This is a genomic window from Hydrogenophaga flava NBRC 102514 (assembly GCF_001571145.1).
GTDB classification, from domain to species: domain Bacteria; phylum Pseudomonadota; class Gammaproteobacteria; order Burkholderiales; family Burkholderiaceae_C; genus Hydrogenophaga; species Hydrogenophaga flava.
The window spans coordinates 1-54,598 of record NZ_BCTF01000010.1 but is presented as its reverse complement, the minus strand read 5'-3'; the positions used below and the strand labels follow the sequence as shown (position 1 = coordinate 54,598).

General features: G+C 69.9%; 56 protein-coding genes and 1 pseudogene (1 of these 57 cut by a window edge). 34 read left to right on the top strand and 23 right to left on the bottom strand.

What is annotated here, in order from left to right; genetic code table 11:
* Positions 1–784 carry the 3' portion of a chorismate transformation FkbO/Hyg5 family protein gene (locus HFL01S_RS10465; RefSeq protein WP_066258109.1) on the top strand. The gene continues 209 nt to the left of window position 1, outside the view, so 784 of the gene's 993 nt are visible here — the last part of the coding sequence; its start codon lies beyond the left edge, outside the window; it ends in the stop codon at positions 782–784.
* Here the strand turns inward: HFL01S_RS10465 and ybeY are convergent, their stop codons facing one another.
* Both ybeY and HFL01S_RS10455 read right to left on the bottom strand, forming a co-directional pair.
* Positions 785–1,237 carry an rRNA maturation RNase YbeY gene (ybeY, locus tag HFL01S_RS10460; protein ID WP_066258107.1) on the bottom strand — a complete coding sequence of 151 codons (453 nt, stop codon included), beginning with the start codon at positions 1,235–1,237 and terminating at the stop codon, positions 785–787.
* 23 nt (positions 1,238–1,260) lie between these two features.
* Positions 1,261–2,235, bottom strand: coding sequence for a PhoH family protein (locus HFL01S_RS10455; protein ID WP_066258105.1), 975 nt, complete (start codon positions 2,233–2,235; stop codon positions 1,261–1,263).
* Between the two features lie 37 nt (positions 2,236–2,272).
* Between HFL01S_RS10455 and ruvA the strand changes: the two genes are divergently transcribed.
* On the top strand, positions 2,273–2,851 hold the full coding sequence (gene ruvA, locus HFL01S_RS10450; protein WP_066258103.1) for a Holliday junction branch migration protein RuvA: 579 nt from the start codon (positions 2,273–2,275) through the stop codon (positions 2,849–2,851).
* Between the two features lie 34 nt (positions 2,852–2,885).
* The gene (locus HFL01S_RS10445) at positions 2,886–3,854 is read left to right on the top strand and encodes a hypothetical protein (RefSeq protein WP_157538836.1); all 969 of its coding nucleotides are present in this window, start codon (positions 2,886–2,888) and stop codon (positions 3,852–3,854) included.
* Here the strand turns inward: HFL01S_RS10445 and HFL01S_RS10440 are convergent.
* Positions 3,823–4,920: a carbonic anhydrase gene (locus HFL01S_RS10440; RefSeq protein WP_066258098.1), complete on the bottom strand. Its 1,098-nt coding sequence runs from the start codon at positions 4,918–4,920 to the stop codon at positions 3,823–3,825. The two genes, HFL01S_RS10445 and HFL01S_RS10440, sit on opposite strands and share 32 nt — an antisense overlap.
* A gap of 98 nt (positions 4,921–5,018) precedes the next feature.
* Between HFL01S_RS10440 and ruvB the strand changes: the two genes are divergently transcribed.
* Both ruvB and HFL01S_RS10430 read left to right on the top strand, forming a co-directional pair.
* The gene (gene ruvB / locus HFL01S_RS10435) at positions 5,019–6,077 is read left to right on the top strand and encodes a Holliday junction branch migration DNA helicase RuvB (protein ID WP_066258096.1); all 1,059 of its coding nucleotides are present in this window, start codon (positions 5,019–5,021) and stop codon (positions 6,075–6,077) included.
* A 1-nt stretch (position 6,078) separates the two neighbouring features.
* Entirely contained in the window at positions 6,079–7,065 is a 987-nt protein-coding gene (locus HFL01S_RS10430) for an SPOR domain-containing protein (protein ID WP_066258094.1), read from the top strand.
* On the opposite strand, the gene HFL01S_RS10425 is transcribed toward HFL01S_RS10430, so the two are convergent.
* Positions 7,053–8,780 (bottom strand): lysoplasmalogenase family protein, encoded by a 1,728-nt coding sequence (locus HFL01S_RS10425; RefSeq protein ID WP_066258092.1) that lies wholly within the window; start codon positions 8,778–8,780, stop codon positions 7,053–7,055. The genes HFL01S_RS10430 and HFL01S_RS10425 overlap by 13 nt on opposite strands.
* Before the next feature lie 16 nt (positions 8,781–8,796).
* A complete protein-coding gene (locus HFL01S_RS10420) occupies positions 8,797–9,435 on the bottom strand; it encodes a histidine phosphatase family protein (protein WP_066258091.1) in 639 nt (212 codons plus the stop codon).
* 107 nt (positions 9,436–9,542) lie between these two features.
* On the opposite strand from HFL01S_RS10420, the gene HFL01S_RS10415 reads away from it, so the two are divergent.
* Positions 9,543–11,510, top strand: a complete 1,968-nt coding sequence (locus HFL01S_RS10415; protein WP_066258090.1) for a hybrid sensor histidine kinase/response regulator — start codon at positions 9,543–9,545, stop codon at positions 11,508–11,510.
* Between the two features lie 15 nt (positions 11,511–11,525).
* Here the strand turns inward: HFL01S_RS10415 and HFL01S_RS10410 are convergent, their stop codons facing one another.
* On the bottom strand, positions 11,526–12,158 hold the full coding sequence (locus tag HFL01S_RS10410) for a DUF4136 domain-containing protein (RefSeq protein ID WP_066258089.1): 633 nt from the start codon (positions 12,156–12,158) through the stop codon (positions 11,526–11,528).
* A 40-nt stretch (positions 12,159–12,198) separates the two neighbouring features.
* The gene (ttcA, locus tag HFL01S_RS10405) at positions 12,199–13,125 is read right to left on the bottom strand and encodes a tRNA 2-thiocytidine(32) synthetase TtcA (RefSeq protein ID WP_066258087.1); all 927 of its coding nucleotides are present in this window, start codon (positions 13,123–13,125) and stop codon (positions 12,199–12,201) included.
* Between the two features lie 253 nt (positions 13,126–13,378).
* Between ttcA and HFL01S_RS10400 the strand changes: the two genes are divergently transcribed.
* A complete protein-coding gene (locus tag HFL01S_RS10400) occupies positions 13,379–14,428 on the top strand; it encodes an outer membrane protein (protein ID WP_084383206.1) in 1,050 nt (349 codons plus the stop codon).
* Between the two features lie 96 nt (positions 14,429–14,524).
* On the opposite strand, the gene HFL01S_RS10395 is transcribed toward HFL01S_RS10400, so the two are convergent.
* The gene (locus tag HFL01S_RS10395; protein ID WP_066258084.1) at positions 14,525–16,336 is read right to left on the bottom strand and encodes a sigma-54-dependent Fis family transcriptional regulator; all 1,812 of its coding nucleotides are present in this window, start codon (positions 16,334–16,336) and stop codon (positions 14,525–14,527) included.
* 259 nt (positions 16,337–16,595) lie between these two features.
* On the opposite strand from HFL01S_RS10395, the gene HFL01S_RS10390 reads away from it, so the two are divergent.
* The 10 genes from HFL01S_RS10390 to HFL01S_RS10345 all read left to right on the top strand — a co-directional run bounded on the left by HFL01S_RS10390 (position 16,596) and on the right by HFL01S_RS10345 (position 26,616).
* Positions 16,596–18,071: a benzaldehyde dehydrogenase gene (locus HFL01S_RS10390; protein ID WP_066258083.1), complete on the top strand. Its 1,476-nt coding sequence runs from the start codon at positions 16,596–16,598 to the stop codon at positions 18,069–18,071.
* Positions 18,072–18,162: 91 nt separating this feature from the next.
* Entirely contained in the window at positions 18,163–19,470 is a 1,308-nt protein-coding gene (locus tag HFL01S_RS10385; protein ID WP_066258081.1) for an ABC transporter substrate-binding protein, read from the top strand.
* Positions 19,471–19,472: 2 nt separating this feature from the next.
* The gene (locus HFL01S_RS10380) at positions 19,473–20,204 is read left to right on the top strand and encodes an ABC transporter ATP-binding protein (protein WP_157538834.1); all 732 of its coding nucleotides are present in this window, start codon (positions 19,473–19,475) and stop codon (positions 20,202–20,204) included.
* Positions 20,201–20,950, top strand: coding sequence for an ABC transporter ATP-binding protein (locus HFL01S_RS10375; RefSeq protein ID WP_066258079.1), 750 nt, complete (start codon positions 20,201–20,203; stop codon positions 20,948–20,950). Before HFL01S_RS10380 ends, HFL01S_RS10375 begins: the two co-directional genes overlap by 4 nt.
* A complete protein-coding gene (locus HFL01S_RS10370; protein ID WP_066258077.1) occupies positions 20,947–21,885 on the top strand; it encodes a branched-chain amino acid ABC transporter permease in 939 nt (312 codons plus the stop codon). The genes HFL01S_RS10375 and HFL01S_RS10370 overlap by 4 nt, the downstream gene beginning before the upstream one ends.
* Positions 21,882–22,862 (top strand): branched-chain amino acid ABC transporter permease, encoded by a 981-nt coding sequence (locus HFL01S_RS10365; protein ID WP_084383205.1) that lies wholly within the window; start codon positions 21,882–21,884, stop codon positions 22,860–22,862. The genes HFL01S_RS10370 and HFL01S_RS10365 overlap by 4 nt, the downstream gene beginning before the upstream one ends.
* A complete protein-coding gene (locus HFL01S_RS10360; RefSeq protein ID WP_066258075.1) occupies positions 22,859–23,623 on the top strand; it encodes a coniferyl-alcohol dehydrogenase in 765 nt (254 codons plus the stop codon). The genes HFL01S_RS10365 and HFL01S_RS10360 overlap by 4 nt, the downstream gene beginning before the upstream one ends.
* A gap of 12 nt (positions 23,624–23,635) precedes the next feature.
* Positions 23,636–24,823, top strand: coding sequence for an ABC transporter substrate-binding protein (locus HFL01S_RS10355; RefSeq protein ID WP_157538833.1), 1,188 nt, complete (start codon positions 23,636–23,638; stop codon positions 24,821–24,823).
* 49 nt (positions 24,824–24,872) lie between these two features.
* Positions 24,873–25,763, top strand: coding sequence for a SphA family protein (locus HFL01S_RS10350; protein ID WP_066258071.1), 891 nt, complete (start codon positions 24,873–24,875; stop codon positions 25,761–25,763).
* A 10-nt stretch (positions 25,764–25,773) separates the two neighbouring features.
* Positions 25,774–26,616 carry an alpha/beta fold hydrolase gene (locus HFL01S_RS10345; protein ID WP_066258069.1) on the top strand — a complete coding sequence of 281 codons (843 nt, stop codon included), beginning with the start codon at positions 25,774–25,776 and terminating at the stop codon, positions 26,614–26,616.
* Here HFL01S_RS10345 and HFL01S_RS10340 read toward each other — a convergent pair.
* Entirely contained in the window at positions 26,583–27,245 is a 663-nt protein-coding gene (locus HFL01S_RS10340; RefSeq protein WP_084383204.1) for a Crp/Fnr family transcriptional regulator, read from the bottom strand. The two genes, HFL01S_RS10345 and HFL01S_RS10340, sit on opposite strands and share 34 nt — an antisense overlap.
* 251 nt (positions 27,246–27,496) lie before the next feature.
* Between HFL01S_RS10340 and HFL01S_RS10335 the strand changes: the two genes are divergently transcribed.
* Positions 27,497–28,381 carry a hypothetical protein gene (locus tag HFL01S_RS10335; RefSeq protein WP_157538832.1) on the top strand — a complete coding sequence of 295 codons (885 nt, stop codon included), beginning with the start codon at positions 27,497–27,499 and terminating at the stop codon, positions 28,379–28,381.
* An 8-nt stretch (positions 28,382–28,389) separates the two neighbouring features.
* Positions 28,390–28,815: a hypothetical protein gene (locus HFL01S_RS10330; protein WP_157538831.1), complete on the top strand. Its 426-nt coding sequence runs from the start codon at positions 28,390–28,392 to the stop codon at positions 28,813–28,815.
* A 65-nt stretch (positions 28,816–28,880) separates the two neighbouring features.
* Here HFL01S_RS10330 and HFL01S_RS10325 read toward each other — a convergent pair whose 3' ends face one another.
* Positions 28,881–29,258 carry a dihydroneopterin aldolase gene (locus tag HFL01S_RS10325; protein WP_066258064.1) on the bottom strand — a complete coding sequence of 126 codons (378 nt, stop codon included), beginning with the start codon at positions 29,256–29,258 and terminating at the stop codon, positions 28,881–28,883.
* A gap of 11 nt (positions 29,259–29,269) precedes the next feature.
* Entirely contained in the window at positions 29,270–30,061 is a 792-nt protein-coding gene (locus HFL01S_RS10320) for an SDR family oxidoreductase (protein ID WP_066258062.1), read from the bottom strand.
* Between the two features lie 36 nt (positions 30,062–30,097).
* On the opposite strand from HFL01S_RS10320, the gene HFL01S_RS10315 reads away from it, so the two are divergent.
* The 9 genes from HFL01S_RS10315 to HFL01S_RS10275 all read left to right on the top strand — a co-directional run bounded on the left by HFL01S_RS10315 (position 30,098) and on the right by HFL01S_RS10275 (position 38,670).
* Positions 30,098–31,243: a class I SAM-dependent methyltransferase gene (locus tag HFL01S_RS10315; protein WP_066258277.1), complete on the top strand. Its 1,146-nt coding sequence runs from the start codon at positions 30,098–30,100 to the stop codon at positions 31,241–31,243.
* Positions 31,244–31,251: 8 nt separating this feature from the next.
* A complete protein-coding gene (locus tag HFL01S_RS10310) occupies positions 31,252–31,446 on the top strand; it encodes a DUF2905 domain-containing protein (protein WP_066258060.1) in 195 nt (64 codons plus the stop codon).
* 82 nt (positions 31,447–31,528) lie between these two features.
* A complete protein-coding gene (trxC, locus tag HFL01S_RS10305; protein ID WP_066258059.1) occupies positions 31,529–31,975 on the top strand; it encodes a thioredoxin TrxC in 447 nt (148 codons plus the stop codon).
* A gap of 79 nt (positions 31,976–32,054) precedes the next feature.
* Positions 32,055–33,035: a glucokinase gene (gene glk / locus HFL01S_RS10300; protein ID WP_066258058.1), complete on the top strand. Its 981-nt coding sequence runs from the start codon at positions 32,055–32,057 to the stop codon at positions 33,033–33,035.
* Between the two features lie 166 nt (positions 33,036–33,201).
* The gene (locus HFL01S_RS10295; protein ID WP_066258056.1) at positions 33,202–34,452 is read left to right on the top strand and encodes an ABC transporter substrate-binding protein; all 1,251 of its coding nucleotides are present in this window, start codon (positions 33,202–33,204) and stop codon (positions 34,450–34,452) included.
* A 103-nt stretch (positions 34,453–34,555) separates the two neighbouring features.
* The gene (locus tag HFL01S_RS10290; protein WP_066258054.1) at positions 34,556–35,839 is read left to right on the top strand and encodes an ABC transporter substrate-binding protein; all 1,284 of its coding nucleotides are present in this window, start codon (positions 34,556–34,558) and stop codon (positions 35,837–35,839) included.
* Entirely contained in the window at positions 35,836–36,714 is an 879-nt protein-coding gene (locus HFL01S_RS10285) for a carbohydrate ABC transporter permease (RefSeq protein ID WP_066258052.1), read from the top strand. The genes HFL01S_RS10290 and HFL01S_RS10285 overlap by 4 nt, the downstream gene beginning before the upstream one ends.
* The gene (locus HFL01S_RS10280; RefSeq protein ID WP_066258051.1) at positions 36,704–37,564 is read left to right on the top strand and encodes a carbohydrate ABC transporter permease; all 861 of its coding nucleotides are present in this window, start codon (positions 36,704–36,706) and stop codon (positions 37,562–37,564) included. The genes HFL01S_RS10285 and HFL01S_RS10280 overlap by 11 nt, the downstream gene beginning before the upstream one ends.
* Positions 37,565–37,569: 5 nt before the next feature.
* Positions 37,570–38,670, top strand: coding sequence for an ABC transporter ATP-binding protein (locus HFL01S_RS10275; RefSeq protein ID WP_066258049.1), 1,101 nt, complete (start codon positions 37,570–37,572; stop codon positions 38,668–38,670).
* Positions 38,671–38,674: 4 nt separating this feature from the next.
* Here the strand turns inward: HFL01S_RS10275 and HFL01S_RS10270 are convergent, their stop codons facing one another.
* The 9 genes from HFL01S_RS10270 to HFL01S_RS10230 form a co-directional block, all read right to left on the bottom strand.
* Entirely contained in the window at positions 38,675–40,045 is a 1,371-nt protein-coding gene (locus HFL01S_RS10270) for a sensor histidine kinase (RefSeq protein ID WP_066258047.1), read from the bottom strand.
* On the bottom strand, positions 40,042–40,746 hold the full coding sequence (locus tag HFL01S_RS10265; protein WP_066258045.1) for a response regulator transcription factor: 705 nt from the start codon (positions 40,744–40,746) through the stop codon (positions 40,042–40,044). Before HFL01S_RS10265 ends, HFL01S_RS10270 begins: the two co-directional genes overlap by 4 nt.
* A gap of 24 nt (positions 40,747–40,770) precedes the next feature.
* Complete coding sequence (locus HFL01S_RS10260) at positions 40,771–41,181, bottom strand: hypothetical protein (RefSeq protein WP_066258043.1); 411 nt, start codon at positions 41,179–41,181, stop codon at positions 40,771–40,773.
* Positions 41,182–41,190: 9 nt separating this feature from the next.
* The gene (locus HFL01S_RS10255; RefSeq protein WP_066258039.1) at positions 41,191–42,504 is read right to left on the bottom strand and encodes a multifunctional CCA addition/repair protein; all 1,314 of its coding nucleotides are present in this window, start codon (positions 42,502–42,504) and stop codon (positions 41,191–41,193) included.
* Positions 42,505–42,548: 44 nt separating this feature from the next.
* The gene (locus tag HFL01S_RS10250) at positions 42,549–43,427 is read right to left on the bottom strand and encodes a PhzF family phenazine biosynthesis protein (RefSeq protein WP_066258037.1); all 879 of its coding nucleotides are present in this window, start codon (positions 43,425–43,427) and stop codon (positions 42,549–42,551) included.
* Between the two features lie 31 nt (positions 43,428–43,458).
* On the bottom strand, positions 43,459–44,145 hold the full coding sequence (locus HFL01S_RS10245; RefSeq protein ID WP_066258036.1) for a glutathione S-transferase family protein: 687 nt from the start codon (positions 44,143–44,145) through the stop codon (positions 43,459–43,461).
* 98 nt (positions 44,146–44,243) lie between these two features.
* A complete protein-coding gene (locus HFL01S_RS10240; protein ID WP_066258034.1) occupies positions 44,244–44,567 on the bottom strand; it encodes a metal-sensitive transcriptional regulator in 324 nt (107 codons plus the stop codon).
* A gap of 64 nt (positions 44,568–44,631) precedes the next feature.
* A complete protein-coding gene (locus HFL01S_RS10235; RefSeq protein WP_066258032.1) occupies positions 44,632–45,582 on the bottom strand; it encodes a complex I NDUFA9 subunit family protein in 951 nt (316 codons plus the stop codon).
* Complete coding sequence (locus HFL01S_RS10230; protein ID WP_066258031.1) at positions 45,579–47,567, bottom strand: lytic transglycosylase domain-containing protein; 1,989 nt, start codon at positions 47,565–47,567, stop codon at positions 45,579–45,581. The genes HFL01S_RS10235 and HFL01S_RS10230 overlap by 4 nt, the downstream gene beginning before the upstream one ends.
* A gap of 9 nt (positions 47,568–47,576) precedes the next feature.
* On the opposite strand from HFL01S_RS10230, the gene HFL01S_RS10225 reads away from it, so the two are divergent.
* Both HFL01S_RS10225 and HFL01S_RS10220 read left to right on the top strand, forming a co-directional pair.
* Positions 47,577–48,209 carry a 5-formyltetrahydrofolate cyclo-ligase gene (locus HFL01S_RS10225; protein WP_066258030.1) on the top strand — a complete coding sequence of 211 codons (633 nt, stop codon included), beginning with the start codon at positions 47,577–47,579 and terminating at the stop codon, positions 48,207–48,209.
* A gap of 4 nt (positions 48,210–48,213) precedes the next feature.
* On the top strand, positions 48,214–49,374 hold the full coding sequence (locus tag HFL01S_RS10220; RefSeq protein WP_066258027.1) for an alpha/beta hydrolase family protein: 1,161 nt from the start codon (positions 48,214–48,216) through the stop codon (positions 49,372–49,374).
* A 21-nt stretch (positions 49,375–49,395) separates the two neighbouring features.
* On the opposite strand, the gene HFL01S_RS10215 is transcribed toward HFL01S_RS10220, so the two are convergent.
* Both HFL01S_RS10215 and HFL01S_RS10210 read right to left on the bottom strand, forming a co-directional pair.
* On the bottom strand, positions 49,396–50,313 hold the full coding sequence (locus HFL01S_RS10215; RefSeq protein ID WP_066258025.1) for a DMT family transporter: 918 nt from the start codon (positions 50,311–50,313) through the stop codon (positions 49,396–49,398).
* Positions 50,314–50,376: 63 nt separating this feature from the next.
* Complete coding sequence (locus HFL01S_RS10210) at positions 50,377–51,399, bottom strand: LysR substrate-binding domain-containing protein (RefSeq protein ID WP_066258024.1); 1,023 nt, start codon at positions 51,397–51,399, stop codon at positions 50,377–50,379.
* 120 nt (positions 51,400–51,519) lie between these two features.
* Here HFL01S_RS10210 and HFL01S_RS25060 point away from each other — a divergent pair, with 120 nt between their 5' ends.
* On the top strand, positions 51,520–51,990 hold the full coding sequence (locus tag HFL01S_RS25060) for a DUF2917 domain-containing protein (RefSeq protein WP_245644778.1): 471 nt from the start codon (positions 51,520–51,522) through the stop codon (positions 51,988–51,990).
* 21 nt (positions 51,991–52,011) lie between these two features.
* Here the strand turns inward: HFL01S_RS25060 and HFL01S_RS10200 are convergent, their stop codons facing one another.
* Positions 52,012–52,380 carry a TfoX/Sxy family protein gene (locus HFL01S_RS10200; RefSeq protein ID WP_066258276.1) on the bottom strand — a complete coding sequence of 123 codons (369 nt, stop codon included), beginning with the start codon at positions 52,378–52,380 and terminating at the stop codon, positions 52,012–52,014.
* 42 nt (positions 52,381–52,422) lie between these two features.
* On the opposite strand from HFL01S_RS10200, the gene HFL01S_RS10195 reads away from it, so the two are divergent.
* From HFL01S_RS10195 to HFL01S_RS25570, 3 genes and pseudogenes are all read left to right on the top strand, one after another.
* Positions 52,423–53,022 carry a TetR/AcrR family transcriptional regulator gene (locus HFL01S_RS10195; RefSeq protein ID WP_066258020.1) on the top strand — a complete coding sequence of 200 codons (600 nt, stop codon included), beginning with the start codon at positions 52,423–52,425 and terminating at the stop codon, positions 53,020–53,022.
* A 116-nt stretch (positions 53,023–53,138) separates the two neighbouring features.
* Positions 53,139–54,128 carry an MBL fold metallo-hydrolase gene (locus tag HFL01S_RS10190; RefSeq protein WP_066258018.1) on the top strand — a complete coding sequence of 330 codons (990 nt, stop codon included), beginning with the start codon at positions 53,139–53,141 and terminating at the stop codon, positions 54,126–54,128.
* Between the two features lie 117 nt (positions 54,129–54,245).
* Positions 54,246–54,598: pseudogene (locus tag HFL01S_RS25570) on the top strand (hypothetical protein); the annotation flags it as partial.

Genomic DNA, 54,598 nt, shown 5'->3' with positions numbered 1-54,598 from the left:
GGGTGTGGCCTGGCGCCGCAGCGGCGACCTGCTGTTCGGGGTGGTGGATGTGCAGGAGGCTGGTGTGACCCCCGAACCGGGCCGAAGCGCCCTGCAGCAGGCGGCCTTCGAGGTCTACGCGCGCATCTTCCGCCTGCTTGATGCCCAGGGCCTGCCGCACCTGTGGCGGCTGTGGAACTACATGGCCGACATCAACGGCGAGGCCGACGGGCTGGAGCGCTACCGCCAGTTCAACATGGGCCGCGGCGACGCTTTCGAGGCCGGGGCGCGCAGCGTGGTGGGGCGGGTGCCGGCGGCCTGCGCGCTGGGGGTGGCGTCCGGTCCGCTGACGGTTGCCTTCCTCGCCGGGCCGACGCCCATCGTGCCGGTCGAGAACCCGCGCCAGGTGAGCGCCTTTCTCTACCCCGACCGCTACGGACCGCGCAGCCCCACCTTCTCGCGCGCCGCGCTGGTGCACCCGCCGGGTCAGGAGATCCTGTTCGTCTCGGGCACCGCGAGCATCGTCGGTCACCAGACCGTGCACGCGGGCGACGTGCGGGCGCAGACAGCCGAGAGCCTGGACAACATCGCGGCGGTGCTGGACGAGGCTTCGGCGAAATCCCGCAGCGGCCCGTTCGCACTGGGCGATCTGGGCTACCGGGCCTATGTGCGCCACGCAGCCGACCTGGCCACGGTGCGCGAGGTGGTCGCGCAGCGCCTGGGCGACGCGCCGGTCACGTATCTGCTGGCCGACGTGTGCCGCAGCGATCTGCTGGTCGAGATCGAAGGGCAGTGTGTCCGCTGATCAGTACGGGTTCTTGATGCCCAGGCCGGCGAGGATCTGAATCTCGCGCGCTTCCATCGCCTCGGCGTCGGCTTCGCCGGTCTCGTGGTCCCAGCCCTGGGCGTGCAGGGTGCCATGCACCAGCAGGTGCGCGTAGTGCGCAGCCAGGGTCTTCTTCTGTTCCTTCGCTTCGCGGGCCACCACCGGCGCGCACAGCACCAGGTCGGCCATCACCACCGGTTCGGTGGCGTAGTCGAAGGTCAGCACGTTGGTGGCGTAGTCCTTGCCGCGGTAGCCGCGGTTGAGCGACTGGCCCTCGTCGGCGTCGACGATGCGCACGGTGATCTCGGCGTCGGCCTCCAGTGCGTGGCGGATGCAGCGGATCACGGTGTGGCGCGGCAGCGCGGCGCGGTGGCGGGCGGCGTCTTTCAGGTCACCGAACTGCAGGGAAAGCGAAAGCGAAGGCAGGGCCATGGTCGGATCGTCGGGCGGGTGGGTCAGGCGGATTTGCGGCGGCTGCCGCGCGGGGCCTCGGCCAGGCCTGGGCTGCGCGCCTCGTAGGCGTCGACGATGCGGGCGACCAGCGGGTGCCGCACCACGTCGGCGCTGGTCAGGCGGTTGAAGGCGATGCCGGTCACGCGCTTGAGCACGCGCTCGGCGTCGATCAGGCCCGAGAGCTGGGTCACCGGCAGGTCGATCTGGCTCACGTCGCCCGTGACCACGGCCTTGCTGCCGAAACCGATGCGGGTGAGGAACATCTTCATCTGTTCCACGGTCGTGTTCTGTGCCTCGTCGAGGATGACGAAGGCGTGGTTGAGCGTGCGCCCGCGCATGAAGGCCAGCGGTGCGATCTCGATCTGCTGGCGCTCGAAGGCCTTCATCACCTTGTCGTAACCCATCAGGTCGTACAGCGCGTCGTACAGCGGGCGCAGGTAGGGGTCCACCTTCTGGCCCAGGTCGCCGGGCAGGAAGCCCAGCTTCTCTCCAGCCTCCACCGCCGGGCGGGTCAGCACGATCTTCTGCACCGCACTGCGCTCCAGCGCATCGACCGCACAGGCGACGGCCAGGTAGGTCTTGCCGGTGCCGGCCGGGCCGATGCCGAAGGTGATGTCGTGCGTGGCCATGTTGTCCAGGTAGCGCGCCTGGTTGGGCGTGCGCCCGCGCACCTCGCCGCGGCGCGTCTGCATCGCGGTGGCCTCGTCGCCGCCGGGCGGCAGCGCGGTGTCGCCGGCCAGCATGAGTTGCACCTTCTCGTCGGGGATGGGCTTTTTCGCCATCTCGTACAGGGCCTGCAGCACTTCCAGCGCCTGGTTGGCCTTGGCCTTGGGGCCTTCGATGCGGAACTGCTCGAAGCGGTGCGCAACCTTGACCTGCAGCGCCGCTTCGATGCTGCGGATGTGGCTGTCCATCGGGCCGCACAGGTGGGCCATGCGGTGGTTGTCGGGCGGCGAGAAGGTGTGGCGGAGGAGCAAAACGGATAATCCCGGGCAGTCCAAAGAAAGGTCTTGAATGATAGGCAAGTTGACCGGCACGTTGCTGGAAAAGAACCCGCCCCAGATCCTGATCGACTGCCACGGCGTCGGTTACGAGGTCGACGTGCCCATGAGCACCTTCTACAACCTGCCGGCGGCGGGCGAGAAGGTGTCGCTGCTGACGCACTTCGTGGTGCGCGAGGACGCGCAGATCCTCTACGGCTTCGGGAGCGCGGCCGAGCGCGAGGCCTTCCGCCAGCTCGTCAAGATCAGCGGCATCGGCCCGCGCACCGCGCTCTCCGTGCTCTCGGGCCTGTCCGTGGCCGAGCTGGCGCAGGCGGTGACGGCGCAGGAGGCCGGCCGCATCGTCAAGGTGCCCGGTATCGGCAAGAAAACCGCCGAGCGTCTGTTGCTCGAACTCAAGGGCAAGCTGGGCGCCGACCTGCCGCTGCCTGGCGTGGCCGCCGCCGTGGGCGACGCGGCCAGCGACATCCAGCAGGCGCTGATGGCCCTGGGCTACAACGAGAAGGACGCTGCGGCGGCCCTGAAGGCGCTGCCGGCGGGCGTGGGGGTGAGCGAGGGCATCAAGCTGGCGCTGAAGTCGCTGGCGAAGTAGGCGGGCACAGGCCGATACGGCCAGGGGAGGGGAAATGAAAAAAGGCATGTGGTGGCTGCACCTGTGGGGGCTGGCGCTCTCGGGCTGCGCGTTCACGCCCAGCGGCAAGATGGAAAAGGCGCTGGAATCCGGCCAGGCGGTGGTCATCAGCCCCGGATTCACCGAAGGCGGGGCGCTGTGGGTGCGGCAGGGAAACCCGGACCAGAGCTTCACGCTGTCGGTCATGGCGGAGGCCAAGACCCGCATCGGAGGCGCCTACCAGATGGTGGTGGTCGAGCCGGGCACCTACCACCTGGTCGCCGCGTCTGGCTATGCGGGGCCCGGGCGGGCGGTCCCCGGGGCCCTGGCGGCGCCGGGCGCGATCGGTTCGGTGGGGCAGCTCTTCATGCTCAACCGGATGTACAGCGAGCCCTACATCGAGCGGGTCTGGAAGGACCGGGTGGTCGAGCGGGGGATGATTCCCGGGGCCACCTACTGCGCGTCTGCCGGGCGCTATGGCGACTGCCTGGTGTGGGGCCAGAACCCGCCCACCTACTACGAACGCATCGCCCAGGAGGCGGGCTGGTACGAGGAGAAGCGCTACCGCCCGGCCGTCAACGTGGTCGACCGTGTGCTGGCCTTCGGCCGGCGGGGCCCGCTGGCCACGCTGGAGGTCCGGGCCGGGGATGCCTTGCTGATCAACACGGTCCGTGTGCCGGTGCTCGATATCGGTTACGACGCGCAGCGCTGCGCCCCAGGGGAAGAAAAGGCGGAAGTCGCGTGTCCGCTGGACCGGGTGATGGTCGAGTCGGGACAGATCAACATGGATTTTTTCCGTGAGCAGGCGAGCACCGGTCGCGCGCCCCTGGACCCGGCGCTGCTGGCGCGCGTGAAGGCCCAGCCGGTCGAGCCGGTGGGGCGGCGCGCCGGCCGCAACGCCGACGGACTGGCCCTCTACGAGTTCAGCGGCGCCCCGGCCGTGGCACCGCGGCTCACATCCCCTCCCGCACGACGCGCCCGTTGAGCGCCTGCACCGGGCGGGCGTTGTTCGGGAAGATCTGCGAGAACAGCTTGAGCTGCTCCCGGCTCACCGTCACCGGGCTCTTGAGCACGTTCCACAGCACGCCTTCGGTGCAGGGCGGCGTGGTGAGTGAGCCCATGAACTGGTAGTAGCGCTGGTCGGCGGGCAGCAGCTCGCGCAGGTCGATCAGACCCGCGGGCAGGCGCACCCGGTCGCCGCTGTCCAGAGGCAGGTGGGTCCATACCTTGTTGATCAGCCCGTTGGCGGCGCCCGGGTCGATCAGCACCGCCACCACCGCCAGCTGCCCTTCGTGGTTCTTGTGCACCAGGTGCGCGACCATGGCAAAGCTGCGGTGGTTGACCCGCTCTTCCGACGGGTGGTGGAAGTGGAACTGCAGCAGCTCGTAGGTGGAGCCGCGCACGCTCAGGGTGTTGCCCGGCTCCAGGTCGACCTGGATGGTGTGGCCGTTGTTCACCACGCTGCCGCCGCTGGGGCGGTAGTCGAACTGCAGCGGCTCGGCCGGACCCTGCAGCGTGACGGACTCCTGGATGTGCACCGGCGACTGGCGCTTGCCGATGGCACAGGTGTTGAACTCGGGCTTGACGCGGGCCCAGTGCTCGGGACCGTAGCTGCCCTCGTAGGACCAGTGCGGGTCGTGTCCCTTGGCCGTAGGGCCGCCATGGGCCTCGGGCGCGGCGTGGCCGTTGCGGATGGCCTTGGCCACCCGCTCGGCGCTCGGTTGAGCGGGCGGCGCCACCTCGGCGCCGCGGTGCTTGTCCAGCACCGCCTTGATTTTGGCGGCGACCGCTTGTGGGTCGGAGCGGGCGTCGGAGGCCGTTGCGTCGGCCGTGGCGGCCGCGGCGTTCCGGGGCTGGGCGCCGGGTTTGGCCGTGCCCACCGGCAGGGTGATGGCGGCCGGTGGTGGCGGGGCATGGCTGGGGGCGTCGGAGGCCCGTGCCGTGCCCGGCGCCATCAGGAACCAGGCCGCCGCCATGAGCAGCGCCGAAGCGAGGGCGGTCCGGATCAGCGTCGAGGTCGCTGGACGGTGGGCGGTGGCGGTGCGGTGCATGGTGGGCGTGGTCGGACAACAGGGGGTGTTTCGGGTATCGGCAACCTGCGTCTTCGACTTGAGCCACGCCCCGGAAACGGGCCTGTATAGTCGGCTCCGTGAGCATCCAGACCGACGATTTCGCCCCCGCACCGCGGGTCGTTTCCGCCACCACTTTTTCGCCCAAGGAAGAAGCGATCGAGCGCGCCCTGCGCCCCAAGCTGCTGGACGAGTACGTGGGCCAGCAGAAGGTGCGCGAGCAGCTGGAGATCTTCATCGGTGCCGCGAAAAAGCGCGCCGAGGCGCTGGACCACGTGCTGCTGTTCGGCCCGCCCGGCCTGGGCAAGACCACGCTGAGCCACATCATTGCGCAGGAGCTCGGCGTGAACCTGCGCCAGACCAGCGGACCGGTGCTGGAAAAGCCCAAGGACCTGGCGGCGCTGCTGACCAACCTTGAACCGAACGACGTGCTGTTCATCGACGAGATCCACCGGCTCAGCCCGGTCGTCGAAGAAATCCTCTACCCCGCGCTGGAGGACTACCAGATCGACATCATGATCGGCGAGGGACCGGCGGCGCGCAGCATCAAGCTGGACCTGCAGCCCTTCACGCTGGTGGGCGCCACCACCCGCGCCGGCATGCTGACCAACCCGCTGCGCGACCGTTTCGGCATCGTGGCGCGGCTGGAGTTCTACACCGCCGAGGAGCTCTCGCGCATCGTCACGCGCAGCGCCGGCCTGCTGAACGCGCCCATCGACGCGGCCGGCTCGTTTGAAATTGCGCGCCGCTCGCGCGGCACGCCCCGCATCGCCAACCGCCTGTTGCGCCGCGTGCGCGACTATGCCGACGTGAAGGGCGACGGCCGCATCACGGCCGACATCGCCGGCCGCGCGCTGACCATGCTCGACGTCGACCCGCAGGGCTTCGACCTGATGGACCGCAAGCTGCTCGAAGCTGTGATCCACCGCTTCGACGGCGGGCCGGTGGGGCTGGACAACATCGCCGCCAGTATTGGCGAAGAGCGCGACACCATCGAGGACGTGATCGAGCCCTACCTGATCCAGCAGGGTTACCTGCAGCGCACGCCGCGCGGGCGCACCGCCACGCTGGCCGCCTACCGCCACCTGGGCGTGGCGCCGCCGGCCTCGGGTGATCAGCTGTTCCAGGACGCCGGCTGACGTGGACACCGGGCAGCACGACCCCTCCGGACTGCCCGCCAGCGCGGCGTCGCTGTACCGCGCGGCGCTGGGCCCGGCCGGTGCCCATGCCTACCTGCCCGTCATCGCGCGCTTCGAGGAACGCGGGCACTCGGCCCTGGTCTGGAACACGCGTGCGGCCCTGGGCCAGCTGGCCTGGCTGGCCTATTGGCGGCTGTGGGGCGCCGCATTCGCGCAGGCCGGTTTGGCGCTTGCCGTCGCCGCGGCGCTGGGCTGGCTGTGGATGCGCGCCGAGGGCGTGCCCACGGGCATCCGGATCGGGCTGACGGCCACGGCCCTGGTGCTGTGGTGCGCGCTGCCCGGGCTCTGGGGCATGGCCTGGCTGCACCGGGGCTTGCGCGAGCGCGTGGCCGCCGCCGTCGAGCAGGCCGACAGTTTCCAGGAGGCGGTGGAGCGGCTGGAGCGGTCCGAGTACGGCTGGCGCGTGGCGGGTCTGGTGGCCGCGGCAGCCGCCCTGGTGGTGGTGGCCTTGCTGGCCGGGGTGGTCGGGCAGCAGTGGCGTCCGGCGGTGGCGCAAGCAGCGCAGGTCCAAGCGCCTGCGCCGCCGCAGCAAGCGCCGCAGGTCGTGTCACCGCCCGTGGCGTCGCCCACCGAGGCGCCGCCGGCTCCGCCCGACGTGCCGCCGGTTCAGGCCCCTGTCGAATCCGTGGCGGCCGTGCCCGCATCGGCTGCGGCCGAACCCGCCCCGGCGGCGCCCGAGCCGGTGCTCAGGCCCCGGCCGCGCGGCTTCGGCGTCAACGTGGGCATGTTCGCCCGGGAGGCCAATGCCCAGCGGGCCAGGACCCTGCTGGTCGAAGCCGGTCTGCCCGTGCTGGAAGACCCGATCGAGTCGGCGCGGGGGCCGCTCACCCGCGTGCGGGTGGGGCCCTTTGAGCGGCGTGAAGAGGCCGAGCGGGCGGCGGCGAAGGTGCGGGCCCTGGGGCTGGAAGCCCGCGTCTACGCCCCCTGACGCGGCGCCGCAGACAACAGCCCAGCCACCATCAGGCCCTGCGCCGCGTAGTAGGTGGCGAGCACCAACAGGTCGCGCGCCGGCAGCGGCACAAGAAAACGGTCGGTTGCCAGCAGGGTGTCGCTGAGCATGAAGCACAGGGCGCCCGCGGCCACGCGCCAGGCCGCCGGATCGGCGTGCACGCGGGCCCGCCCCAGCGCCTGCGACACCATCAGCGCGATGGCCAGCACATAGGCCGCCACCGGCGCTCGCAGGCCCGGCGGCAGACCGCCGCTCCATGGCCCTCCGTTCCAGAGCAGGGCGTACATCCCCAGGCCCACGGCGCCGACCGCCGCCAGCGCCCGCCGGTCGGCGAACCAGGGCGCGTCGGACCGCAGGCGGATGATGTAGGCCAGGTTCGCCAGCAGGAACGACGCCAGGCCGGCAATGAAGAAACCCTCGAACATCAGGAAGGCGTCGCCCGCCAGGGAGCCGGCCAGCGCCGCCAGCAGCCAGCCCTTGCCCCGCCCGTCCGCGCGCAGCGCCAGGCCGATGGCGATCAGCATGGTCAGCGGCTTGAACACCCGGTGCAGCATGGTCCAGCCCTCGGCGGCGGTGAGCGTGGCCACCGCCGCGCTGAGCAGCATCAGCGCCAGACCCGGGCCGATGCGACCCTGCAACAGTGCGCCCTGGGTCCAGAGACCGGCCAGCAGGGCGGCGGCCCAGACCAGGTTGCCGGGCAGGGCGCGCGCGTCGGCGGTCCAGAGGAAGAAGGCCACGCCACCGAGCAGCAGCACGAACACCAGCGCCGCCAGCACCTGCGCGCCACGGCTGGCCGGTGGGGCGAAGCGCTGCACGGCGCCGAGGTCGAAGGCCGGGGCTGGCCAGCGGGCCGCCACATCGGGCGCGCGCCAACCCGGGGGCCTGAGCCAGGTGCGCAGCCGGTCGCCCCAGCGGCCGGCGCGCGCGCTGTCGCGGGCCAGCCCCGCATAGACCTCGGCGTTGGCCCAGACCGGGTCCCAGCTCTGCAGCGGCTTGCGTGTGCCGTAGACGCAGGGCTCCTGCGGGTCCTCGGGTTCGAAGCTGCCGAACAGGTGGTCCCAGAGCATCAGGATGCCGCCGTAGTTCTTGTCCACATAGCGGTCGTTCACCGCGTGGTGCACGCGGTGGTTCGAGGGCGAGGCGAACCAGCGGTCGAAGCGGCCGAGCGAGCCGACCTGCTCGGTGTGGATCCAGAACTGGTAGAGCAGGTCCACCAGACCGACCACGGCGAACACCAGCGGCGGCACGCCGGCCAGAGCCATCGGCAGGTAGAACACCCAGCCCAGCAGCGCGTAGCTGGCAGGCTGGCGCAGCGCGGTCGAGAGGTTGTAGTGCTGGCTCTGGTGGTGCACCACGTGCGCGGCCCACAGCACACCCACCTCGTGGCCGAGGCGGTGGTTCCAGTAGTAGAGGAAGTCGTAGAACACCAGGGCCAGCAGCCAGCCCGCGGGCGAGGTCCAGAAGGTGTCGCCCTGCCACAGCGCGGCGTGGTCCTGCACCCAGACGTAGATGCCCAGGCGCAGCGCGAGCGTGAACACGTCGGCGATGCGGCTGAGCATGCCCAGGCCGATGCTGCCCAGCGTGTCGGCCAGCGCGTAGGTGTTGCGCCCGCGCCGCCGGCCGACCCAGAACTCGATGGCGATGAGCACCAGGAACACCGGCGTGGCGAGCACGATGACCTGGTTCGGGCTCATGGCGGGCGTCGGCGGCTCAGGTGGTGCTCTCGTCCAGCGCCCCGTCCTGCAGGTGGCCGGTGTCGGCCCAGCCCACCAGGCCCAGGCCCTCGGGCGTCCAGAGCAGGCGGTTGACGGCGGTGTTGCTCAGGTCCCAGGTGCGCGGCGCCTGCAGCTCCAGCCGCGTGGCCGCGCGGTAGAGCACGTCCAGCACGCCACCGTGCGCTACCAGCATCAGCTGCTCGCCGGGGTGGCGCGCCGCGATCTCGTCGACGGCGGCGACCACCCGCTCGCGCAGCTGCAGCAGCGACTCGCCGCCCGGTGGCGCGAAGTCGGGCACGCGCTTGCGCCAGGCCTGCGAATCTTCCGGGTGGTGGGCCTCGATCTCGGCCCAGGTCAGTCCCTCGAAGCGGCCGAAGGCGCGTTCGCGCAGGCCCTTGTGGGTCTGCACCGGCTTGCCGTGGGCGCGGGCTGTGGTGCTGGCGGTGTCGAAGGCGCGCGAGAGGTCGCTGGCGTAGAACGCGGCGATGGGTTCGTCGCGCAGGGCCTGGGCCAGGCGCTCGGCCTGCCAGCGGCCCTTGTCGGACAGGGCGATGTCGGTGTGGCCCTGGATGCGGGTGTCGCGGTTCCAGGCGGTTTCGCCATGGCGCACGGCGATGATGCGGGTGACGTGCAAGGAGATGTCCTCGGGGAGAAAACGGCCACTGTAGCGCCGGACGCACGGTCTGGCCACCAGATGGCCGGCGGGTGCCGGAGGTTCGGGTTGCAAGACACAATGTGGCGATGCCGGATCACCACGACGCCCGCGTGGCGGACTTCTCGTCGCTGTTCCAGTTCCTGCCGATCGGTGCCTACCGCAGTTCCAGGGACGGCGTGATGCTGCGTGCCAACCCGGCGCTGGTGCAGATCAACGGCTACAGCGACGAGCAGGTCATGCTGGCCGACGTGAACCGGTCGGCCAGCGACTGGTACGTGCAACCCGGCCGCCGGGCCGAGTTCCAGGCGCAGCTGGTGCGCGACGGCTTCGTGCGCGGCTTCGTGTCCGAGGTGATTCGCCACTGCGACCGAGAGCACCGCTGGGTGAACGAAAACGCCCACGGGGTGTACGACCCGCAGGGGCGGCTGCTCTATTACGAAGGCACCGTCGAGGACATCAGCGAGCGCATGCAGTCCGAGCTGGCGCTCAGGGAAAGCGAGGCGCTCTGGAAGCTGGCGCTGGACAGCGCCGGGGATGGTGTGTGGGACTGGAACCTGGTGACCGGCGAAGAATACGTGTCGCCGCGCATCAAGGCCATGTACGGCTACACCGACGACGAGCTGGCGCCGCGCGCACAGGAGCTGGACGAGCGCACCCACCCGGACGACGTGGCCCAGATGCAGGCCGACCGGCAGGCGCACTTCGAGGGCCGCGCCGCGCTGTACCGCAACGAACACCGCATCCGCTGCAAGGACGGGTCGTGGAAATGGGTGCTCTCGCGCGGCATGGTGATCGCGCGCGACGCCGACGGCCGGCCCCTGCGCATGGTGGGCACGCACACCGACATCACCGAACTCAAGCAGGCCGAGGCGCAGCAGCGGGCGCTGGAGACGCAGCTGCGCGAGTCGCAGAAGATGGAGGCCATCGGCACCCTGGCCGGCGGCGTGGCGCACGACTTCAACAACCTGCTGGCGGCCATCCTCGGCAACCTGGCCCTGGCGCGCGAGGACGCGGGGCCGGACCACGCCGCCCAGGAGAGCCTGGCCGAGATCCACCGCGCGGCCATCCGCGCGCGCCAGCTGGTGCAGCAGATCCTGGCCTTCAGCCGGCGCCAGACGCAGGAGCTGCAGCGCCAGCCGCTCAAGCCGCTGGTGAACGAGGCGCTGCGGCTGATGCGCTCGCTGCTGCCCGCGGGCGTGCGCTTGAACGCCCGCCTGGCCGCAACGCCGCTGCCGGTGCTGGCCGATGCCACCCAGGTGCAGCAGGTGCTGATGAACCTCTGCACCAACGCCTGGCAGGCGCTGGACCAGCGGCCGGGCGACATCACCGTGGGGCTGGACGAGGTGGCGCTGGACGCGGCAGAGGCCCTGCGGCTGGGCCATCTGCCGCCCGGTGCCTATGCCTTGCTGAGCGTGGCCGACAACGGCCCGGGCATGGACGAGGCGACGCAGCAGCGCGTGTTCGAACCCTTCTTCACCACCAAGGCGCCGGGCAGCGGCACCGGGCTGGGGCTGTCGGTGGTGCACGGCATCGTCAAGGCGCACCAGGGTGCGATCACGCTGCACAGCACGCCGGGCGAAGGCACCCGGTTCGACGTCTTCCTGCCGCTGGCCTCGGGCGCCACAGACGCCGAGGCGCCTGCGCCGGCTGCGCCAACTCCGCCCGTTCCCGCGCCCCCGGGGCGGCACATCGTCTATGTGGACGACTACGAGGCGCTGGTGTTCCTGGCCGGCCGGCTGTTGCGCAAGCACGGTTACCGGGTCAGCACCTTCCTGTCGGGCGAGGAGGCCCTGGCCTGGTTCCGCAGCAGCCGCGAGCCGGTGGACCTGTGCGTGACCGACCACAACATGCCAGGCATGAGCGGCGTGGAGCTGGCGCAGGCGGCGCGTGCGCTGCGGCCCGGCTTGCGCATCGCCATCGTCTCGGGGCATGTGAACGAGGCGCTGCTCGGAGCCGCGGCTGCGGCGGGCGTGGCCGACGTGTTGGGCAAGCAGGACAGCATGGACGCGCTGGCCGATGCGGTGCGCGCGCTGATGGAGGCTCCGCCGCGCTGACGGTGCCGGCCGGGCTCAGCGCGGCAGGTCGACGTCGACCTGCCGGGGGCCGGACGGCGGCACCGGGAACCCGTTCAGCGCCGCTTGCAGCATGGCCTGCCAGAGCGCGGGCGTGCTGTTCCAGCGGCCTTCGTGGCTGGCCTGGGTTTCGTAGACCACACGGCCCGACGCCGCATCCCGGATCACCACGGCCACCTTTCGCTCGTACCAGGGCATGTCCATCGGCACGACGAACATCGGAGACCAGTAGAAATAGCCATTGCCAGCCACGACCTGTCCCCGGAAGCGCCAGCCGGCCCACGGGTCGTCCCAGGGGCTGCGGGCGTTGCGAAGGGTGGTGGCCGTGACCTGCACCCGCCAGGGGGCCGCGGCGGGTGCCTCGGCGACGGTCCAGCCGTGCGTTTCCAGCACGGTCCGGGTCCAGGCTTCCAGCCGGTTCTGGTCCTCGGCGGACCCACCCTCTTTCTGCGAGGGCAGGCGCTCGAAGCGGTAGGTTTGCGGCGCCTGGGGCACGGCCGCCGTGGCCTGCCCGGTGGGGATGTCGGCCGACCAGTGCGCGTAGCTCTGCACGGCGTTGTCCACGCGGTAGGTGCCGGCGCAGCCGGCCAGGGCGAGGGTGGTCAGCAGGACAAGGGCGAGGCGGGTCATGGTTCCTCCGGCGGGTTGGGCGCCTGGCTCGGCACCCAGGTCAGGTGGTGGCGGCAATCGGTATGACCGTCGCACGGGGCCGGACGTTCACTTCCTCGGCGTCCGCTTCGGCGGCGGCCGCGGGCGCCACCAGCGGCTCCTCGTCGAACGCCAGGTCGCCGTCTGCCACCGGCGCGCCGGTGGTCTTCAGGGTCTGGAAGGGGTAGAGCGAGCGGTCCATCAGGTGGCTGGGCACCACGTTCTGCAGGGCGTGCAGCATGTTCTCCAGCCGGCCGGGGAACTGCTTGTCCCAGTCGCGCAGCAGGTTGCCCACCTGCTTGCGCTGCAGGTTCTCCTGGCTGCCGCAGAGCGTGCAGGGAATGATGGGGAATTGCCGGTGTTCGGCCCAGCGGATCATGTCCTTCTCGGGCACGTAGGCCAGCGGGCGGATCACCATGAACTCGCCGTTGTCGCTGACCAGCTTGGCCGGCATGCCCTTGAGCTTGCCGCCGAAGAACATGTTCAGGAACAGGGTCTGCAGCATGTCGTCGCGGTGGTGGCCCAGCGCGATCTTGGTCGCGCCCAGCTCCTTCGCCACGCGGTAGAGGATGCCTCGGCGCAGCCGGCTGCACAGGCTGCACATGGTTTTGCCTGGTTCGATCTTTTCCTTGACGATCGAATAGGTATCTTGTGTCTCGATGTGAAACTTGATACCGAGTTTGGACAGGTATTCGGGCAGGATGTGGGCCGGAAAGCCCGGTTGCTTCTGGTCGAGGTTGACCGCGATCAGCTCGAAGTTCACCGGCGCGCGCTTCTGCAGCTTCATGAGGATGTCGAGCAGGCCGTAGCTGTCCTTGCCGCCCGAGAGGCAGACCATCACGCGGTCGCCTTCCCCGATCATGTTGTAGTCCACGATGGCGCGGCCGACTTCGCGGCACAGGCGCTTTTCGAGTTTCTGGTTTTCGAAGGCGAGTTTTTCTGGGGTCATGGGTCGGGCCTCGGTTCGGAGGGGGGACGTTGCGCCAGACGCGACGGGAAAACGCCGCGGCGAGCGGAAGTGCACAGGTCGGGCGTCGGCTGTGGCAGAACGGCGACGCCCTCGTGGCCGGCACGGGTCAATAGGTAGAATCCCGGCCGATGTCGGTGGCTCGCAGGCCACCGCATGTTTTTCCCTCTTCATCTGTTGCGGCCCGCGATTCGGTCGTTGCGGGCGATCCACGATTTTATTTGGAGTCTTCTTGATGTCTTTCGCTCTTCATCGGGTGGCCCTGGCCGCCGCTCTGTTCACCGTCTCTTCCGTCGCCGCCGCCCAGACCGCCGGCATGACCACCGACCGCGACGGCAACACGGGCTACGCCACGCCCGAGGCCTGCGACGCCGCCATCCAGAGCGGCGCGGCCAAGTTCTACAAGCCCCAGACCAAGCAGAAGCCCAAGCTGCGCGCCGGTGAAGCCTCGGTGTCGCCGATGCTGCTCAAGGACCTGAGCCCCACCTACGCCAAGGGCGCCTGCGACAAGGGCGTGGCCACGGCCCGCGGCCGCGGCGGCGTGAGCAAGGCCCTGCAGGGCAAGTGGATCCCGTTCAGCCCGAACATGGAAGTCAACGCCTACAAGGACGCCAGCGGCAAGATCGTGCGCGTGACCATGCGCCAGTGCGACAACCACTTCTCCGACCTGCTGCCGCGCCCGACCCCGGTGGCCGCTCCGGCCCCGGTGCCCGCCGTGGTTCCCGCGCCCGCCCCAGTGGCGGCCGCGCCTGCGCCCGCTCCGGTCGCCCCGGCGCCGGTGCCCAAGGCCGCTGAAGTCGTGGCCTTCCCGTACGTGTTCGGCACCGTCGGCGCCCAGCGCGACCTGATCGGCAACGGCCCGATCGACGGCATCGCCCAGCACAACGACCACGACACCAAGCCCGCCCTGCAACTGGGCGCCGGCTACCAGTTCAACAAGCTCTGGGGTGCGGAAGCCTTTGCCCAGTTCGGCAGCGGCCACAACTTCGAGAACGGCCTGGAGTCCAAGGTCAGCGCCCTGGGCCTGCGCGGCACCGCCGGCACCGACCTGGGTGAAGCCACCCGCCTGTTCGGCAAGGCCGGCGTCGCCCGCGTGAAGCACAGCGACGCCGTCGAAGGCACGCAGACCCGCCCGACCCTGGGCCTGGGTCTGACCCACGCGTTCACCAAGAACCTGTCGCTGCGCAGCGACTTCGACGTCTTCCTGAAGAAGAGCTCGGACGAAGCCCGTTCGTGGAAAGAGCTGATGTACCTGGGCGTTGGCGTCCAGTACAACTTCAAGTGATGCCGGCGCTGGTGGCCTGAAGCCTCCGCCCGCACAGCAGAAAGGGCCCCGCGAGGGGCCCTTTTTCATTCTGGCAGCGGGTGGTGATCGCCACATTCAGGGCCGGGCGTCCCGGCCGACCGCCAGGCCGTGGCGGCGGGCGCGGTAGAGCAGGGTGGCGCGGGTGATGCCCAGCTGCCGGGCCGCAGCCGCCACGTTGCCGCCGGTGCGCTTGAGGGCGGCGGCGATCCACTGCTGTTCGGCGCCTTCCAGGGTCTGGCCGGGCACCTGCGCGGCCCCCACGGCGGTGCCTTCGGGGGTGCCCACCAGGCGCCCGCCCGCGACGCCTTCGGCGGGCAGCGAGAGCACGCCGTCACCCAGCTCTTCGCCACCCCGGAACAGCTGGTGCACGTCGATCAGCTCGCCGTCGTTGACCATGATCACCGCGCGCTCGATCAGGTTCTGCAGCTCGCGGATGTTGCCGGGGAACCCGTAGTTGAACAGGGCCTTGACGGCGCGCTGGCTGAAGCCGGGTACGTCGCGCTGGTAGCGCTCGCGGTAGTGGTGCAGGAAGTGCTGCATCAGCAGCGGGATGTCGTCGCGCCGCTCGCGCAGCGGCGGCAGGTGGATGGGGAAGACGTTGAGCCGGTAGAACAGGTCCTCCCGGAAGCGCCCCTGGCGCACCGCCTCGCGCAGGTTCTCGTTGGTGGCCGCCACCAGCCGCACGTCCACCCGCAGCGTCTTGGTGCCGCCCACCCGCTCGATCTCGCCTTCCTGCAGGGCACGCAGCAACTTGCCCTGCGCCACGAGGCTGAGGGTGCCGATCTCGTCCAGGAACAGCGTGCCGCCGTCGGCGCGTTCGAAGCGGCCCGGGCGCGAGGTGCCGGCCCCGGTGAAGGCGCCGCGCTCGACGCCGAACAGCTCGGACTCGATCAGGGTCTCGGGAATGGCGGCGCAGTTGATGGCGATGAAGGGCCGGCCGGCGCGGTCGCTGCTGCGGTGCAGGCTGCGCGCGAACATCTCCTTGCCGACGCCGGACTCGCCGGTGAACAGCACGGTGGCGGGGGTGGGGGCGACGCGGCGCACCATGTGGAAGGCGGCGTTGAAGGCGGACGAGGCGCCGACCAGGGTCGGGTCCTGCCCGCCCGTGGCCCCTTGCGTGGCCCACGGCCCCAGCGGCGCCGCCGCCGGCTCGGCGTCCGGCCCGTCCTCGCCCAGCTGCAGGTGGCGCAGGTCTTCCTCCGGGTCGTCCCAGAGCTCCACCGACTTGCCGATCACCCGGCATTGCGCGTCGCCGGCGGAGCGGCAGGCCACCTCGCGGAACAGGATCAGCCGGCCGAACAGCGTGCTCACATAGCCCGTGGCGTAGCCGGTCTGCATCCAGCAGGCGGGCGAGCCGCCGACGCCGTAGACCGCGATGTGCTCGTCGTCCTCGCTGGAGTTGTGCCAGAGGAATTCGCCCTGGTAGTCGCCGGTGGCGGCGTCGTAGCTCACGCGCACCACCTCCACCTTCACCACGCCCTCCAGCGCGTGCAGCCGGGTGCCGGCCACGGCCGCCACGGGCGGTTCGGCGTCGGGCCACTGGCGGCGCACCAGCTCGGCATCGCGCGCGCCGCTGAGATAACCCATGCGGGTCAGCAGGCCGCGCGCCTTGTCCAGGCCCATGGTCTCGATCAGCTCGCGGCGCAGCCCGCCCAGGGCCTCGGCGTGCATCAGCACCATGCGCTGGTCCTGCAGCCAGATGCGGCCGTCGCCGGGCGAGAAGAACAGGCATTCGCTCAGGTCGGCCACGGTCGGGTGGCTGCTGCCGTCGACCTGCTGCAGGTCGAAGCGCCACTGGCCGGAGAACGGCGCCTGGGCGGGCGGCACCGGCCGGGCGGCGCCGGTGGCGCGGTGAAGCTGGGCCAGGGAGATGCGGGGAGCGGGCATGGGACAACCAAAAATGAATGCAGACATTCAATGTTCGCATTCATGAATGTTTCTTTGCAGTGACGTTTTCCCGCAGTCACGCGGTCCGCAGGGCACTTTCCAGCGATCAGGGTTTGTCCGGAGCGCTCCCTCTGGTGCAGGGGCCCGGCGGACGTTCGCGACCGGTGCGGCGGCCGGCGACTGGTACGCCCGTTGCAAAGCACGGTGGGCACAGCCGGGGCGCACCCGGCACACAACCCTCAACCAAAGGAGACATCACATGGGTGTTGCGGAACACATCAACTGGGCCGACGCGGCCTGCTGGAACGGCACCGCCTTCGACGGCGGCTGGAGCACGCGCCTGGCCGTCAGCCAGGACGTGGTGGAGCCGGCGACCGGTCAGCCGCTGTGGCGCACCGGCGTGGCCAGTGGCGCCGACATGAGCGCCGCCATCGGCCGTGCCCACGCCGCACAGGCCGCCTGGGCCGCCACGCCGCCGCGCGACCGTGCGGCCATCCTGCTCAAGGCCGCCGCGCTGTTCGAGCAGCACTTCGACGAGCTGGCGCTGATGATTGCCCGCGAAACCGGCGGCATCATCCCCAAGGGCCAGCACGAGGTGCGCGAGGCCGTGGTGCTGTGCCGCCTGGCCGCCGCCCTGCCGATGCAGGCGCAGGGCCAGGTGCTGCCCAGCACACCGGGCCGCCTGTCGATCGCGCGCCGGGTGCCGCACGGCGTGGTGGGTGTGATCTCGCCCTTCAACTTCCCGCTGATCCTGAGCCTGCGCTCGGTGGCGCCCGCCCTGGCGCTGGGCAACGCGGTGGTGCTCAAGCCCGATGTGCGCACGCCCGCCAGCGGCGGTTTCATCATCGCGCGGGTGTTCCAGGAGGCGGGTCTGCCGGCCGGCGTGCTGCAGGTGCTGCCGGGCCACGCCGAGGCGGGCGAGGCCCTGGTGATCGATCCGAAGGTGCCCATGATCGCCTTCACCGGTTCGCCCGGCGTGGGGCGGCGCATCGGCGAGCTGGCCGGCAAACACCTCAAGAAGGTGTCGCTGGAGCTCGGCGGCGCCAACAACCTGATCGTTCTGGAAGACGCCGATCTGGACGCCGCCGCCAGCGCCGCCGCCTTCGGCGCCTGGTTCCACCAGGGCCAGATCTGCATGGCCAGCAACCGCGTGCTGGTGCATGCGTCCATCGCCGACAGTCTGAAGGCCCGCCTGGTCGGCAAGGCCACGCACCTGCCGGTGGGCGACGGCGCCAGCGGCCAGGTCGCCCTGGGCCCGCTGATCGACCAGAAGCAGCTGTCGCACTTCGACGCCGTCGTGCAGGACACCGTCAAGCAGGGCGCCACGCTGGAAGCCGGCGGCACGCACGAGGGCCTTTGCTACAAGCCCACGGTGCTCTCGGGTGTGAAGCCCGGCATGCGCAGCTTCGACGAGGAGCCCTTCGGCCCGGTGGTGAACCTGGTGACCTTCGGCTCGGACGACGAGGCGGTGGCCCTGGCCAACACCAGCCAGGGCGGGCTGGCCGCCGCGGTGATCAGCCGCGACGTGGGCCGCGCCATGGCCATCGGCGAGCGGCTGAACGCCGGCATGGTCCACATCAACGACCAGACCGTCAACGACGACTGCACCAACCCCTTCGGCGGCCCCGGCCTGGGTGGCAACGGCAGCGCGGTCGGTGGCCCGGCCGACATCGACGAGTACACGCGCTGGCAGTGGTGGACGGTCAAGGCCGCCCTGCCGCAGTACCCGTTCTGACCCCCACCACCACCCGGCGGGCGCCGGGTGGTGACCCCCCGGTTTTTCAACAGCACGGACCGGCGCCGCGATGCGCCGGCAGGAGACAAACATGACTGTTCAGACACCCCGTTCCGAGGGTGGCGCATCGCGCCGCCATGTTCTTTCCGCCGGCCTGGCCGCTGCAGGCCTTGGTGCCTTCCCTCTGCTCGCCCGCGCCCAGGGCCACACCCTGCGCATCGGCGTGGTCAGCCCGCGCTCGGGCCCGCTGGCCCTGTTCGGCGAGGGCGACGGCTTCGTGCTCGAGCAGGTGCGCAAGCAGCTGGCCGGTGGCATCGAGGCCGGCGGCAAGCGCTACGCCGTCGAGTTCATCGCCAAGGACACGCAGAGCAACCCGGTGCGCGCCGCCGCCATGGCCAAGGAGCTGATCAACAGCGACAAGGTGGACTTCGTGCTGTCCACCTCCACGCCCGAGACGGTGAACCCGGTGGCCGACGCCTGCGAGGCGGCTGGCGTGCCCGCGCTCTCGACCACCAGCCCCTGGGAGGCCTTCTATTTCGGCCGCGGCGCCAAGCCCGGCGAGCCCTCGCCTTTCAAGTGGACCTACCACTTCTGCTTCGGCGTGGGCAACTTCGCCAAGCTCTACACCGACCAGTGGAGCAAGGTGGAGACGAACAAGAAGGTGGGCATGCTGCTGCCCGCCGATGCCGACGGCAACGCCATCCGCGGCCTGCTGATTCCCGCGCTGCAGAAGGCCGGCTTCACCGTGGTCGACGCTGGCCCCTACCAGAACGGCCTGACCGACTTCTCTGCCCAGATCGCGATGTTCCGCAAGGAAGGCGTCGAGACATTCAACACCTTTCCGTTCCCGCCCGACTTCGCGGTGTTCTGGCGCCAGGCGGCCCAGCGCGGGCTGGCCAAGCAGGTCAAGGTGGTGCAGATGGCCAAGGCCGGTCTGTTCGCAGCCGAGCTCGAAGCGCTGGGCCAGCTGGGCCACGGCCTGCACGCGGGCGCCTACTGGCACCGCAGCTTTCCCTTCTCGTCGCCGGCCACCGGCCTGAGCAGCACGCAGCTGGCCGACGCCTACGAAAAGGCCAGCGGCAAGGCCTGGAACCAGCAGATCGGCGCCACCGCCTCGCTGTTCGACGCCGCCGTCGCCACGCTGCGCAGCGCCGCCGACCCGAAGGACCGCGCCTCGCTGGCGCAGGCCATGTCGCGCCTGAAGGCCGACACCGCGGTGGGTCCGGTCGACTTCACGGCCGGCCCGGTGCCCAACTGCGCCACCACCGGCCTGGTGGGCGTGCAGTGGTTGCGCGGCAAGGGCGGGGCCAACAAGTTCGGGCTGGAGATCGTCTCCAACGCCGACCACCCGAAGGTGCCGCTGACGGCTGCGATGAAGCCTTATCAGCTCGGGGCCTGAACGTGTCGGAGACCCTCATCCTCGAAGCCGAAGGCGTGTGCAAGCACTTCGGCCGCCTGCAGGTGCTGCACGGTGTGGACTTGCGCCTGCGCCGCGGCGAGGCGCTGGGGGTGGTCGGCCCCAACGGCGCCGGCAAGACCACGCTGTTCGGCGTGCTGGCGGGCACCCTGCCGGCCAGTGGCGGGCGCGTGGTGTTCGACGGCCAGGCCATCGACACCTGGGACGCCGCGCGCCGCTGCCGCGCCGGCATCGCGCGCACGCACCAGGTGCCGCGGCCCTTCCTGGGCCTGAGCGTGTACGAGAACACCCTGGTGGCCGCCCAGCACGGTGCCGCCCTGCGCGGGCATGAGGCCGAGGCGGCGGTGCGGCGCAGCCTGGAGCGCTGCGGGCTGGCGGACCTGAGCCAGCGCCCGGCGGCCAGCCTGGGCCTGATGGACCGCAAGCGGCTGGAGCTGGCGCGCGCGCTGGCCACACAGCCTCGCGTGCTGCTGCTCGACGAGATCGGCGGCGGCTTGACCGAGGCGGAACTGCACACGCTCTCGGCCCTGGTGGCCTCGCTGCGCGACGAGGGGCTGACGGTGGTCTGGATCGAGCACGTGCTGCACGCCCTGCTCAAGGTGGTGGACCGGCTGGTCTGCATGGACGCCGGCACCGTGCTGGCGCAGGGCGACCCGCACACGGTGATGGGCGACCCGCGGGTGGTCGAGGCCTATCTGGGCGGGGTGGCGGCATGAACCAGAACGATGCATGCCCCGTGCTGCTGGAGGCTCACCACCTCAGCGCCGGCCACGGCCAGTTGGTCGCGGTGCGTGAGGTCTCGCTGCAGTTGAAGGCCGGCGAGGTGGTGGCCCTGGTGGGTTCCAACGGCGCCGGTAAAACCACGCTGCTGCGCACCCTGGCGGGTGTGCACCCCGCCAGCGGGGGTAGCGTCCAGCTGGCCGGCGCCGACGTGACCGCGCTGCCGGCGCACCGCCGGGTGCAGCAGGGTCTGGCCCTGGTGCCCGAGGGCCGGCGCCTGTTCGCCGACATGACGGTGCGCGAGAACCTGCTGCTGGCCCAGGAGCACCGCGGCGGGCGGCGCGAGCCCAGCGCCGGCTGGACCATCGAACGGGTGGTGCAGGCGCTGCCCGCGCTGGCGCCCCTGATGAACCGGCCCGCCGGCGCGCTCTCGGGCGGCCAGCGGCAGGCCGCCGCCATCGCCCGCGCACTGATGACCAACCCGCGCGTGCTGCTGATCGATGAGGTCTCGCTGGGCCTGTCGCCGCGCGCGGTGGACGAGGTCTATGCCCACCTGGCCGAGCTGCGGCTGCAGGCCGGCACCACCCTGCTGCTGGTCGAGCAGGACCTGGGGCGCGCCATGGCCTTCGCCGACCGGGTGCTGTGCCTGCGCGAAGGCCGCATCGTGCTGGCCGCGCCCGCCGCCGGGCTCGACCGCCAGACCGTCACCGACGCCTATTTCGGCATGGAGCACGCCGCATGATCGACTCCCTCATTCAAGGCACCCTGCTGGGGGGCTACTACGCCGTGCTGGCGGCCGGACTCTCGCTGATGTTCGGCGTCATGCGCATCATCAACCTCACGCATGGCGACCTGGCCATGGCCGGCGCCTTCGGCGTGCTGTGGCTGGTGGGCCTGGGCTGGTCGCCCTGGCTCGCGGTGCTGGTCACGGTGCCCGCCATGGGCGCGGTCGGCATGCTGCTGCAGAAGTGGGTGCTGGCGCGCACGCTGCGCTCGGGCGTGCTGCTGCCGCTGCTGGTGACCATGGGCCTGGGCGCGCTGATCCAGAACGGCCTGTATGGCCTGTTCGGCTCCGAGTCGCGCTCGCTGGCCGATGCGCTGGGTGAGCTGTCCTGGGCCAGCTGGACGCTGCCGGGCGACGTCGTCGTCGGCCAGTTGCCGGTGCTGACCCTGGTGCTGGGTGTGGCGGTGCTGGCCGGGCTGCAGCTGCTGCTGAACAAGACGCGGCTGGGCCGTTCCATCCGCGCCGCCTCGTCCGACGCCGAGGCCGCCGCCCTGTGTGGGGTGGACGCGGCCGGCGTGCACCGCGCCGCCGCGGCCATCTCGGTGGCGCTGGCGGCGCTGGCCGGCGCCATGCTGGCCACCCGCGCCACCATCGAACCCTATGGCGGGCCGCTGCTGCTGATCATGGCGTTCGAGGCGGTGGTCATCGGCGGCATCGGCTCGCTCTGGGGCACGTTGCTGGGTGGCGTGCTGCTGGGTCTGGCACAGAGCTTCGGAGCGCTGGTCTCGCCCCAGGGATTCCAGCTGGGCGGGCACCTGCTGTTCCTGGCGGTGCTGGGCGGCCGGCTGTGGAGCCAGCACCGGCACGGCCTGGGGCTGTCGGTCTGGCCCGTGGCGCGGCGCCCGGCGGCCGCGCCCACGGGGGTGGCCAAGACCCTGGAGGCGCAGCCATGAAACACCAATTCTCATGGACGCTGGCCGCCGCCCTGGCGCTGGCCGCGCTGCCCCTGTTCCTGGGGGCCAATGCCATCGACAAGCTCACCACGTTGTTCATCTTCATGCTGCTGGCGTCCACCTGGGGACTGCTGGCGGGGCAGGCGGGGCTGGTATCGGTCGGCCAGCAGGCCTTCTTCGGTCTCGGCGCCTACTTCGCCTTGCGGCTGGTCGACGGCGGCTGGGCCGCCTACCCGGCGCTGTTCGCGGGTGCCGTGGGCGCGGCGCTGGTGGCCTGGGGCCTGTCCTTCTTCGTGCTGCGGCTCAAGGACGGCGAGTTCGCCATCGCCACCTGGGTGGTGGCCGAGGTGATCCGCATCGGCGTGATGCTCGACCCGCTGGTGCAGGGCGAGACCGGGACCTCGTTGATCGCGCTCAATGCGGTCGAACCCGAGCTGCGCCGCAACCTCGGCTTCTGGATGGCGCTGGGCTCGCTGGTGCTCATGCTGCTCGTCACCGCCTGGCTGCTGCGCAGCGCGGTCGGCACCGCCACCCGCGCCATCGGCGAAGACGACGAGGCGGCGGCCTCGCTGGGCGTGCGCGTCACGCCCACGCGGCGCCGGGTCTATGTGCTGGCGTCCTTCGGCGCGGCGCTGGCCGGCGTGGCCTGGCTGGCCTCGGCCATCACCTTCCTGCCGCGCACCAACTTCGGCGTGCAGTGGTCGGTGCTGATGCTCTTCATGGCCCTGGTCGGCGGCCTGCGCAGCCAGTGGGGGCCGCTGCTCGGCGCGCTGCTGCTGTTCGTGCTGCAGGAAAGCCTGGGCCACCTGGGCGCCTGGTACCTCGCCGGCATCGGCGTGGTGGCCGCGGTCTTTGCGCTGTGGCTGCCGCGCGGGCTGGCCGGCGTCTGGGACGACTGGCGCGCCCGTCAGGCCGCCACGCCCGCCACCGATCCCTCCCTTTCCATCCCCAACCTCCCAAGGAGTTCCACACCATGAGCGTGCAAGGCAAAACCATCGTCATCACCGGCGTCAGTTCGGGCATCGGCAGCGACACCGCCAAGCTGCTGCGCCTGCAGGGCGCCCGCGTGATCGGCGTCGACCGCAACGACCCCATGCTGACCCTGGACGGCTTCGTCAAGGCCGACCTGTCCACACCCGCGGCCATCGACGCCGCTATCGCCCAGCTGCCCGAACGCATCGACGCGCTGTGCAACATCGCCGGTGTGCCGGGCACGGCGCCGGTGGACCTGGTGGCCAAGGTCAACTACCTGGGCTTGCGCCACCTCACCCTGGGCCTGCTGGACCGCATGTCCGGCGGCAGCGTGGTCAACATCTCGTCCATCCTGGGTGCCGAGTGGCCGGCCCGGCTGGAGCCGCACCGCGCGCTGGGGCAGACCGCCTCGTTCGCCGACGGCCAGGCCTGGCTGGACCAGCACCCGGTGCCGCAGGAGACCTGCTACCAGTACTTCAAGGAAGCGCTGATCGTCTGGACCTACACCCAGTCGCAGCCGATCTTCATGCAGCACAACGTGCGCATGAACTGTGTGGCGCCCGGCCCGGTGTTCACCCCCATCCTGGGCGACTTCGTGCAGATGCTGGGCAACGAGCGCGTGGAGAAGGACGCCCACCGCATGAAGCGCCCCGCCTTCAGCGACGAGGTGGCGCCGGTGATCGCCTTCCTGTGCAGCGACGCCTCGCGCTGGGTCAGCGGCATCAACCTGCCGGTGGACGGCGGGCTGGCCTCCACCTACATCTGAGCGGAGACGGGCGTGCGGTCGCTTCCCTCTGTACGGTCGGCCTGGCGCTGGATGGCCGGCGCGCTGCTGGCTGCCGCCTGCGCCACGGTGGCGCTGGCCCAGAGCGACCGCCCCATCCGCGTGGGCGCGGTGAGCGCGCTGGGCGTTCAGGCGGGCTTTCCTGAGTCCTCTCAGGCGGCGCGGCGCTACTTCGACGCCGTCAACGCCGCCGGCGGGGTGAACGGCCGGCGCATCGAATACGTGTCGCTGGACGAAGGCCCCAACCCGCAGACCGCGGCCAGCGCCGCGCGCCGGCTGATCGCCGACCCCGAGGTGGTGGCCCTGGTCGGTGGTTCGGGCCTGTTCGACTGCCCGGTCAACGCCGCCGCCTACGCGGCCGCCGGCCTGGTGTCGCTGCAGGGAGCCTCGGTGGCGCCCGAATGCTTCGCGTCGTCGCACATCGTGCCCATGAACAACGGGCCTTACCTGGGTCTGGAGAACGCCGTCGCCTATGCGGTGGAGCAGCTCAAGCAGCAGCGGGTCTGCCTGACGGTCCTGGACCTGCCCGGCATGGCCAGTGGCTACCAGCGCGCGCTGGCCCGGCTCAAGCCGGCCCTCAAGGCCGCGCTGGACGATGTGGCCTTCATCGCACCCGACGCCGACTTCGCCGCCGCCGTCCGCGAACGCCTGGCGCGCCGCTGCGGTGCCATCGTGTTCACCGGCCACGAGCCCACCGTGCTGCGCTGGCTGGACGAGGCGCAGAAGCAGGGCCTTGGCGAGGTCGACTGGATCTTCCTCACCCCGGCCTACACCGACCGGGTGGCCAAGGCCATTCGCGACCCCCAGGCGCGCATGCACGCCATGGCCGAGTTCGAGCCCTGGCAGAGCGCCTCGCTGGCGATGCTGGACTGGAAGCGCGTGATGCGCGAGGGCAACCTCCCGCTGAGTGCGCTGTCGCAGGGCGGTTATGTCTCGGCGCAGCTGTTCGTGCGTGTGGCGCGTGGGATCAATGGCCCCGTCTCCCGCGCCTCGTTCACCCAGGCCCTGCGCGAGCTGCCGCCGACCCCGCTCTCGTTCCTGGGCATGCCCTTCCATGTGGGGCCCGCCCAGGCCCACGCGCCCAACCGCGCCAGCCTGCCCGTCGTCTGGCGCAACGGGCTCTGGAAGATCGCCGCCCCCGTCTGGATCCAGGCGCCGCCCCTGGCCGCCGGCCCACCTTGAACACCGATTTTTTTCAACCCGAGTTCTTTCAACCACAAGAGGAGACTGTATGAACAAGACGACCCTGTCCCTGGCCGCCCTGGCCCTGCTGAGCGCCACTTCGGCGAGCTTCGCCACCGAAGGCGGCGGATCGAGCTACCCCGTCGGCGCCGAGAACCACCTGGCCGGTGCGGCACCGCCCCCCGGCGTCTACGTGCTGGAGTACGTGAACGTGTACAGCGCCGACCGCCTCAACGACGGCCAGGGCAACGCCGTGCCGGTGCCCGGCTTCAAGGTCCGGGCCACCGCCGCGGCGACGCGCATCGCCTGGTCCACGCAACAGCCCCTGCTGGGCGGGAATGTGGTGGCCCACGCCATCCTGCCGCTGGTCAGCGTGAAGGTCAGCGCCACAGGGCAGAGCAACTCGGCCTCGGGCCTCGGGGATGTGAGCCTGGGCACCGGCGTGGCCTGGCACCACTCGCCGCAGCTGCACAGCGTGCTGGCGCTGGACCTGGTGCTGCCGGTTGGCAAGTACGACGCCGCGAAGCCGGTGAACATCGGCCGCAACTACGCCGCCCTGCAACCGGCCTATCTGGTGTCCCGGATCGACCCGGCCGGGTTCAACGCCGACGCCAAGATCGGCATGAGCTTCAACCGGACCAACAAGGACACGGGTTACCGCTCGGGCACCGAACTCAACATCGACTACGCGCTGGGCTGGGGCCTGGGCAACGGGTGGGTGGTGGGCGTGGGCGGCCACCTCTACCAGCAGCTGAGCGATGACCGGCAACACGGCGAGACCGTTCGCGGCAACAAGGGCCGCTCCTACGCCCTCGGCCCGAACCTGAAGTACGACAGCGGCAAGGGCTGGTTCATCACCGCCAAGCTGAGCAAGGAGTTCTCGGTGCGCTCGCGCACCGAGGGCACCTCGTTCTGGATCAAGACCACCATTCCCTTCTGAAGGAGCGCCCATGGCTGAACAGTTCGCCCACATCGACGGCACCCGGGTGCGCTACCGCGACAGCGGGGGCGCCGGCCCTGCCGTGCTGATGACGCACGGCATTGGCGAGTCGCTGGAGTTCTGTCACCGGCAGTTCGACACGCTGGGCCAGTCCCTGCGCCTGATCGCCTGGGACCTGCCCGGCCATGGGCTGTCGGACGAGCGGGCGGACGCCATGAGTCTGGAAGGCCAGGCCGCGGTGGCCTGGCGGTTGCTCGATCATCTGGGCGTGGACCGGGCCCACCTGGTGGGCAACTCACTGGGCGCGGCCATGTCCCTGCGCATGGCCGCCCAGGTGCCGGCGCGCGCGGCGTCGCTGCTGCTGGCCAATTCGGCCGCCCTGGGGGCCGAGGTGTTCGGCGCCTTCCGGCTCATGACGCTGCCGCTGCTGGGGGAGCTGATGAACAAGCCAGGGCCGAGCGCGGTGGCGCAGCAGATCAAGGCCATCGTGCACCGCCCTGAAGCGATCACCCCCGAGGTCCGGGCCGCGATCGAGCGCAACGTGCAGCGGCCGGGCGGCGGCCGGCATTTCCTGGCCCTGCTGCGCGGGCTCACCTCGCTGCGCGGGCAGCACGCCGGGGTGTGGCAGCGCTCGCACGACATCCTGCGTCAACTGCCGGGTCTGCCCGTGCTGATCGTGCATGGCGAACACGATGTGGTTTTGCCGGTGGCGCATTCGCGCCGTGCGCACACGCTTGCTAGCGGGTCGGAGCTGGTGGTGCTGGCCGACTGCGGGCACACGCCGCAGCTGGAACAGCCGGCGCGGTTCGACCGCCTGCTTCAGGCCTTGGTCAGCAGCTCGACCATCCCGTAGTTCCTGGCGATGAAACCCGACTCTTCAAGGGTCTTGAGCGCCTTGTTGGCGCTCTGGCGGCTGATGCCCATCATCTGGGCGATCACTTCCTGGGGGACCTTGACATGCCGTTGGGGCGTGACCCGGCTGCCGTAGCCCGACGCGATCCGTTCGAGCCGCTTGAGGATGCGCTGCTCCAGCGACAGAAAGGCGGCTTCCTGCAGCACGTCCAGGGCCACGCGCAGCTTGGCGCTGGCCAGAATCCCGATGTGCCGCCAGTGCTGCGGGTGGGCGTTCAGCCACTCTTCCAGCCCGGGGCCGTCCACGCAGTGCACCTCGGCCTCTGCGTTGGCGTGGGCGGAAAAATGGCGTGGACCCCGGTCGAGCGTGGCCATCTCGCCAAACCACTGCACCGGCTCCACCTGGGACAGCACAGAAACCTTGCCTTCCTGGTTGATGTTGCTGACCAGAACAGCCCCTTGCAGCACACAGAACAGCCCCTGGTCCTGGTCTCCCACGCGGAAGAGGGGCTCGCCATGCGCCAGCCGTCGGGACCGACCGAGCCTGATGAGCGCCGTCTGCAGTTCTTCAGGACACGCCTGAAACCAGCGGTCGGCGCAGAGGGCGCGCCGGAGTGTGACTGTTTTCATAAAAGCATGAACAGAGAATTAAAGACATGTACGGGATAGTCCGTAAATTGTCCAAAGTTTGACAGTCGAACTAAGTTGGCTTGGGCAAAGTGGGTGCACTGGTCAAGCAATGTAGTTCTTAGGTGGTATGGGTCGATGCCCCAGGCTCATTGCGATGAATGGTCAATCTAACGGGATGACGAGGTCCTGCAGCAATGGAATTGAACCCGAATCACGTGCTTGTTGTGGGTCGTCAGAGAGGCGCCGTCCAGATGGGACAGGCCTTGCGGGCGGCGGGCGTGTCCGTGACGTTTCTGGCCAGCGTGGACGGTGGGACGGTCGGGATGGGGTCACCGACGGACCGTTCTGGCGATGCGGCGGACCTGGTGCTGTTCGGTGTGGACCCGGACCGCGCGGTCGGTGAGGCCCAGCGGCTGGAGCGTCTGGTGGCGCCCGGAACGCCGGTCATCGCCCTGCTGCCCGGAATCCGGCGTCTGGCATGGACCGCGAACGCAGCCCCCGGGCTTCAGTGGATCCGCTGCGTGTTCCGGCCCGGCGCGGTGGCCCCTCAGCCGCCGGTCACTGGCGGGCCGGTGACGCCCTTGCTGTACCTCACCGCCAACAGCCGCCTGGCGCTGTGGCAGGGCTGTTTCGAGCGGGCAGGGTACGCGGTGGATCTGAGGCCGGACATGCGGGCGGTGCAATGGGGCCAGACGCTGCTGCAGCTGGCCGCGCTGTGCGTGCTGGTCTCGGGGCGGTCGATGGAGGACTGGCTCGGGAGCCGCTCGGGCCGGACCGAGCTGGCCAGGCTCTGGGAAGAAACGCTGGACCTGTTGAAGCTGTCCGGCGTGGAGCCGGTGCCGATGCTCGGCATGCCCTGGCGGGTCGCTTCCATGTTGCTGAAGATGGGCGACGCGCCCTTCTCCTGGCTGGCCGGGCGGCATTTCCTGGCGGCGCGGGCGGAAATCGCGGGCCACATTCCCTCCAGGGGCGCCCAGCTGGAGCTGCTGCTCGACGCCAGCTGCGGGGAGGTGATGCGCCTGGCCATCGGTGTGGGTGAAGACGCGCCCTGCGCGGTCCGGCTGGCGGAGCAACTCACCGAGCTGTACCGGGTGGCCTTCCACGGCGCGGACGCCTCGCTGGCCTGGGACCTCTGATGATGAGCATGGAAACCCGTCAGCTGCTGCGCTCCACCACCCGGCCTCCCGACCAGCTGTCGAGATTCGCGTCGCATCAGGAGGTGATGGACCGGCTGGCGGGCGACATGGACAACCTGGTGGTGGCCGTGCTGGACGACCTGAGCTACGAAATCATCAAGGCGTACGGAAACAAGCTGCCCAGCAACTGTCTTGAATGGATCGGCACCACGGCGACCAACAACGTTCGCAGGCTGGCCAGGGTGATCTACGCCGGGGAGTCCGCCCACCGCATGAAGCTCGACGAGTTCCGCGCCAACAGCCGACCCGAATCGATCCGCTTTCTCGCCGTGTGCTGGCTGCGTCCGCAGATGGAACGCAAGTTCGGGCCATTGCCACTTTCTGTGGACAGGGTGTTGACCCCGAAGCTCACGCTGCGCAGTGGTGCGCTGTGAACTGGGCCCACCGGTGCTCGGGGGCGAGCCTCAATGTGGTGGCCCCACCGGCGGCGCCGGCCTGATCACCACTGCCCGCTTTCCATCCGGATCGCGACCTCGCAGTCCTCGAAGATCTCCAGCTTGGCGATCTTCACCCGCACGCCGATCACGCCGGGCAGCTGCATCAGCCGCCGCGTGAGCTTGCCGATCAGGCTCTCCAGCAGGTTGACGTGTTCGGCGGTGCACTCGTCGATGATGATCTGGCGCACCTTGCGGTAGTCCAGCACGTGGCTGATGTCGTCGTCGTGCGGCAGCAGGGGCTGGGTGCCCTGGTTGAGCTCGGCGTCCACCTGGATGGGCTGCGGGCTGGTCTTCTCGTGCTCCAGGATGCCCAGGTTGGCGTCGAAGCGCAGCCCGGTGAGCGTGAGGATCTGGGTGCCGGCGTAGTTCGGGGTGTTCATGGGCGTCCGCCTCACATCATCGAAAAGTCGCGCTCGAAGCGCATCAGGTGCTGGCCGCCGTCGACCAGCAGCGTGGTGCCGGTGATGGACCGGTTGTGCAGCGCGAAGGCCACGGTGGCGGCCACGTCTTCCGGGGTGGACGAGCGGCCCAGCGGCGACTGCCGGTGCAGCGCCTGGAACTTCTCGTCCGACAGCAGGTGGCTGGTGAGCGTCAGGCCCGGCGCCACGCCCACCACGCGCACGCGCGGCGCCAGCGCCAGCGCCAGCATGCCGGTGGCCGCTTCGAGCGCCGCCTTGGAGAGGGTGTAGCTCAGGAAGTCCGGGTTGAGGTTCCAGAGCTTCTGGTCCAGCAGGTTGACCACCGCGCCGTCCGCATCGCGCGCGCCCAGGTGCTCGTGCAGCGCCTGCGCCAGCAGGATGGGCGCGCCGGTGTTGCTGCGCAGGTGGGTTTCCATGCTGGCAAAACCGAAGCTGGTGACGTCGTCGTGTTCGAACAGCGAGGCGCTGTTGACGACAGCGTCAACCGCGCCGAAGTGCGCCACCACGGCCGGCAGCAGGGCACGCACCGCGGACTCGTCGGCCAGGTCGGCGCCGAAGGTGGCGGCGCTGCCCGCGCGGCCGGTGAGCGCGTCGCAGTCGCGCGCGGTCTGCCCGGCTTCGGCGGCCGACTGCCGGAAGTGCACAGCCACGTTCCAACCGGCGCGGGCCAGCGTGAGCGCGATCTCGCGGCCCAGGCGCTTGCCGGCACCGGTGACCAGCGCGGTGCGGACGGGGTTCGGGGGGAGGGGGGCAGTTCCGGACATGGTGGGCGGTCGATCCTGGACAATCGGCGTGTGAACATCGACACAGTGAACCAGCCCGGCAGTGTAACGAGCGCCCTGCGTGAACGCGTGGCCGAGGCCATCCGCGAGGCCGGTGGCTGGCTGCCCTTCGACCGCTTCATGGCCATCGCCCTGTACGAGCCGGGGCTGGGCTACTACGCCAACGCCACGCCGAAGTTCGGTCAGATGCCCGAGGGCGTGGCCGGCCAGGGCAGCGACTTCGTGACCGCGCCCGAGCTCTCGCCGCTGTTCGGCCACACCCTGGCGCGCCAGGTGGCGCAGGCGCTGGCCGCCACGGGCACCGACGAGGTCTGGGAGTTCGGCGCCGGCACCGGCGCGCTCGCACTGCAGCTGCTGGACGCGCTCACGGCGCTGGGCCAGGCGCCGCGCCGCTACACCATCGTCGACCTCTCGGGCAGCCTGCGCGAGCGCCAGCAGGCCACGCTGGCACGCCATGCGGACCGTGTGGTCTGGGCCGACCGGCTGCCCGCGGTGTTCGACGGCGTGGTGATCGGCAACGAGGTGCTGGACGCGATGCCGGTGCAGCTGCTGCGCCGCGTGGGCGGGCAGGACGACGGCACTTGGCACGAGCGCGGTGTGGCGCTGGCGGACGGCGTCAGCCTGGCCTGGGCCGACCGGCCGACCGCGCTGCGGCCACCGCTGGACATCGAAGGCCCGCACGACTACCTGACCGAAATCCACCCGCAGGGCGAGGCCTTCGTCCGCACGCTGGCCGAACGCCTGGTGCGCGGCGCGGCCTTCTTCATCGACTACGGCTTCCCCGAAGCCGAGTACTACCATCCGCAGCGCCACATGGGCACGCTGATCTGCCACCGCGCGCACCGCAGCGACGATGACCCGCTGACCGACCTGGGCCTCAAGGACATCACCGCGCACGTCAACTTCACCGGCATCGCGCTGGCCGCGCAGGACGCCGGCATGGCGGTGCTGGGCTACACCTCGCAGGGGCGCTTCCTGATCAACTGCGGCCTGCTGGAGGTGGCGAAGGACGCCGGCCCGCGCGAGAACGCCATGCTCTCCAAGCTGGTCAATGAGCACGAGATGGGCGAGCTGTTCAAGGTGATCGGCCTGGCACCGGCGCCCAGTGCGGAAGGCTGGGATCCCATCGGCTTCTCTGCGGGCGACCGCACCCACCGCCTGTAGGAGCCGCCGTGATCCGCTGGATGATCGTCATCTTCCTGGCCCTGCTGCTGATCAGCTGGTTCACGCCGCTGCTGCACAAGCTGGGTTTCGGCAAGCTGCCGGGCGACCTGCGCTTCAAGGCCTTCGGCCGCGAGTGGTTCATACCGCTGACCACCACCATCCTGCTGAGCTTCATCGCCAGCCTGATCGGCCAGCTGATCTGAGCGTCCGTCGCATACCCGGCGGGGTGTCTCTTGAAGTGGTGCAGGCGGTCCCCATCTGCCCGCAAACCCCTGGAGCCTGCCCATGACCGTCGCCACCGAATCCCTGCACGTCGTCTGCCCGCACTGCCACACCACCAACCGCGTGGCGCCGGCCGATCTGTCGGCCACGCCCGATTGCGGCAAGTGCCACCGCCCGCTGTTCGATGGCCACCCGGTCGCGCTGGACGAGGCGGCGTTCGAGAAGCACATCGCGCGCTCGCAGCTGCCGGTGCTGGTGGATTTCTGGGCGCCCTGGTGCGGCCCCTGCCGCATGATGGCGCCGCAGTTCGAGGCCGCGGCCAGACAGCTGGAGCCCCATGTGCGCCTGGCCAAGGTCAACACCGAAGAGGCGCAGGCGCTGGGCGCGCGGCTCAACATCCGCAGCATCCCGACGCTGGCGCTGTTCGTGAACGGCCGCGAGGTGGCGCGCCAGCCGGGCGCCATGGGCGCCGCCGACATCGTGCGCTGGACCCGCTCGCACCTGGGCTGAAGCCCCCGCAAGGGGCAGGGCGGCTGTAATTTGGTTACAGCTCCGGCATAATTCCGGGACCTTTTCCGGAACCGACGCCATGCTCCAGACCCCATCCGACACCGCCCGGCTGCTGGCCGACATCGGCGGCACCAACGCCCGTTTCGCCTGGCAGGCCGCGCCCGGCGCGCCCATCACCGATGTAAAGGTGCTGCCCGGCGCGCACTACCCCACGCTGCAGGCCGCCATGCACGCCTACCTCGACGGGCTGGGCCGCGGAGCACCCGCGGCGGTGGCCATCGCGATTGCCAACCCGATCACCGGCGACATGGTCCGCATGACCAACCACGACTGGGCCTTCTCCCAGTCCGCCCTCAAGGCCGAGTTCGGCCTGCGCACGCTGCGCCTGCTCAATGATTTCACCGCCCTGGCCCTGGCCCTGCCGGACCTGCCGGCGGCCGAGCTGCGCCAGGTCGGTGGCGGCAAAGCCGTGCCCGGCGTGGCCATGGGCCTGGTCGGCGCCGGCACCGGGCTGGGTGTCTCCGGCCTGCTGCCCGACGGCCACGGCGGCTGGGTGCCGCTCGAAGGCGAGGGCGGTCACGTCACGCTGCCGGCGACCACGGCGCGCGAGCGCACCGTCATGGACGGCCTGATCCGCCGCTACGGCCACGCCTCGGCCGAGCGCGTGTGCTGTGGCCAGGGGCTGGTGGACACCTGCGCCATCCTCTGCGAGGCCGACGGTGTGGCGGCGCAGGGCCTGGACAGCGCCAGCGCGGTGAGCGAGGCCGCGCTCAAGGCCGGCCACCCGCAGGCGCTGGAAACGCTGAATATCTTCTGCGCCATGCTCGGTTCGGTGGCCGGCAACCTGGCGCTGACGCTGGGCGCGCGCGGCGGCGTGTACGTGGGCGGCGGCATCGTGCCCCGCCTGGGGGCCTGGTTCGATGCATCGCCGTTCCGCGAGCGTTTCGACAACAAGGGCCGCTTCACCGGCCTGCTGCAGGGCATGCCGGTCTGGGTCATCACCTCGGCCCAGTCGCCCGCGCTGCTGGGCGCGGCCCGCGCGCTGGACGGCCACCGCTGAAACTTTGTCACCAGCGAAGGGGCGGGCAGGGACTTCGGGTTTCTGCGGATGTAATATTTCTTTAATTAAAGATAAATTACAGACATCCGGCGGCATGGTGCCGCTCTGGATGGTTCCGCGCCGTGCACGCCCTCGCGTGCGGCGTCCCTTCTTTACTGGAGACATGATGATGAAACTGTCGAAACTCGCTGCCGCCGCCGCCTTCGTGATGGCCGGCTCCGCCGCCATCGCCGGCGAGGTGGAAGTGCTGCACTGGTGGACCTCGGGCGGTGAGGCCAAGTCGGTCGGCGAGCTCAAGAAGATCATGCAGGGCAAGGGCCACACCTGGAAGGACTTCGCCGTGGCCGGCGGCGGTGGCGATGCCGCCATGACCGTCCTGAAGAGCCGCGTCGTCGCCGGCAACCCGCCCGCCGCCGCCCAGATCAAGGGCCCGGGCATCCAGGAATGGGCGAACGAAGGTGTGCTGGCCAACCTGGACGCCGTCGCCAAGGCCGAGAAGTGGGACAGCCTGCTGCCCGGCGTGGTCGCCGACGTGATGAAGTACAAGGGCAACTACGTCGCCGCGCCGGTGAACGTGCACCGCGTCAACTGGATGTGGGCCAACGCCAATGTGCTGAAGAAGGCCGGTGTGGCCAACGCCCCCAAGACCTGGGACGAGTTCTTCGCCGCCGCCGACAAGGTCAAGGCCGCCGGCCTGATCCCCGTGGCCCACGGTGGCCAGAACTGGCAGGACTTCACCACCTTCGAATCGGTGGTGCTGGGCGTCGGTGGCGCCAAGTTCTACCAGGACGCCCTGGTCAAGCTCGACCAGAAGGCCCTGACCAGCCCGACCATGACCAAGTCGCTGGAAACCTTCCGCAAGATCAAGTCCTACACCGACCCCGCCGCCCCGGGCCGCGACTGGAACCTGGCCACGGTCATGGTGATCCAGGAAAAGGCCGCCTTCCAGTTCATGGGTGACTGGGCCAAGGGCGAGTTCACCGCCGCCGGCAAGGTGCCGGGCAAGGACTACATCTGCGCCGCTGCCCCGGGCACGGGCAACGCCTACACCTTCAACGTCGACTCGTTCGCGATGTTCAAGCTCAAGGACGCCTCCGCCCAGAAGGCCCAGGGCGACCTGGCCGCTGCCATCATGGGCAACGAGTTCCAGGAAGTCTTCAACCTGAACAAGGGCTCCATCCCGGTCCGTCTGGGCATGAAGATGGACAAGTTCGACGACTGCGCCAAGCTCTCCAGCAAGGACTTCGTCGACACCGCCAAGAGCGGTGGCCTGGTGCCCTCGATCGCCCACGGCATGGCCGTCAGCCCGGCCGCTGAAGGCGCCATCAAGGACGCCGTCAGCCAGTTCTGGAACGACGACAAGATCTCGGTTGCCGACGGTGTGAAGAACATCGCCAAGGCCGCGACCACCAAGTAAGCCCCGTCCGGAGCCTCGCCCGGCCTTCGCCCGCCCCGCCACCGGGGTGGGTGGGGACGGGTGTTGCCCGCCGGGCGCCTGCCACCCCTTTTTCAGCTTCACCATGCGTCACTACACAGGCTTTCGTCGCGCGTGTGCACCGCTGCTGGCATCGCTGCTGCTGGCCACCGGCTCCGGTGTCCGGGCGGGTGAGGTCGAGGTGCTGCACTACTGGACCTCGGGCGGCGAGGCCAAGTCGCTGGCCGAGCTCAAGGGCCTGATGGCGCAGCGCGGCCACAGCTGGAAAGACTTCGCGGTGGTGGGCGGCGGCGGGCAGAACGCCATGGACGTGCTCAAGGCGCGTGTGCTGGCGGGCAACCCGCCGGCCGCGGCCAACATCAAGGGGCCGGCGATCCAGGAGTGGGCGGCGCTGGGCGCGTTGACCAACCTCGACGCCATGGCCTCCTTTGACCGCTGGGACGAGGTGCTGCCCAAGGTGGTGGCCGACCAGATGAAGCACAAGGGCCGCTACGTGGCCGTGCCGGTCAACGTGCACCGGGTGAACTGGCTCTGGGCCAACGCCGAGGTGCTGCGCCAGGCGGGCGTGAACGAGGCGCCGCGCAATTTCGACGAATTCTTCAAGGCCGCCGACAAGGTGCGCGCGGCCGGCCTGATCGCCTTGGCCCACGGTGGCCAGGACTGGCAGGACTTCACCACCTTCGAGTCGGTGGTGCTGGGCGTGGGCGGTGCGAAGTTCTACGACGCGGCCCTGGTGAAGCTGGATACGCAGGCCCTGGGCAGCGACACCATGCGCCGTTCGCTCGACACCTTCCGGCGCCTGCGCGGCTATGTCGATGCAGCCTCGCCCGGCCGCGACTGGAACGCCACCACCGACCTGGTCATCAAGGGCAAGGCCGGCTTCCAGTTCATGGGCGACTGGGCCAAGGGCGAGTTCCTCGCCGCCGGCCAGCAGCCGGGCAAGGACTTCCGCTGCTTCCCCGCGCCGGGCACGGCCGAAGCCTTCACCTACAACGTCGATTCTTTCGCCATGTTCCAGCTCAAGGCCTGGGAGGCACAGAAGGCGCAGGGCTACCTGGCCTATCTGCTGATGGGGCAGGACTTCCAGGAGCGTTTCAACCTGCGCAAGGGCTCGATCCCGGTGCGGCAGAACGTGGCCATGGACAAATTCGACGAATGCGCCAAAGTCTCTGCCCAGGACTTTGGCAAGACCGCCAAGGCCGGCACCCTGGTGCCCTCGGTGGCCCACGGCATGGCACTCGCCCCGGGGCAGCAGGCGCAGATGCGCAAGCTGGTCTCGGATTTCTGGAACAACCCGCAGATGTCGGTGAATGACGCACAGAAACAACTGCTGGCCCTGGCGGCCGGCCCACAGAAGTCCCTGCAATGAAATCCTTTGAAAACCTGCTGCCCAAGCTGGTGATCGCACCGGGCTTCGTGCTCGGCTTTGCCTTCATCTACGGGCTGATGATCTGGAACGGCGTGCTGTCGATGACCGGCTCGCGCATGCTGCCCAACTACGAGAACTTCGTGGGCCTGGAGCAGTACGCGCAGCTGTGGTCCATGGACCGCTGGTACGTGGCGCTCAAGAATCTGGGCATCTTCAGCGTGCTCTACGTCGGCGGCTCGATGCTGGTCGGCATGATCCTGGCGATCTTCCTGGACCAGAAGATCCGCGCCGAAGGCTGGCTGCGCACCATCTACCTCTACCCCATGGCGCTGTCGTTCATCGTGACCGGTACGGCCTGGAAGTGGATCCTCAACCCCAGCGACGGCCTGCAGAAACTGATGCACGACCTGGGCTGGACCTCGTTCAATTTCGACTGGCTGGTGCAGTCCGACTACGCCATCTACTGCGTGGTGATCGCGGGCATCTGGCAGTCGGCCGGCTTTGCGATGGCGCTGTTCCTGGCCGGCCTGCGCGGCATCGACGACAGCATCATCAAGGCCGCGCAGATCGACGGCGCCTCGCTGCCGCTGATCTACTGGCGCATCATCCTGCCGATCCTGCGCCCGGTGGTGTTCTCCACCATCCTGGTGCTGTCGCACCTGTCGATCAAGAGCTTCGACCTGGTGATGGCGCTGACGGCCGGCGGCCCCGGTTACGCGACCGACGTGCCGGCCACCTTCATGTACACCATGAGCTTCACGCGCGGCCAGATCGGCCTGGGCGCGGCCAGCGCCACCATGATGCTGGCGACCGTGGCGGCCATCGTGGTGCCCTACCTCTACAGCGAACTGCGGAGCAAGCCCCATGACCGCTAAATCCCTGACCTTCGGCCGCGTGTTCACCTACGGCCTGCTGCTGGTGGCGGCGCTGTTCTTCCTGGCGCCGCTGTACGTGATGGTCGTCACCTCGTTCAAGGACGCCGACCAGCTGCGCGCAGGCAACCTGCTGAGCCTGCCGACCTCGCTCAACCTGGACGCCTGGCACCTGGCCTGGAACACCGCATGCACGGGTGTCGACTGCCGCGGCCTCAAGCCCTATTTCATGAACTCGGTGTTCATGGCGGTGCCGGCGGTGCTGATCTCCACCGCCTGGGGTGCGCTCAACGGCTACGTGCTCTCGATGTGGAAGTTCCGCGGTTCGGAGGTGCTGTTCGGCTTCCTGCTGTTCGGCGTGTTCATGCCCTTCCAGGTGGTGCTGCTGCCCATGAGCCAGGTGCTGGGCTGGCTGGGCCTGTCCAGCTCCATCGGCGGGCTGGTGCTGGTGCACTGCCTGGCGGGCATGGCCGGCACGACGCTGTTCTTCCGCAACTACTACACGGCCGTGCCGCGCGAGCTGGTGAACGCCGCGCGCATCGACGGCGCAGGCTTCTGGCGCATCTTCCTGCGCATCGTGCTGCCAATGTCCACGCCCATCCTGATGGTGACGCTGATCTGGCAGTTCACCAACATCTGGAACGACTTCCTGTTCGGCGTGGCCTTTAGCGGCGCCGACAGCAAACCGGTGACCGTGGGCCTGAACAACATGGCCAACACCACCAGCAGTGTCAAGAACTACAACGTGGACATGGCCGCGGCGATCATCGCCGGCCTGCCCACCATGCTGGTCTACGTCCTCGCGGGCCAGTACTTCGTCAAGGGTCTGACGGCCGGCGCCGTCAAAGGTTGAAACACATGGCTTCTCCACTCCACATCAAGGGCATCCGCAAGTCTTTCGGCAAGGGCGACAAGGCGGTCGAGGTGCTCAAGCGCATCGACATCGACGTCGCACCGGGCGAGTTCCTCATCCTGGTCGGCCCCTCGGGCTGCGGCAAGTCCACGCTGCTGAACATCATTGCCGGCCTCGAAGAGCCGACCGAAGGCGAGCTGCACATCGGCGGCAAGAACGTGATCGGCATGCCGCCGGCGCAGCGCGACATCGCCATGGTGTTCCAGAGCTACGCGCTCTACCCGACCATGAGCGTGGCCGACAACATCGGCTTCGCGCTGGAGATGCGCAAGGTGCCCAAGGCCGAGCGCGAGAAGCGCATCCAGGAAGTGGCGGCCATCCTGCAGATCCAGCACCTGCTGGACCGCCGGCCGGCCCAGCTCTCGGGCGGCCAGCGCCAGCGCGTGGCCATGGGCCGTGCCCTGGCGCGCGACCCGCAGCTGTTCCTGTTCGACGAGCCGCTGTCCAACCTGGACGCCAAGCTGCGTGTGGAAATGCGCGCCGAAATCAAGCGCCTGCACCAGCACAGCGGCATCACCACGGTGTACGTGACGCACGACCAGATAGAGGCCATGACCCTGGGCAGCCGCATCGCGGTGATGAAGGACGGCATCCTGCAGCAGATCGGCACGCCCGACGAGATCTACCGCCGCCCGGCCAACACCTATGTGGGCGGCTTCATCGGCTCGCCGACCATGAACTTCATCAACGGCCGCGTCGAACGCGCCGGTGAGGGCGGCCGCTTCGTGTTCGAAGGCGGCGCGCTGGATCTTCCCTGCCCGGACGGCCCGGAGGCGACGCTGGGCCAGCGGCCCGAGCACATCCACCTCAATGCCGACGCCAGCTGGCGCGGCGAGGTGGTGCTGGTGGAGCCGACCGGCGCCGACACCTACGTGGTGGTGAAGACGGCCGTGGGGCTGATCACCGTGCGCGAGGCGGCGAACACCCGTGTCAACGTGGGCGACAACGTGGGCATGACGGTGAGCGGGCGCCACAACAACTGGTTCGACAAGACCAGCGGTGCGCGCATCACGGCGATGGATTCGAGCTCGCTGTTCGTCGGCTGACGGATCAGGTCAGTCGCAGAACCACCCGCAGCCCATGGGGCTGCATGTTTTCAGCCGTCGCCTCGCCGCCGTGGCGGCGGGCGATCTCCTGCACGATGGCCAGGCCCAGGCCGCAGCCGCCCGGCAGTTCGCTGGCGCGCCAGAAGCGCTGGAACACATGGGCCATGTCGGCCTCCGACAGGCCGGGGCCGTTGTCTTCCACCAGCAGGCGCGTGCGATCGCCGTCGGCCTCGACCTTGAGCGTCACCGCGCTGCCGCGCGGTGTGTAGCGCAGGGCGTTGTCGATCAGGTTGGCCATGGCCTCGCGCAGCTGCAGCGCGTCGCCCTGCACCATGCGGTGCTGCTCGCCCTCGAAGCCCAGGTCGACGCCGGCGGCCACCGCGCGCGGCGTCCATTCGCGCGCCACGTCGCGCGCCAGAGCGGCCAGGTCCAGCGGCTCGCGCCGCGCCGTGGTCTCGGTGCGTGCCAGGGTCAGCAGCTGGTGCACCAGGTGGGCGCTGCGCTCGGCGCCGGTGCGCACCTTGGTCAGGCGCGCGCCCAGCACCGGGTCGGCGTTCTCGCGCTGGGCCAGCTCGACCTGGCTGATCAGCCCGGCCAGCGGCGTGCGCAGCTGGTGGGCGGCGTCGTTGATGAAGCGCTTTTCCTGGTTCACGTTGCGCGCCACCTCGTCCAGCAGGCCGTTGATGGCCTGCACCAGCGCGTGCACCTCGTTGGGCGCCTGCGTCATGCCGATGGGCGAGAGCGCGTTGACCGAGCGGTTCTCCAGCTGGGCGGTCAGCCGCGTCAGCGGCGCCAGGCCGCGCTGGATGCCGCCGTACACCGCCAGGCTCAGCAGCACGCCGGCCGCCAGCAGGGGGGCCAGCATGTCGGCGATCAGCTCGCGCGCGATGCGCTGCTGCACCGCCAGGCTCTTGCCGACCTGCACGCGCAGGGTCTGCGGCGCATTGACCTCGCCGTAGTTCACGTCCAGCGCCACGATGCGCAGCGGCTTGCCGTCGATCTCGGAGGCGTAGAGCAGGGGCTCTTCGGTGCCGACCGTGCTCTCGGGCGGCTGCGGCAGGGTCTGGTTGCCCAGCAGGAACTGGCCCGGCGGGGACGACACCATGTAGCTGATGCGGTCCTTGGGGTCCTGCTCCAGCACGTCCTGCGCCGCGCGCGGAAAGTCGATCAGCAGGCCCGAGCCGATGGGCTTGACCTGGCGCGCCAGCGCCCGCACCGACTGGGTCAGCGACTGGTCGATGCCCTTCTCGGCGTAGGACAGCGCGATGCGGTAGGCCAGCAGGCCGCCACCGGCCCAGAGCACCAGCTGCGGCAGCAGCAGCCACAGCAGCAGCTGCCGCCGCAGCGAGAGCCGGGTGGTGGTCGCGGCCGTCATGGCGCGCCGGTGTTTTCCAGCAGGTACCCGAGGCCGCGGATGTTGCGGATGTTCAGCGTCGAGCCGGCGAGCTTGCGGCGCAGGCGGTGCACGTAGACCTCCAGCGCGTTGGAGGTCACCCCTGTTTCGCCGGGGTCGGACTGCCAGACCGCCAGCACGTCCTCGCGGCTGACCACCTGGCCACTGTGGCGCACCAGCAGGTCCAGCAGCGACCACTCGCGCTGTGTCAGGTCGATCACCTCGTTGCCCAGCCAGGCGCGCGGCAGCACCGGGTCCAGCCGCAGCGTGCCCGGCGCGGGCGGTGGCGGCACCTGCGGGCTGGGGCCGAAGGCCGGCAGGCTGGCGCGGCGCAGCATGGACTGCAGGCGTGCCAGCAGCTCGTCGCGGTTGAAGGGTTTGGTGAGGTAGTCGTCGGCGCCGGCGTTCAGGCCCTCGACCCGGTCCTCGATGCCGTCGCGCGCGGTCAGGATCAGCACCGGCAGCGCCGGCAGGCGCTGGCGCAGGCGGCGCAGCACGGTCAGGCCATCCACCCTGGGCAGGCCCAGGTCGAGCACCACGCCTTCGTAGGCCTCGGTGTCCAGGCGGCTGAGCGCCTGCTCGCCATCGACCGCGGTGTCGATGCGGTGACCGGCCTGCATGAGCTGGGCACTCAGGCCGTCGCGCAGCAGTTCATCGTCTTCAACAATCAGCAAATGGGCCATGCGCCCGATTATCCGGCGAGCGGCTCAGCCGTCCTGCATGTCCCAGCGGAAGCCGCAGCGTTTGCAGCACACCGGCACCAGCCGCCGCACTTCGATGCGGGCGTCGTCGGGCACGAGTAGCAGGCCGTAGGCCTTGCACTGGCCGCAGTTGGCCTGGTTGGCCATTTCTTCGGCGTGCATCAGCAGGTAGAGGTAGCGGCGCAGCGCCCACAGCGCGATCGCCGCGCAGGCCAGCACGAAGCCCGTGTCCAGCAGCTTCTCGCTCCAGCTGCCGCCCTGGAAGGCCTCGAAGCTGGCGATCAGGGCCACCGAGGCCAGCAGCGCCAGCGCCATGTGGGCGTGGCTGGAGAGCAGCTCCCGTTCGTACCACTTGCGGAACCCGTAGCGGCGGATGCCGTCGGCCAGGGTGGGGTTGAACGGGTTGCGCTGGGCCATGGCCGTCTCCTAGGTCGGGCTCTCCGCTTTCAGTGCCAGGGCCACGGCGGCCGCGCGGGCGGCGTGCAGGGCCTGGGCGATGCGCGAGCCGGCGTCGGCCGCGGGCGGATCGGCAACATTCTCGCGCGATCGCCCGATCTGCTGCATCACCTGTCGCGCAATGACCCCGCTGTCGACCGTCTGCGCCGCGCGCAGCGCGCCCTGCATCCGTTCGCGCTGGGGATAGGCCTGTTCCTCGAAGCCCAGGCGCCCTCGGGCGTCGCACTCGCAGGCCAGCAGCACCTCGTTGAAGCGTTCCGGACGGCGGATCGCGTCGCAGCGCTCCAGCAGCCGCAGCAGCGCCGCCGCACCCAGCCCTTCGCAGCGGTGGATGTGGCCGTGCTCGCGCGCCACCACGTCGGCCAGTTCCCGGCATTCGCGCGGCACGCGCCAGCGCTCGCACACGTACTTGAGCAGCTCTGCGCTGCGCACTTCATGGTCGATGTGGCGTGGCAGCACGTCGGCCGGCGTCGTGCCCTTGCCCAGGTCGTGGCACAGGCAGGCGAAGCGCACCGGCAGGCTGGCGCCCAGGCGGGCGCTCATGTCCAGCACCATCATCAGGTGCACGCCGGTGTCCACCTCCGGGTGGTAGTCCGCGCGCTGCGGCACGCCCCAGAGCCGGTCCACTTCGGGCAGCAGCCGCACCAGCGCGCCGCAGTCCCTGAGCACCTCGAACATGCGGCTGGGCCGCTGCTCCATCAGGCCGCGCGAGAGCTCCTGCCAGACCCGCTCGGGCACCAGGTGGTCGACCTCGCCGTCTTCGACCATGTGTGCCATCAGCGCCTGCGTGTCGGGCGCGACTGTGAAGTCGGGGAAGCGGGCGGCGAAACGCGCCAGCCGCAGGATGCGCACCGGGTCTTCGGCGAAGGCGCCGGTGACGTGGCGCAACACGCGGTACTGCAGGTCGCTCCAGCCGCCGTAGGGGTCGATCAGTGCGGCGCGCGCCGGGTCGTCGGACTCGGCCTGGGCCACCGCCATCGCGTTGATGGTCAGGTCGCGCCGCGCCAGGTCCTGTTCCAGCGTGACGCCGGGGTCGGTGTGGAAGGCAAAGCCGTGGTAGCCGGGGGCGGTCTTGCGCTCGGTGCGGGCCAGCGCGTACTCCTCGCGCGTCTGCGGGTGCAGGAAGACAGGGAAGTCCTTGCCGACCGGCAGAAAACCCTGAGCCGCCATGGCCTCGGGCGTAGCCCCGACGACCACCCAGTCGCGGTCCACGTGGGCAGCGGCGGCGGTGTCGCGGGCGAGCAGGGCGTCGCGCACGGCGCCGCCCACCAGGTAGATGTCCATGCCGCAAGTGTAGACAGCGGCCTGCCTCCCACCAGCGTGCGCGGTCAGACCTCCAGCACCATCGACCGGCTGATGCGGCCGGTGCCGCCGGCCATCAGCCGGGTGATGCGGCCATGCTCCCGTTCCAGCACGACCCGGATCAGGCTCGGCGACGGGGGCTGCATCAACCAGCCTTGCTCGATGAGCAGCTCCCGGTCCGGGACACCCAGCACATCGTGCAGCAGGCAGGCCAGCGGGCCGGCCGCCATGCCGGTGCCCGCCTCCTCGGGAATGCCGAACCGGGGCGCGAACATGCGCGCGCCGGCATGGTGGCCGGGTCGTTGCGTTTCCGTGGTGAACGCGTAGACACCGATCAGGTCCAGCTCCTCGCTGATCGCCTGCACCAGATCCTGCCGGGGGCGGAGGTTTGCCAGGGCGCGCGCGTGGGGCAGTGCGACCAGCAGAAAGGCGTTGCCCGTGCTGACCACATGCGGGGCCACCCCACCTGTTCCCTGCGCTGGCAGAAGTCCCAGGGACGACGCGATCCGGGCGCCCAGCTCCGATGCGGGGTCGACACGGGTGTAGGTCGGCGCGGTCTGCTCCATGAAGGCCATGTCGCCGTCCAGCAGGATGTCGCGGGGACCGTCCACCGTCTCCTTCGAGAAGCGACCTTCCCCGAGCACGCCCTGTTGCCGGAGCAGGGAGAAGGTGGCGATGGTCGCGTGCCCGCAGTGGGCGATCTGTCGCGTAGGCGTGAAGAACTCCAGCCTGACGGAGGCCATCTGCGACGCCGAAACGAACGCGGTCTCGGACAGGCCCACCTGCCGCGCAATCGACAGTTTCTGGGCCGCGGTCAGCGCGTCGGCGTCCAGCACCACGCCGGCGGGGTTGCCGCCGCCAGGGGCATCGGGGAAGGCGTTGACGATGTGAACGGCGACCTGCATGGGGTCCGTCCTGTGGTCGCGTCGGCTGGCTTCAGGGCCGGCTGCGGTAGGGCTCGTCGAAGCCGATGAAGTCGTGTTCGGCCAGGGCCTGCTGGACCCAGGTCTGCACCGCCGGCAGCTGGTGCACGCGGTCCACGTACGCCGCCACTGTGGGGCTCACGGGCAGGGCGTAGGTGCGGATGCGCGAGCACACCGGGGCGAAGTAGGCGTCGGCGATGCCGAAATCGCCGAACAGCATCGGCCCGCCGTGTTCGGCCAGCAGGCCGGTCCACATGGATTCGAGCCGCGCGATGTCGGCGCGCACGCCGGCCTGGTCGCGCCAGAGGATGCGCCCGATCTCGGGCAGCGAGGCCTCGATGTTCATCGAACAGTGGCTGCGCAGGGCGGTGAAGCCGCTGTGCATCTCGGCGCAGACGCTGCGGGCCCGGGCGCGGGCCCTGGCGTCGGCCGGCCACAGGTGTTTCTCGGGGAAACGTTCGGCCAGGTACTCGGCAATCGCCAGCGTGTCCCAGACCGCGAAGCCGTCGTCGACCAGCACCGGCACCTTGCCCACCGGGTTGATGGCCGCGATCACCGACTTGAAGGCCGATTGCGCATCGAACGAGTCGAAGCGCACCATCTTTTCCTCAAAGGGGATGCCGGCCCCGGTCAGCAGCACCCAGGGGCGCATGGACCAGGACGAGTAGTTCTTGTTGCCGATGTAGAGCTGCAATGCCATGGGTTCCTCCGGTTGAGAACCCGCATGGTAGGGCTGCGACCGCGGGCCATTGATGACAAAGGGGCGGCCGATTGATTCGCCGCCTGCCGGCGAGAGGGTCAGGCGTACTTTTCGAGGATGCGGGTCGAGCGCTCGACCTCGCGGATCGTCTGCTCTTCCGAGTCCGACACCGCGACGGCTTCCATCACCGAGCAGGCCATCATGCGGTAGAAGGCCTTGTCCATGGCCTTGCGAGCAGCCGACATCTGCTGCGCCACGTCTTCGCAGGAGCGGCCGCTTTCGACCATGTCGATCAGACCACGCACCTGGCCTTCGATGCGCTTGAGGCGGTTGACCACGTCGCGCTGGTGCTCCGAACGGAAGGAGGCTGCCGCAGCGTCGGTGGACGGCGTCGGCTTGGTTTTGGCAGGGGTGCTGGCCATGGTGTCCCTCTTGTATGAATGAGCGGCCGAGTGTGCCAAAAAATGCGGCGGAGCGGCGCCCGGGTCAGCGCTCGCCGCCGCGCAGACGGTCCAGGCGCTGGCGCACCGCCTGCCGGCCCAGGTAGAGAGGCGCCACCGTGTGCACCGACCGCGGCACGATACCCAGCGACGACAGTCCGGGCCACTGGCTGGTGGCGACGTTGTCGATCGCCATCGAATCGAGGTTGTCGCGGCTCATCAGGGGCTCGCCCGGCAGGCACTCCATGGCCAGGGCCTGCAGGCGCCCGATGGCGGTGGGCAGCGGCAGCACCGGCCGCTCGCGGCTGCCCAGCCGTCCCGCCAGCCGCACCAGTTCGCCCAGCGTGAGCACGTCGGGCCCGGCGCATTCGAAGGTCTGGCCAATGCTGCTGCAGGGCAGGCCGGTGTCGCGCAGGCAGGCGATCACGGCGTCGGCCACGTCCTCCACCCAGACCGGCTGGAAGCGGGTGCCGGCGCCGGCCAGCGGCATCACCGGGAACACCGACTGCAGCCGTGCGAACAGGTTCAGGAAGCGGTCGCCATCACCAAAGATCACGCTGGGCCGCAGGATGCTCAGCGCCAGACCGGCGGACCGCAGCACCTCTTCGCCGCGGGCCTTGCTGCGCTGGTACATCGAGGGGCCGTCCAGCTGGGCGCCCAGCGCACTCACGTGCACCAGCCGGCGCACGCCGCTGGCCTGGCAGGCGCGGGCCAGGGTGGCGGGCAGCTGAACATGCGCCCGCTCGAAAGCGGCCTGGTCGCCGTGCAGGATGGCCACGAGGTTGACCACCGCGTCGTGGCCCGCGAGCAGCCGGGTCACCTGGGCCTCGTCGTGCACCGAGGCCTCGACCACCGTCAGCCGAGGCAGGTGCTGCACGGCCGCAGCGTTGACCGCCCGGCGGGTGGGCACGGTGGTCTGCCAGCCCGCGCGCTGCAGCTTTTCGCACAGGTGGCGCCCCACGAACCCGGTGCCGCCCAGGACCAGCACCCGCTTCATGGCAGTTCCCGGTTGTAGCTGTCCTGCCGGGCAGGGGGCCCAACAACCCCGAGCCGGGCGCGCAGCGACTGCGGCTGCCCGGTGATCAGGCTCGCGTAGTGCGTGGTGTTGGCCAGCACCTTTTTCACATAGTCGCGGGTTTCTTCGAACGGGATGTTCTCGGCCCAGATCTCACCGGCCAGCACCGGCCCCTGGCGCCAGGCGCGGGCCCGGGCCGGCCCCGCGTTGTAGGCGGCCGCGGCCAGCGGCATCGAGCCGTCCAGGTCGTCCAGCGCCAGCTTGAGGTAGGCGGTGCCGATCAGGATGTTGGTGTCGCGGTCGGTGATCTGGTGCGACTGGAAGTCGTTCAGGCCGATCTTGCGGGCGGTCCAGCGGGCCGTGGCCGGCATGACCTGCATCAGGCCCGAGGCGCCGACGCCCGAGCGCGCGTCCGTGACGAAGCGGCTCTCCTGGCGGATGAGGCCGTAGACATAGGCCGGGTCCAGCCCGATCTCGGCCGTGCGCCGCAGCACCTGCGCGCGGAACGGCATCGGGAAGCGCTGGGCCTGGTCCTGCACGGCGCGGGTGCGCTCACTGGTGTTGATGCAGCGGTCCCAGATCTCTTGCTGGCAGGCCAGTGCGGCGGCGGCCAGCAGCTCGCGGTCGCCCATGCCGCCGCGGGTGTGCAGGTTGGTGGTGTAGTTCCACTCGCGCACCCCTTCGCTGCGCAGGCCCAGACGCATGGCGGCCAGCGCGCGCTGCAGCCCCGGGTGGGTCTGGACGGCCGCCATCTCCTGCGGGGTGAGGGGCGCCGGCGGTGCCGGCGTGGTCACGCTGTGGCCCAGTTCTTCCAGTGCAAGCAGCTCGTAGAAGCCCTGGTGCGAGGCGATTGAGCGGTAGAGGCCGCTGGCCGTGATGTGTGCCGTCAGCGCATCGGGTTCGCGCAGGGCCTGCATCGCCCGGGCGCGCCAGTAGACCCAGACCGGCTCCTGCCGCTGCGTCTCATCCATGGCCGCAATCGCATCCCGCACATGGCCCCAGGTGCCGGCGCGCAGACCGGCGCGGGCCTTCCAGGCCAGGTGGTCGGGCGCCATGTGGCGGTCGTTGCCGTTGGCAAAGGCCGCCAGCGCATCGCCCTGCAGCGACTGGGCCATGCGCTTGCCGATCACGCCCCAGACCCAGCTGCGCTCCTCGGTGGTGAGCTGCGCCTTCCAGCGGGTGTGGTCCATCTCGCGGGCGGCGGCGGCCACGTCCTGGCTGGCTAGCCGGATGAGGGCCAGCGTCACCAGCTCCTTGGTGCGGGGCCGGATGGCGGTGAACTTTTCGTCGAGGTAGCGCGCAGGGTCGGTGGCGATGGCGTGCACCATCGGCACCCAGTCCGGGTTGAGCAGGGTCACCGCCTGCACCGCGGCCGCCGTGCGGCCGGCTTCCATGGCCAGGCGTGCGCGCTGCCAGGCGGCCTCTGCCCGCAGGTGGCCGCTGTCCAGGAAGGCCTTGGCCGCGGTGGCGCAGGCGTCGTCGGCCTCGCGCTGCGCATGCCAGAGGCGGGCGACCTCCTGCGCCGCTTCGTCCGACGGCTTGCGGCGTGCGGCCGCATCGAGCATCAGCGCGTAGCACTGCACCTGGCGGTCGTCGTTCATGCGGTAGCGCGGCAGCTCGGCCTCGAAGGTGGCCCAGTCGCGCTGCTTGCCCAGCTGCAGCAGCCAGTCGTTGCGCAGCCGGTCTTCCCAGTAGCTGCCGGCCATGCGGTCCATGGCAGCGCGGATGTCCGCGGCCGGTGCCGATTCCAGGCGCGCCCGGGCTTCCCAGTACACCGCCATCGGTTCGAGCACATGGCCTTGCACCCGCCACAGCAGGGCGGTCAGGGTGGGGGTGGCATTGCGCCGGAAGGCGTCGCGCATCTCCAGCAGGGCAGCGTCCGCAGCGCCCTGCGCCCGGACCGGTCCCTGCATCAGCAGCGCGGCCATAATGGGCAACAGCCCCTGTTTCACGCGCATCAATCTCATGCGTCGATTATGGACAACAACCCCTCCAGCCCCGCGAAAGACCCGGCCTCGCAAGGCCCCAAAGCCGTCTGGCGCAAGCAGCTGATCGACAAGCGGCAAAATCTCGCAGACCGCGCCTGGCGCAACGACCTGCTGCAGCGCGTGATGCGGGTGTGGCTGATCCACCGGCCCGACACCGTGATCGGGGCCTACTGGCCGATCAAGGGCGAGTTCGACCCGCTGCCCGCGCTGTTCCGCTGGCAGGAGGCCGGGTTGGAAGAGGACGCGCAGAGCGCCGCGCGGCACCGCCGCATCGGCCTGCCGGTGGTGAACAAGGTGGACAAGACGCTCACCTTCTACAGCTGGTACCCCGGCTGCCCGATGGAGGAAGACGCCTTCGGCATTCCCAAACCCAAGGACACCGAAATCATCGAGCCGACGCTGATCTTCGTGCCCTGCGTAGGCTACGGGCCGGGCGGCTACCGGCTGGGCTATGGCGGCGGGTTCTACGACCGCACGCTGGCCTCGCTCCAGCCCAAGCCCTTCACTGTCGGGCTGGGTTACGACTTCGCCTACCTGCCGGACCTGCAGCCCGAGACCCACGACGTGCCGCTGGACGCGATCCTGGCGGACACCGGCGTGATGTGGCCGCTCAAGGGCTGACGCGGTGACGGGCCTGCAGCACCAGTGGGTGCACATCGCCTACCGCGAGACCAGCGCCTTCACCGAGACCTACGGCTTTTCGGGCAGCCAGGGCGCGGTCAACCTCGAAGGGCTGCTGATCAGCGCACCCGGCGCTTCGCGCGAGGTGGTCTTCCTGATGATGCACCCCAGCTCGACGCTGCAGCTGCTGCCGCTGCCGCCCACGCTGGCCGCGGCCGGCTACCCGGTGCTGTGCATGGGCAGCCGCTACGCGAAGAACGACACCGCGCTGATCACGGAGAAGGTGCTGCTGGACATGGGCGCCTGCGTGCGCCACGCCAAAGAGGTGCTGGGCTTCCGGCGCGTGGTGCTGATGGGCTGGTCGGGTGGCGGCTCGCTGGCGCTGTTCTACCAGTCGCAGGCCGAGCAGTCGACGATCACACACACGCCCGCGGGCGACCCGGTCGACCTGGTGGGCGCCGGGCTGATCCCGGCCGACGCGGTGGTGCTGGAGGCGGCGCACCGCTCGCGCGCCCAGTGCCTGCGCGACTGGATCGACCCGTCCGTGACCGACGAAGCCGACCCGGATCGACGCGACCCGGCGCTGGACCTCTACTCGCCCGACCTGCCGGTGGCGCCGCCGTACCCGGCCGACTGGCTGGTGGCGTACCGCGCAGCCCAGCTGGCGCGCATGCGGCGCATCACCCAGCGCGTGAAAGAAACGCTGACCGAGTTGAAGCATCGGGGCGGCGCCGAACTCGAGCGCGGTTTCGTCACCCACCGCACACTGGCCGACCCGCGCTTCCTCGATGCGTCCATCGACCCCAATGGGCGCCCGGTCGGGCGTTGTTACCTCGGGGTGCCCGAGACGGTGAACACCGGGCCGGTGGGCATGGCGCGTTTTTCGACCCTGCGGTCCTGGCTGTCGCAGTGGTCCTTCGACGACTCGCGCGCCGATGGCGAGGCCTGCGCGCGGCAGGTCACGGTGCCGCTGCTGGCCATCGAACACGGCGCCGACGACGCCGTGCCGCAGCCCGACATCGGGATCATGTTTGCGGCCGCCGGCAGTGCCGACAAGCAGATGCACGTGATCGCAGGCGCCAACCACTACTTCCAGGGCCAGCCGGAGCAGCTGCAGCAGGGCGTGGCGCTGGTCAGCGGCTGGACGCGGCAGCGCTTCGGCTGAGTCCGCGCGCGAAGCCCCGGTTCAGGGGTGTTCGGCGTTGGCGTGCACCTCGCTGATGCGCTTCTCGCGCCGCACGAGGTAGAGCCCGCTGCCGATGATGATGGCGGCGCCGAACCAGGTGTGGGCTTCGGGCAGGGTCTGCCAGATCAGCCAGTCCAGTGCCACGCCCCAGGCCAGGGCGGTGTATTCGAACGGCGCGACGGCGCTGGCCTGCCCGCTGCGGAAGGCCTCGTTGATGGTCAACTGGCCCAGAAAACCGGTCACCGCCAGCGCCAGCAGCAGCGCGGCGTGGTCCAGCTGCACCGGCTTCCACTGGGGCCAGGCCAGCAGGCCGCCGCCGACGCTCATGAAGATCATCATGGTCAGGATCAGCGATTCGGTGCTGTCGGTGCGGCTGAGCAGTCGACCCGCCACCGCGGCCACGGCGTAGCACAGGGCCGCCGTCATCACGGCCAGGCCGCCGGCGGTGGCAAAACCGGCCTGCAGGTCGCCGCCGCTCGGGCGGATGGCCAGCAGCACGCCGATGAAGCCGACGCCGATGGCCCACCAGTGCGCCTTGGGCACACGCTCCTTGAGCACCGGCACCGACAGCGCGGTGATCAGCAGCGGCGCGATGAAGAAGATGGTGTAGGTAGCCGACAGCGGCAGCTCGCTCACGCCGCGCGTGAACAGCGAGAGCATGGTGATGCCCAGGCAGCCGCGCAGGAGGTGCAGCGACCAGCGCAGGTTCTTCAGCCGGCCCCAGCCTCGGCGCCACTGGATCCAGGCCAGCACCAGCGGCAGCGCGGTCAGCCCGCGCAGGCAGGCCATCTGCAGCGGCGGGTAGTGCGCCGAGAGGGTCTTGAGCACCGCGTCCATGAGCGAAAAGAACATCACCGCCAGCATCATGTTGACGATGCTGCGGAGATTGCCTTGGGCGTGCTGGGCGGCGGAGTTCATGGGCGAAGAAGCAAAGCGGCGCAGTGTGCATCAGCAGCGGATGGCCGCGGGCACCACTGGGGGTCAGTCGATATGGTCCACCGTGTCGGGGTCTGGGATGTCGCCAATTGCAGCCCTGGTTCGCTCGGCCTCGCGCAGCAGCCAGTCGCAGAAGGCCTTGACCTCGGGTCGCGTCTTGCTGCGCGGCGCCAGCACCAGCCAGTAGACCAGGGGCGAGTCCAGCCGCATGGTGGGCAGCGGCTCGACCAGGTCGCCGCTGGCCAGGCTCTCGGCCACCAGGGGCATGCGCGCCAGCGCCACGCCCTGGCCGGTGAGGGCGGCCTGCACGATCTGGCTGGCGTAGTTGAAGTACAGCCAGCGCTGCGGGCTCAGGCGCGCCTTGCTGCGCGCCCGCGCGTTGCCGGTGGGCGTCGGCGCGTAGTGGTCGAGCCAGCGTTGCCAGGTGAGGTATTCGAGGTGGCGCGTGCGGTGTGCGTCGCCGGCCTCGATCAGCGTGACCTTGGCCAGGTCGTCCAGTTTGGCGATGCGGTGTTCGCGCAGCAGCCAGGGGCTGGCGACGGGCGTGAGCTGTTCGCCGAACAGCCGGATGGCGCCGGCGGCGATGGTTTCGGGCACGGCGTAGCGCAGCGCCATGTCGACGTCGGCGGTGGCCAGGTCGACCGCGGCGTCGGTGGCGTCGATGCGGATGTCGATGTCCGGGTGCTCGCGCTGGAAGGCTTCCAGGCGCGGAATCAGCCACATCGAGGCGAACGAGGCCCAGGTGGTGATGGCCACGCTGCGGCGCCCCGCGCTCTGCCGGATCTGCCTCACCGCCGCATCAATCCGCTCCAGCGCCGAACCCGCCGCGCGCAGCAGGATGGTGCCGGCGCCGGTGAGTTCGACCGAGCGGGTGTGGCGCAGGAACAGGGCCGAGCCGACCTCGTCCTCCAGCGACTGGATCTGCCGGCTGACCGCGCTCTGCGTGAGGGACAGCTCCTCAGCGGCGGCGCGGAAGTTGAGGTGGCGGGCCACCGCCTCAAAGGCGCGCAGGTGGCCCGCCGAGATCGGCCGGGTGCGCGGATGGCTGGGGGTGAGGGCCTGGGACATGGGCGGGCGGGTTGGCTGGATTGATGCGGATGGCGAATCAATAGCTTAGCCCCATTTCATTGGACGTGCGGCACTGCAACACAGAAGATGACACCCATGCTGTCGTCACTGGAGTCCGTCATGTCCTCATCTGCTGCTTCCTCTGCCTTCTCGTTCCGTCCGGGCGCCTGGCGCCTGCACCCCGGCCATGCCATGAGCCTGCACCCGCAGGAAACCTCCGTGCTGCGCATCCACCGCGGACCGGTGTGGGTGACCCTGGGCGAGCCCGGCGCGCTGTCTCCGCAGGACTCGGGCGACCGCTTCCTGATGGACGGCGAATCGATGGTGGTGCCTGCTGGCGCCCGGCTGGTGATGGAGCCGCTGTCCACCCGGGAGTCGGACGGGCCGGTCTGCTTCGACTGGTCGGGCGCCACGCGGGCGCAGGACAGCCGCTTCGGCCGCGAGGTGCGCGCGCCGCTGCGCGAGGCGGTTACGGCCTTCGGCCAGGCGGCCTGGGCGCTGGTTCGGGTGGCCCGGGGCCTGCTGGGCTACAGCGAGTTCCTGGTGGCCGGCCGCGGTCGCGTGCTGTCGCCGCTGGAGTGCATGCGCTGACAGACCCCGTTCGGCAAGCGCTCAGGAGCGCTTCGCCCGGCGGGGCGCCGGCTGGCGAGCCGCCACCGCCGCCTGCAGCGCCAGCCGTGCCCAGGGCGCCATCAGCGCCGGCGACTCGAGGGCTTCCTCGGGCGGTGTGTGGTAGTGCAGGCTCATGGTCTTGCCCCGGGCCTCGTACTCGAACGCCCGGGCGCCCTCGGCCAGAAACCGCGGCGCGGTGTCGGCGTTGGTCTTGAGGAACAGGGTGTCCCAGGCAATGATGGCCACGTTCATGCCGTCCACCGCCAGGCCGTAGCCGCCGAACATGCGCGTCGCCTTGACCGGGCCCAGGCACGACAGCAGTTCGCAGGCGTGCAGGGCAAACGGGTCGGTGATGGGTTTGGTCGCCATGCGCGCATCGTAGACAAGCCCGCGGGGGTGGACAATCTCCACATGGCCCGCCCGAAATCCGCCTCCCACGACCTCAAACGCGAGGAAATCCTCGATGTCGCCGCCCAGTGTTTCGCGCGCCAGAGCTTCCCGGCCGCGAGCATGAACGACATTGCCACCGCCTGCGGCACCAGCAAGGCGCGGCTCTACCACTACTACGAGAGCAAGGAAGCAATCCTGTTCGACCTGCTGGACCGCTACACCCAGCGCCTGCTGGCGCTGATCGGCGAGGGCGAGGCCCACGCCCAGCGCCAGAACCTGAGCGAGCGCGAGGCCCTGCATGCGCTGGTGCGGGCCTTTCTGGCGGAATACGAGAGCTCGGCCACGCGCCATGTGGCCCTGGTGTCCGACACCAAGTTCCTGGGCGACACCCAGCGCGAACTGATCCTCAACCGCCAGCGCGACGTGGTCGCGGCCTTCACCCGGTTCATCAAGCGCGCCTATCCCGGGCGGGTGACGCCGGCCAACCAGACCGCGCTGACCATGATGCTGTTCGGCATGATCAACTGGACCTTCACCTGGCTGCGTCCCGGCGGGCCCATGAGCTACGCTGCTTTCGCCGACGAAGTGGTGGCAGTGCTGGAACAGGGCCTGGGCGGCTGACCCTGTGGACGCGCGGGGTTATTGATTTACCCATCCGTAATTGATTTCGATTAGGTAAAATTCGTCGGTTCGCGCCCCAGCGCCCGATGCCGACCATTCCCACAGGAGACCACCCCATGAGCAAAGCCTTCGCCTCACAGGCCGATCTGCAGGACAAGAAGACCACGTTTGAACAGCTGAGCCCGCACTGCTGGGCCTACACCGCCGAGGGCGATCCGAACTCGGGCGTCATCATCGGCGACGAATTCATCATGGTCAGCGACGCCACCGCCACCCCGGCCATGGCGCAGGACCTGATCCGGCAGATCCGCAAGGTCTCCAGGAAGCCGATCAAGTACGTGTTGCTGACCCACTACCACGCGGTGCGCGTGCTGGGTGCCAGCGCCTACTTCGCTGAAGGGGCGACCGAGATCATCGCCAGCCAGGGCACGCTGGAGCTGATCCAGGAGCGTGGCGAACAGGACATGAAGAGCGAGATGGAGCGTTTCCCGCGCCTGTTCCGCGGCGCCGACTCGGTGCCGGGTCTGACCTGGCCGACCATGGTGATCGGTGGTGGCGACCCGACCAAGGGCGAGAAGCCCGGCAAGCTGTCGATCAACCTCGGCGGCGTGGTGGTGCAGATCTGGAGCCCGGGCCACGGCCACACGCGCGGTGACACCATCGCCTGGGTGGAAGAAGAGAAGGTGCTGTTCAGCGGCGACCTGGTCGAGTACGAGGCCGGCGTCTACACCGGCGATGCCCAGCTCGAAGAGTGGCCCGCCACGCTCGAAGCCCTGCGCGCGCTGAACGCCGAGTTCATCGTGCCCGGCCGAGGCGAGGCCATGAAGGGCAACGCCAACGTGAACAAGGCGCTGGACTACACCCAGCGCTGGGTCACGACGCTGTTCCAGGCCGGCAAGGAAGCCGTGGCCGCCAAGATGGACCTCAAGGCCGCCATGGCCCACACCCGCCAGAGCATGGACCCGGTGTTCGGCCACGTGTTCATCTACGAACACTGCCTGCCGTTCGATGTCAGCCGCGCCTACGACGAGGCCAGCGGCATCAAGAATCCGCGCATCTGGACGGCAGAGCGCGACATGGAAATGTGGAAGTCGCTGCAGGCCTGAGGCCGCACCGGCAACAAAAAAGCCGCTGTGGACACACTAGCCGTTCGGTTAAGGAGTTGATTCAGCAGGCCTCCGGGCCTCACAATGCGCCCCAAGGTAACTCTTGGGGCGTTTTTTATGGCCGAGGAGAAATCGCCGCAGGCGGATGACGGGTCGGCGGGCCATTCGGCACGGGTTCCGCCGACAGCCGCGGGCATCCAGGTCAACTTCTGCAAGAGCCCCCTGTGTGCCAACTTCTGCGTGCCGCCCACTCCCCGGGCGAAGTGGGAGCGCCGGGCCGCTGCCGAGGACGGCTCCAAGGCTCCGCCGGGACCGGGCGACTACCGATTGGCTGGGCGGGGCCATCGCAGGGCGGCACTCGTTTGTGATTTGTGCAAAGAGAGCATGCCCCTGAACAGCAATCTTGCGATTGCCGAAGAGCTGCTTCGAGTTACCGCCTACCTTGACCCTGAGTCCGTTGCGTGCCCTAA

Bases quoted from the DNA above. Each gene is read 5' to 3' on its own strand.
- HFL01S_RS10255 (WP_066258039.1), bottom strand. From the start codon at position 42,504: ATGGACATCTACCTGGTGGGCGGCGCCGTGCGCGACGCCCTGCTCGCC.
- HFL01S_RS10250 (WP_066258037.1), bottom strand. From the start codon at position 43,427: ATGCAGGTCGCCGTTCACATCGTCAACGCCTTCCCCGATGCCCCTGGC.
- HFL01S_RS10320 (WP_066258062.1), bottom strand. From the start codon at position 30,061: ATGTCCGGAACTGCCCCCCTCCCCCCGAACCCCGTCCGCACCGCGCTG.
- HFL01S_RS10365 (WP_084383205.1), top strand. From the start codon at position 21,882: ATGAAACACCAATTCTCATGGACGCTGGCCGCCGCCCTGGCGCTGGCC.
- HFL01S_RS10225 (WP_066258030.1), top strand. From the start codon at position 47,577: ATGGACAACAACCCCTCCAGCCCCGCGAAAGACCCGGCCTCGCAAGGC.
- HFL01S_RS10235 (WP_066258032.1), bottom strand. From the start codon at position 45,582: ATGAAGCGGGTGCTGGTCCTGGGCGGCACCGGGTTCGTGGGGCGCCAC.
- glk (WP_066258058.1), top strand. From the start codon at position 32,055: ATGCTCCAGACCCCATCCGACACCGCCCGGCTGCTGGCCGACATCGGC.
- HFL01S_RS10410 (WP_066258089.1), bottom strand. From the start codon at position 12,158: ATGACCCGCCTCGCCCTTGTCCTGCTGACCACCCTCGCCCTGGCCGGC.
- HFL01S_RS10275 (WP_066258049.1), top strand. From the start codon at position 37,570: ATGGCTTCTCCACTCCACATCAAGGGCATCCGCAAGTCTTTCGGCAAG.
- HFL01S_RS10260 (WP_066258043.1), bottom strand. From the start codon at position 41,181: ATGGCCCAGCGCAACCCGTTCAACCCCACCCTGGCCGACGGCATCCGC.
- HFL01S_RS10210 (WP_066258024.1), bottom strand. From the start codon at position 51,399: ATGTCCCAGGCCCTCACCCCCAGCCATCCGCGCACCCGGCCGATCTCG.
- HFL01S_RS10265 (WP_066258045.1), bottom strand. From the start codon at position 40,746: ATGGCCCATTTGCTGATTGTTGAAGACGATGAACTGCTGCGCGACGGC.
- HFL01S_RS10345 (WP_066258069.1), top strand. From the start codon at position 25,774: ATGGCTGAACAGTTCGCCCACATCGACGGCACCCGGGTGCGCTACCGC.
- HFL01S_RS10415 (WP_066258090.1), top strand. From the start codon at position 9,543: ATGCCGGATCACCACGACGCCCGCGTGGCGGACTTCTCGTCGCTGTTC.
- HFL01S_RS10190 (WP_066258018.1), top strand. From the start codon at position 53,139: ATGAGCAAAGCCTTCGCCTCACAGGCCGATCTGCAGGACAAGAAGACC.
- HFL01S_RS10445 (WP_157538836.1), top strand. From the start codon at position 2,886: ATGAAAAAAGGCATGTGGTGGCTGCACCTGTGGGGGCTGGCGCTCTCG.
- HFL01S_RS10370 (WP_066258077.1), top strand. From the start codon at position 20,947: ATGATCGACTCCCTCATTCAAGGCACCCTGCTGGGGGGCTACTACGCC.
- HFL01S_RS10270 (WP_066258047.1), bottom strand. From the start codon at position 40,045: ATGACGGCCGCGACCACCACCCGGCTCTCGCTGCGGCGGCAGCTGCTG.
- HFL01S_RS10395 (WP_066258084.1), bottom strand. From the start codon at position 16,336: ATGCCCGCTCCCCGCATCTCCCTGGCCCAGCTTCACCGCGCCACCGGC.
- HFL01S_RS10295 (WP_066258056.1), top strand. From the start codon at position 33,202: ATGATGAAACTGTCGAAACTCGCTGCCGCCGCCGCCTTCGTGATGGCC.
- HFL01S_RS10230 (WP_066258031.1), bottom strand. From the start codon at position 47,567: ATGAGATTGATGCGCGTGAAACAGGGGCTGTTGCCCATTATGGCCGCG.
- HFL01S_RS10375 (WP_066258079.1), top strand. From the start codon at position 20,201: ATGAACCAGAACGATGCATGCCCCGTGCTGCTGGAGGCTCACCACCTC.
- HFL01S_RS25060 (WP_245644778.1), top strand. From the start codon at position 51,520: ATGTCCTCATCTGCTGCTTCCTCTGCCTTCTCGTTCCGTCCGGGCGCC.
- HFL01S_RS10325 (WP_066258064.1), bottom strand. From the start codon at position 29,258: ATGAACACCCCGAACTACGCCGGCACCCAGATCCTCACGCTCACCGGG.
- HFL01S_RS10440 (WP_066258098.1), bottom strand. From the start codon at position 4,920: ATGCACCGCACCGCCACCGCCCACCGTCCAGCGACCTCGACGCTGATC.
- HFL01S_RS10425 (WP_066258092.1), bottom strand. From the start codon at position 8,780: ATGAGCCCGAACCAGGTCATCGTGCTCGCCACGCCGGTGTTCCTGGTG.
- ybeY (WP_066258107.1), bottom strand. From the start codon at position 1,237: ATGGCCCTGCCTTCGCTTTCGCTTTCCCTGCAGTTCGGTGACCTGAAA.
- HFL01S_RS10200 (WP_066258276.1), bottom strand. From the start codon at position 52,380: ATGGCGACCAAACCCATCACCGACCCGTTTGCCCTGCACGCCTGCGAA.
- HFL01S_RS10195 (WP_066258020.1), top strand. From the start codon at position 52,423: ATGGCCCGCCCGAAATCCGCCTCCCACGACCTCAAACGCGAGGAAATC.
- HFL01S_RS10350 (WP_066258071.1), top strand. From the start codon at position 24,873: ATGAACAAGACGACCCTGTCCCTGGCCGCCCTGGCCCTGCTGAGCGCC.
- HFL01S_RS10330 (WP_157538831.1), top strand. From the start codon at position 28,390: ATGGAAACCCGTCAGCTGCTGCGCTCCACCACCCGGCCTCCCGACCAG.
- trxC (WP_066258059.1), top strand. From the start codon at position 31,529: ATGACCGTCGCCACCGAATCCCTGCACGTCGTCTGCCCGCACTGCCAC.
- HFL01S_RS10400 (WP_084383206.1), top strand. From the start codon at position 13,379: ATGTCTTTCGCTCTTCATCGGGTGGCCCTGGCCGCCGCTCTGTTCACC.
- HFL01S_RS10280 (WP_066258051.1), top strand. From the start codon at position 36,704: ATGACCGCTAAATCCCTGACCTTCGGCCGCGTGTTCACCTACGGCCTG.
- HFL01S_RS10335 (WP_157538832.1), top strand. From the start codon at position 27,497: ATGGGACAGGCCTTGCGGGCGGCGGGCGTGTCCGTGACGTTTCTGGCC.
- HFL01S_RS10215 (WP_066258025.1), bottom strand. From the start codon at position 50,313: ATGAACTCCGCCGCCCAGCACGCCCAAGGCAATCTCCGCAGCATCGTC.
- HFL01S_RS10245 (WP_066258036.1), bottom strand. From the start codon at position 44,145: ATGGCATTGCAGCTCTACATCGGCAACAAGAACTACTCGTCCTGGTCC.
- HFL01S_RS10340 (WP_084383204.1), bottom strand. From the start codon at position 27,245: ATGAAAACAGTCACACTCCGGCGCGCCCTCTGCGCCGACCGCTGGTTT.
- ttcA (WP_066258087.1), bottom strand. From the start codon at position 13,125: ATGACCCCAGAAAAACTCGCCTTCGAAAACCAGAAACTCGAAAAGCGC.
- ruvA (WP_066258103.1), top strand. From the start codon at position 2,273: ATGATAGGCAAGTTGACCGGCACGTTGCTGGAAAAGAACCCGCCCCAG.
- HFL01S_RS10390 (WP_066258083.1), top strand. From the start codon at position 16,596: ATGGGTGTTGCGGAACACATCAACTGGGCCGACGCGGCCTGCTGGAAC.
- HFL01S_RS10360 (WP_066258075.1), top strand. From the start codon at position 22,859: ATGAGCGTGCAAGGCAAAACCATCGTCATCACCGGCGTCAGTTCGGGC.
- HFL01S_RS10385 (WP_066258081.1), top strand. From the start codon at position 18,163: ATGACTGTTCAGACACCCCGTTCCGAGGGTGGCGCATCGCGCCGCCAT.
- HFL01S_RS10290 (WP_066258054.1), top strand. From the start codon at position 34,556: ATGCGTCACTACACAGGCTTTCGTCGCGCGTGTGCACCGCTGCTGGCA.
- HFL01S_RS10285 (WP_066258052.1), top strand. From the start codon at position 35,836: ATGAAATCCTTTGAAAACCTGCTGCCCAAGCTGGTGATCGCACCGGGC.
- HFL01S_RS10240 (WP_066258034.1), bottom strand. From the start codon at position 44,567: ATGGCCAGCACCCCTGCCAAAACCAAGCCGACGCCGTCCACCGACGCT.